Annotated in this window: 44 protein-coding genes and 3 pseudogenes; 16 read left to right on the plus strand and 31 right to left on the minus strand. The window is 68.6% G+C overall.

Annotated elements, in window-relative coordinates:
• Both Q8Q77_RS14850 and Q8Q77_RS14855 read left to right on the plus strand, forming a co-directional pair.
• A pseudogene (locus Q8Q77_RS14850) lies at nt 1-469 on the plus strand (acyl-CoA synthetase); the annotation flags it as partial.
• A 79-nt stretch (nt 470-548) separates the two neighbouring features.
• Nucleotides 549-2,594 carry a M13 family metallopeptidase gene (locus Q8Q77_RS14855; RefSeq protein ID WP_305584399.1) on the plus strand — a complete coding sequence of 682 codons (2,046 nt, stop codon included), beginning with the start codon at nt 549-551 and terminating at the stop codon, nt 2,592-2,594.
• Between the two features lie 35 nt (nt 2,595-2,629).
• Here Q8Q77_RS14855 and Q8Q77_RS14860 read toward each other — a convergent pair whose 3' ends face one another.
• Nucleotides 2,630-3,565, minus strand: a complete 936-nt coding sequence (locus Q8Q77_RS14860; RefSeq protein ID WP_305584400.1) for a DUF2268 domain-containing putative Zn-dependent protease — start codon at nt 3,563-3,565, stop codon at nt 2,630-2,632.
• A gap of 138 nt (nt 3,566-3,703) precedes the next feature.
• On the opposite strand from Q8Q77_RS14860, the gene Q8Q77_RS14865 reads away from it, so the two are divergent.
• Nucleotides 3,704-4,726, plus strand: a complete 1,023-nt coding sequence (locus tag Q8Q77_RS14865) for a MerR family transcriptional regulator (RefSeq protein WP_305584401.1) — start codon at nt 3,704-3,706, stop codon at nt 4,724-4,726.
• 85 nt (nt 4,727-4,811) lie between these two features.
• Here the strand turns inward: Q8Q77_RS14865 and Q8Q77_RS14870 are convergent, their stop codons facing one another.
• The 13 genes from Q8Q77_RS14870 to pgi form a co-directional block, all read right to left on the minus strand.
• Entirely contained in the window at nt 4,812-5,294 is a 483-nt protein-coding gene (locus tag Q8Q77_RS14870) for a GNAT family N-acetyltransferase (protein ID WP_305584403.1), read from the minus strand.
• Between the two features lie 69 nt (nt 5,295-5,363).
• The gene (locus Q8Q77_RS14875) at nt 5,364-5,621 is read right to left on the minus strand and encodes a hypothetical protein (protein ID WP_305584404.1); all 258 of its coding nucleotides are present in this window, start codon (nt 5,619-5,621) and stop codon (nt 5,364-5,366) included.
• Between the two features lie 9 nt (nt 5,622-5,630).
• Nucleotides 5,631-5,798: a hypothetical protein gene (locus Q8Q77_RS14880; RefSeq protein ID WP_305584405.1), complete on the minus strand. Its 168-nt coding sequence runs from the start codon at nt 5,796-5,798 to the stop codon at nt 5,631-5,633.
• A gap of 433 nt (nt 5,799-6,231) precedes the next feature.
• Nucleotides 6,232-7,176, minus strand: a complete 945-nt coding sequence (gene hisG, locus Q8Q77_RS14885) for an ATP phosphoribosyltransferase (protein ID WP_305584406.1) — start codon at nt 7,174-7,176, stop codon at nt 6,232-6,234.
• The gene (locus tag Q8Q77_RS14890) at nt 7,173-8,306 is read right to left on the minus strand and encodes an ATP phosphoribosyltransferase regulatory subunit (protein ID WP_305584407.1); all 1,134 of its coding nucleotides are present in this window, start codon (nt 8,304-8,306) and stop codon (nt 7,173-7,175) included. Before Q8Q77_RS14890 ends, hisG begins: the two co-directional genes overlap by 4 nt.
• A complete protein-coding gene (hisS, locus tag Q8Q77_RS14895) occupies nt 8,303-9,772 on the minus strand; it encodes a histidine--tRNA ligase (protein WP_305584408.1) in 1,470 nt (489 codons plus the stop codon). Before hisS ends, Q8Q77_RS14890 begins: the two co-directional genes overlap by 4 nt.
• 277 nt (nt 9,773-10,049) lie before the next feature.
• Nucleotides 10,050-11,882 carry a caspase family protein gene (locus Q8Q77_RS14900; RefSeq protein ID WP_305584409.1) on the minus strand — a complete coding sequence of 611 codons (1,833 nt, stop codon included), beginning with the start codon at nt 11,880-11,882 and terminating at the stop codon, nt 10,050-10,052.
• Between the two features lie 111 nt (nt 11,883-11,993).
• Nucleotides 11,994-12,398, minus strand: coding sequence for a GFA family protein (locus tag Q8Q77_RS14905; RefSeq protein WP_305584410.1), 405 nt, complete (start codon nt 12,396-12,398; stop codon nt 11,994-11,996).
• Entirely contained in the window at nt 12,395-12,862 is a 468-nt protein-coding gene (locus tag Q8Q77_RS14910; RefSeq protein WP_305584411.1) for an SRPBCC domain-containing protein, read from the minus strand. Before Q8Q77_RS14910 ends, Q8Q77_RS14905 begins: the two co-directional genes overlap by 4 nt.
• On the minus strand, nt 12,846-13,199 hold the full coding sequence (locus Q8Q77_RS14915) for a helix-turn-helix transcriptional regulator (protein WP_305584412.1): 354 nt from the start codon (nt 13,197-13,199) through the stop codon (nt 12,846-12,848). The genes Q8Q77_RS14910 and Q8Q77_RS14915 overlap by 17 nt, the downstream gene beginning before the upstream one ends.
• Before the next feature lie 83 nt (nt 13,200-13,282).
• Nucleotides 13,283-14,029, minus strand: coding sequence for an SDR family oxidoreductase (locus tag Q8Q77_RS14920; protein ID WP_305584413.1), 747 nt, complete (start codon nt 14,027-14,029; stop codon nt 13,283-13,285).
• Entirely contained in the window at nt 14,026-14,889 is an 864-nt protein-coding gene (locus tag Q8Q77_RS14925) for an SDR family NAD(P)-dependent oxidoreductase (protein ID WP_305584414.1), read from the minus strand. Before Q8Q77_RS14925 ends, Q8Q77_RS14920 begins: the two co-directional genes overlap by 4 nt.
• Nucleotides 14,890-14,903: 14 nt before the next feature.
• Entirely contained in the window at nt 14,904-16,514 is a 1,611-nt protein-coding gene (gene pgi / locus Q8Q77_RS14930) for a glucose-6-phosphate isomerase (RefSeq protein ID WP_305584415.1), read from the minus strand.
• A gap of 103 nt (nt 16,515-16,617) precedes the next feature.
• On the opposite strand from pgi, the gene Q8Q77_RS14935 reads away from it, so the two are divergent.
• Nucleotides 16,618-17,043, plus strand: coding sequence for a hypothetical protein (locus tag Q8Q77_RS14935; RefSeq protein WP_305584416.1), 426 nt, complete (start codon nt 16,618-16,620; stop codon nt 17,041-17,043).
• Between the two features lie 192 nt (nt 17,044-17,235).
• On the opposite strand, the gene Q8Q77_RS14940 is transcribed toward Q8Q77_RS14935, so the two are convergent.
• From Q8Q77_RS14940 to Q8Q77_RS14950, 3 genes are all read right to left on the minus strand, one after another.
• Nucleotides 17,236-19,362: a protein-disulfide reductase DsbD gene (locus Q8Q77_RS14940; RefSeq protein ID WP_305584417.1), complete on the minus strand. Its 2,127-nt coding sequence runs from the start codon at nt 19,360-19,362 to the stop codon at nt 17,236-17,238.
• 362 nt (nt 19,363-19,724) lie between these two features.
• On the minus strand, nt 19,725-20,009 hold the full coding sequence (locus Q8Q77_RS14945) for a hypothetical protein (RefSeq protein WP_305584418.1): 285 nt from the start codon (nt 20,007-20,009) through the stop codon (nt 19,725-19,727).
• Nucleotides 20,010-20,064: 55 nt separating this feature from the next.
• Nucleotides 20,065-20,640 carry a GNAT family N-acetyltransferase gene (locus Q8Q77_RS14950; RefSeq protein WP_305584419.1) on the minus strand — a complete coding sequence of 192 codons (576 nt, stop codon included), beginning with the start codon at nt 20,638-20,640 and terminating at the stop codon, nt 20,065-20,067.
• A gap of 127 nt (nt 20,641-20,767) precedes the next feature.
• On the opposite strand from Q8Q77_RS14950, the gene Q8Q77_RS14955 reads away from it, so the two are divergent.
• Nucleotides 20,768-21,160 (plus strand): acyl dehydratase, encoded by a 393-nt coding sequence (locus Q8Q77_RS14955; RefSeq protein WP_305584420.1) that lies wholly within the window; start codon nt 20,768-20,770, stop codon nt 21,158-21,160.
• Between the two features lie 150 nt (nt 21,161-21,310).
• Here Q8Q77_RS14955 and Q8Q77_RS14960 read toward each other — a convergent pair whose 3' ends face one another.
• Entirely contained in the window at nt 21,311-22,105 is a 795-nt protein-coding gene (locus tag Q8Q77_RS14960) for a SapC family protein (protein WP_305584421.1), read from the minus strand.
• A gap of 200 nt (nt 22,106-22,305) precedes the next feature.
• On the opposite strand from Q8Q77_RS14960, the gene Q8Q77_RS14965 reads away from it, so the two are divergent.
• Complete coding sequence (locus Q8Q77_RS14965; RefSeq protein ID WP_305584422.1) at nt 22,306-23,187, plus strand: MaoC/PaaZ C-terminal domain-containing protein; 882 nt, start codon at nt 22,306-22,308, stop codon at nt 23,185-23,187.
• A gap of 55 nt (nt 23,188-23,242) precedes the next feature.
• Nucleotides 23,243-24,037: a phosphatase PAP2 family protein gene (locus Q8Q77_RS14970; protein ID WP_305584423.1), complete on the plus strand. Its 795-nt coding sequence runs from the start codon at nt 23,243-23,245 to the stop codon at nt 24,035-24,037.
• A 14-nt stretch (nt 24,038-24,051) separates the two neighbouring features.
• On the opposite strand, the gene Q8Q77_RS14975 is transcribed toward Q8Q77_RS14970, so the two are convergent.
• Entirely contained in the window at nt 24,052-24,399 is a 348-nt protein-coding gene (locus Q8Q77_RS14975) for a VOC family protein (protein ID WP_305584424.1), read from the minus strand.
• Between the two features lie 24 nt (nt 24,400-24,423).
• Nucleotides 24,424-24,705: a hypothetical protein gene (locus Q8Q77_RS14980; protein WP_305584425.1), complete on the minus strand. Its 282-nt coding sequence runs from the start codon at nt 24,703-24,705 to the stop codon at nt 24,424-24,426.
• 57 nt (nt 24,706-24,762) lie between these two features.
• Here Q8Q77_RS14980 and Q8Q77_RS14985 point away from each other — a divergent pair, with 57 nt between their 5' ends.
• Both Q8Q77_RS14985 and Q8Q77_RS14990 read left to right on the plus strand, forming a co-directional pair.
• A complete protein-coding gene (locus Q8Q77_RS14985; protein ID WP_305584426.1) occupies nt 24,763-25,347 on the plus strand; it encodes a TetR/AcrR family transcriptional regulator in 585 nt (194 codons plus the stop codon).
• Nucleotides 25,348-25,360: 13 nt separating this feature from the next.
• The gene (locus Q8Q77_RS14990) at nt 25,361-25,636 is read left to right on the plus strand and encodes a zinc ribbon domain-containing protein (RefSeq protein WP_305584427.1); all 276 of its coding nucleotides are present in this window, start codon (nt 25,361-25,363) and stop codon (nt 25,634-25,636) included.
• On the opposite strand, the gene Q8Q77_RS14995 is transcribed toward Q8Q77_RS14990, so the two are convergent.
• From Q8Q77_RS14995 to Q8Q77_RS15010, 4 genes and pseudogenes are all read right to left on the minus strand, one after another.
• Complete coding sequence (locus Q8Q77_RS14995; RefSeq protein WP_305584429.1) at nt 25,618-26,148, minus strand: GNAT family N-acetyltransferase; 531 nt, start codon at nt 26,146-26,148, stop codon at nt 25,618-25,620. The two genes, Q8Q77_RS14990 and Q8Q77_RS14995, sit on opposite strands and share 19 nt — an antisense overlap.
• 165 nt (nt 26,149-26,313) lie before the next feature.
• Nucleotides 26,314-27,192: pseudogene (gene aguB, locus Q8Q77_RS15000) on the minus strand (N-carbamoylputrescine amidase).
• Nucleotides 27,192-28,199, minus strand: coding sequence for an agmatine deiminase family protein (locus Q8Q77_RS15005; RefSeq protein ID WP_305584430.1), 1,008 nt, complete (start codon nt 28,197-28,199; stop codon nt 27,192-27,194). The pseudogene aguB and the gene Q8Q77_RS15005 overlap by 1 nt, the downstream one beginning before the upstream one ends.
• A 123-nt stretch (nt 28,200-28,322) precedes the next feature.
• Complete coding sequence (locus Q8Q77_RS15010; protein WP_305584431.1) at nt 28,323-31,631, minus strand: TonB-dependent receptor; 3,309 nt, start codon at nt 31,629-31,631, stop codon at nt 28,323-28,325.
• A 206-nt stretch (nt 31,632-31,837) separates the two neighbouring features.
• On the opposite strand from Q8Q77_RS15010, the gene Q8Q77_RS15015 reads away from it, so the two are divergent.
• A complete protein-coding gene (locus tag Q8Q77_RS15015) occupies nt 31,838-33,394 on the plus strand; it encodes a glycosyltransferase family 39 protein (protein WP_305584433.1) in 1,557 nt (518 codons plus the stop codon).
• Here Q8Q77_RS15015 and msrA read toward each other — a convergent pair.
• The 3 genes from msrA to Q8Q77_RS15030 all read right to left on the minus strand — a co-directional run bounded on the left by msrA (nt 33,363) and on the right by Q8Q77_RS15030 (nt 35,421).
• Nucleotides 33,363-33,965: a peptide-methionine (S)-S-oxide reductase MsrA gene (gene msrA, locus Q8Q77_RS15020; protein ID WP_305584434.1), complete on the minus strand. Its 603-nt coding sequence runs from the start codon at nt 33,963-33,965 to the stop codon at nt 33,363-33,365. The two genes, Q8Q77_RS15015 and msrA, sit on opposite strands and share 32 nt — an antisense overlap.
• 80 nt (nt 33,966-34,045) lie before the next feature.
• Nucleotides 34,046-34,687, minus strand: a complete 642-nt coding sequence (locus tag Q8Q77_RS15025; protein ID WP_305584436.1) for a 3-oxoacid CoA-transferase subunit B — start codon at nt 34,685-34,687, stop codon at nt 34,046-34,048.
• A complete protein-coding gene (locus tag Q8Q77_RS15030) occupies nt 34,687-35,421 on the minus strand; it encodes a CoA transferase subunit A (protein ID WP_305584437.1) in 735 nt (244 codons plus the stop codon). Before Q8Q77_RS15030 ends, Q8Q77_RS15025 begins: the two co-directional genes overlap by 1 nt.
• 119 nt (nt 35,422-35,540) lie before the next feature.
• Here Q8Q77_RS15030 and Q8Q77_RS15035 point away from each other — a divergent pair, with 119 nt between their 5' ends.
• From Q8Q77_RS15035 to Q8Q77_RS15045, 3 genes are all read left to right on the plus strand, one after another.
• Nucleotides 35,541-37,436 carry a monovalent cation:proton antiporter-2 (CPA2) family protein gene (locus Q8Q77_RS15035; protein ID WP_305584438.1) on the plus strand — a complete coding sequence of 632 codons (1,896 nt, stop codon included), beginning with the start codon at nt 35,541-35,543 and terminating at the stop codon, nt 37,434-37,436.
• A gap of 57 nt (nt 37,437-37,493) precedes the next feature.
• Nucleotides 37,494-38,426 carry an isopenicillin N synthase family oxygenase gene (locus tag Q8Q77_RS15040; RefSeq protein WP_305584439.1) on the plus strand — a complete coding sequence of 311 codons (933 nt, stop codon included), beginning with the start codon at nt 37,494-37,496 and terminating at the stop codon, nt 38,424-38,426.
• A 174-nt stretch (nt 38,427-38,600) separates the two neighbouring features.
• Nucleotides 38,601-40,304 carry a GAF domain-containing hybrid sensor histidine kinase/response regulator gene (locus Q8Q77_RS15045; RefSeq protein ID WP_305584440.1) on the plus strand — a complete coding sequence of 568 codons (1,704 nt, stop codon included), beginning with the start codon at nt 38,601-38,603 and terminating at the stop codon, nt 40,302-40,304.
• An 8-nt stretch (nt 40,305-40,312) separates the two neighbouring features.
• Here the strand turns inward: Q8Q77_RS15045 and Q8Q77_RS15050 are convergent, their stop codons facing one another.
• A complete protein-coding gene (locus Q8Q77_RS15050) occupies nt 40,313-41,542 on the minus strand; it encodes a TetR/AcrR family transcriptional regulator (RefSeq protein WP_305584441.1) in 1,230 nt (409 codons plus the stop codon).
• Nucleotides 41,543-41,661: 119 nt separating this feature from the next.
• Nucleotides 41,662-42,297: a TetR/AcrR family transcriptional regulator gene (locus Q8Q77_RS15055; RefSeq protein WP_305584442.1), complete on the minus strand. Its 636-nt coding sequence runs from the start codon at nt 42,295-42,297 to the stop codon at nt 41,662-41,664.
• Nucleotides 42,298-42,449: 152 nt separating this feature from the next.
• On the opposite strand from Q8Q77_RS15055, the gene Q8Q77_RS15060 reads away from it, so the two are divergent.
• The 3 genes and pseudogenes from Q8Q77_RS15060 (at nt 42,450) to Q8Q77_RS15070 (ending at nt 44,710) form a co-directional block, all read left to right on the plus strand.
• Nucleotides 42,450-43,259, plus strand: coding sequence for a UDP-2,3-diacylglucosamine diphosphatase (locus tag Q8Q77_RS15060; RefSeq protein WP_305584443.1), 810 nt, complete (start codon nt 42,450-42,452; stop codon nt 43,257-43,259).
• A gap of 116 nt (nt 43,260-43,375) precedes the next feature.
• Nucleotides 43,376-43,498, plus strand: a pseudogene (locus Q8Q77_RS15065) (TetR family transcriptional regulator); the annotation flags it as partial.
• A gap of 111 nt (nt 43,499-43,609) precedes the next feature.
• Entirely contained in the window at nt 43,610-44,710 is a 1,101-nt protein-coding gene (locus Q8Q77_RS15070; RefSeq protein ID WP_305584445.1) for a glycosyltransferase family 1 protein, read from the plus strand.
• A gap of 237 nt (nt 44,711-44,947) precedes the next feature.
• Here the strand turns inward: Q8Q77_RS15070 and Q8Q77_RS15075 are convergent, their stop codons facing one another.
• Nucleotides 44,948-45,949 carry a substrate-binding domain-containing protein gene (locus Q8Q77_RS15075; protein ID WP_305584446.1) on the minus strand — a complete coding sequence of 334 codons (1,002 nt, stop codon included), beginning with the start codon at nt 45,947-45,949 and terminating at the stop codon, nt 44,948-44,950.
• A gap of 115 nt (nt 45,950-46,064) precedes the next feature.
• The gene (locus tag Q8Q77_RS15080) at nt 46,065-47,276 is read right to left on the minus strand and encodes an OprO/OprP family phosphate-selective porin (RefSeq protein WP_305584444.1); all 1,212 of its coding nucleotides are present in this window, start codon (nt 47,274-47,276) and stop codon (nt 46,065-46,067) included.
• Nucleotides 47,277-47,632 lie beyond the last annotated feature (356 nt).

Below are 47,632 nucleotides of genomic sequence, written 5' to 3' on the forward strand. Positions count from 1 at the left end.
CCACACCCCGGTCGGCTACTACAAGGACGAGGAGAAGTCGGCCAAGACCTTCCGCACCTTCGAGGGGACCCGCTGGAGCGTGCCCGGCGACTGGGCGACCGTGGAGGCCGACGGCTCCATCACCCTGCTGGGCCGCGGCTCCCAGGTGATCAACACCGGCGGCGAGAAGGTCTTCCCGGAAGAAGTCGAGGAGGCCTTGAAGCGGTTCCTGGGCGTCCGCGACGCCGCGGTGGTGGGCGTGCCCGATCCGCGGTTCGGCGAGCGCATCTGCGCGGTGGTCGACTTCACGGGCGACAAGGCCCCGTCGCTGGGCGATCTCGCGGCCCACGTGAAGGGCCTGCTGGCCGACTACAAGGCGCCGCGCGAACTGGTCCTGGCCCCCGTGGTCCGGGCCCCGAACGGCAAGCTCGACTACAAGGCCATCCGCGCCGAAGCGATCGCGGCGCTGTCGGCCACGGCTTCCGCCTAAACAAAATGTAACGTGCCTACGGGGGCGCGACCGGTCCACGGTCGCGCCAACCCAAGACCTTATGAAGGCTCACAATTCCATGAAGACCCTCTGGTTGGGCGCGGCGTCGGCCGCGGCCCTGATCTGTGCGTCCGCGCCGGCCCTGGCGGCCAATGCGCCCGACCTCTCCCAGGCCCCGCGGATGGGGCCCTGGGGCTTCGACGCCGCCGGCCGCGACATGAGCGTCGCGCCCTCGAAGGACTTCTTCGACTACGCCAACGGCGGCTACCTGACCCGGCTGGAGATCCCCGCCGACCGCTCGCGCTACGGCGCCTTCGACGCGTTGAACGAACTGTCGCAGAACCGCATGCGCGCGGTGGTCGAGAAGGCCTCGGCCAACACCGCGGCGACCGGCGACGAGGCCAAGGTCGGCGCCTTCTACCGCAGCTTCATGGACGAGGCGGCCGTCGACGCCTTGGGCGCCAAGCCGATGGCCGCCGACCTGGCCGCGATCGCCGCGATCAAGTCCCGCGACGAGATGGCCGGGCTGATGGGCGCCACCATGCGCAAATTCGGCGGCTCGTTCTTCGGCTCCTATGTGCATGACGACGCCAAGGACCCGGAGAAGTACACGGTCTACCTGCTGCAGGGGGGCCTGGGCCTGCCCGACCGGGACTACTATCTGGACGACAAGTTCAAGACCCAGAAGACGGCCTATGAAGCCTATGTCGCCAAGCTCCTGACCCTGGCGGGCTGGGAGAAGCCGGCGGAGAACGCCGCGGCCATCGTCGCCCTGGAGACCGAGATCGCCAAGGTCTCCTGGACCCGGGCCGAGCGCCGCGACGACGACAGGACCTACAATCCCTTCGAGGTGGCCAAGCTGCAGGCCTACGCCCCGGGCTTCGCCTGGAAGCGGTTCCTGGACGGCGCAAACCTCTCGAAGGCCGAGCGGGTCATCGTCTCGGAGAACACCGCCTTCCCGAAGATCGCCGCCATCTACGCCGGGGCCTCGCTCGACACCCTGAAGGCGTGGTCGGCCTTCAACCTGGCCGACCAGGCCGCGCCCTACCTGGCCAAGGACTTCAACCAGGCCAATTACGAGTTCCGCAACAAGACCCTGTCGGGCCAGCCGGTGCAGCAGCCCCGCTGGAAGCGCGGCGTCACCGGCGTCGACAGCAACCTCGGCGAAGCCCTGGGCAAGGTCTATGTGGCCGCCTACTTCCCCGCCGAGAACAAGGCCAAGATGGAGGCCCTGGTCGGCGACATCCGCACCGCGATGGGCGCGCGGATCGAGAAGCTCGACTGGATGGGTCCGGCCACCAAGGCCAAGGCCCTGGAGAAGCTCTCCAAGTTCCGCGTTAAGATCGCCTATCCCGACAAGTGGCGCGACTATTCCGGCCTGTCGATCAAGGACGGCGACCTCTACGGCAACATCCAGCGGGCCAGCGCCTTCGAGTGGGATTACCGCGCCGCACGCCTGGGCGGGCCGGTGGACGACGACGAGTGGGGCATGACCCCGCCGACCATCAACGCCTACTACCAGCCCACCAAGAACGAGATCGTCTTCCCGGCCGCCATCCTGCAGCCGCCGTTCTTCGACCCCCAGGGTGATCCGGCGATCAACTATGGCGGCATCGGCGGGGTGATCGGCCACGAGATCACCCACGGCTTCGACGACCAGGGCCGCAAGTCCGACGGCGACGGCAAGCTCACCGACTGGTGGACCGCCGAGGACGCCGCCAAGTTCGACGCCCAGGCCAAGAAGTTCGGCAAACAGTACGCCGCCGTCGAGGTCCTGCCCGGCGCCAACATCAACGGCGACCTGACCATGGGCGAGAACATCGCCGACCTGGGCGGGCTGCTGCTGGCGCTGGACGCCTACCACATCTCGCTGAAGGGCCAGCCGGCCCCGGTGATCGACGGCCTGACCGGCGACCAGCGGGTCTTCCTGGGCTGGGCCCAGGTCTGGCGGGGCAAGTATCGCGACGACCGCATGCGCCAGCAACTGGTCTCCGATCCGCACTCGCCGCCCAAGTACCGGGTGCAGGTTCCGGTGAAGAACATCGACGCCTTCTACGAGGCCTTCGGCGTCAAGCCCGGCGACGGCATGTACGTGGCCCCGGCCGACCGCGTCCGGATCTGGTAGCGAACGGGGCGGCGGCCTCGGTCGCCGCCAGAGCCCTAGGAGGCTGGGCGCCATCCGCTGGCGGTTAGGAAGGCCTTGGGGTCGGCCATCTCGAAGATGTCGGCCAACGCCTGTCGCTTGTCGGGCGCGCGGTCGTAATAGGCCTTCACGATCCGGTGGCCGACCCAATAGCCCAGGTCGCCGGGTTTCTCGGCCGTGCCCGGGCCATTGTTGAGCCAGGCCGAAAGGTCGGTCTTGTCCTGGTCGGCGACGAAGGCGGCCTCGATCTGCGCTTCCCGCCCCTTGGTCCAGGCCCTGTGCTGGTGGTTGCCGGGCGCGCCCGAGATCAGCTCGCCGACGAACTCCGCCGCCCCCTCCATCAGCGACATGCGCAGCACCGTGGCGCCCGCGTCGCCGGGCTCCAGGTCCTTCAACGCCTGCGCCTGCTGGATGTGGCCGTACTCGTGGGCGATGGTGTGGACGAAGCGGTCCTCCAGGTCCGGGTGCATGAAGTCCGCCGCGCAGAGAGCTTCCAGGCCCATGGCGACGCCCGACGAGTCCGCGACGCCGATGGGCCGCCCGCGGCCGACCACGATGGTCACCGGCGAGAGCGTGGCCTCCGGATAGAGCCGGGCCAGCTTGCCGAACGCCGTGGTTAGCCGCCGCTTCACCGCCGGCAGGACCGTCAGGCAGCGCCGGGCGGCGACATAGATCTCGGGGCGCCTGCCCAGGGTGTCGGCGATCCGTGCGCCGGTGACGTTCCGCACCTGGGCGAAGTGGCGCAGGCCCTCGGAGCCCTGGCCAAGATAGTCGCGGTCGAGCTGTCCGGCGCTCGGCTGGCCCCCGGCGGCGTCATAGACCTCGTAGAACCGCGTCACGTCCTGCGTCAGGACGACCGCCCGCCGCGGGGGCGCAGCCCAGGCCGGGCTCGAGGCGGCGAGGACGAGCAAGGCGACCACGACCGGGCCGCGGGTCTTCGGCTGGAGGGGCACGTGATTGATTCCGGGGTTCGCGGTGGGGGACGCGGCGGAAGTCTGCGTTTCACGGCCACGCTTGGTCAACCACCCTGTTGACCCGGCCCCTGGGACCGCCCCGATAAGGACAAGGGTCAACGGTCAACGAGGTGATTCGTGAGCTCCCAATACCTGAACCCGTCCGAAGCCGCCCGGCGGCTCGGCGTCTCCGCCAAGGCCCTGCGGCTCTACGAGCAGCGCGGCCTGGTCGCCCCGGTCCGCACCGCCGCCGGATGGCGGGCCTATGGTCCCGACGAGATGGCCCGCGCCGGCGAGATCGCGGCCCTGCGCGCGCTGGGCCTCAGCCTGGCCCAGACCGCCCGGGTGCTGGGCGGCGATCCCCAGGGCCTGGCGCCGGCGCTGGCCGCGCACCAGGCGAGCCTGGAAGGCCGGGTCCGCCAGCTCGCCGACACGGTCCAGAGGGTGGCCGGCCTGCGAGCCGACCTGGCGCGCGGCAAGGCGCCGGCCGAGGGCGAACTGGCGCGGTTGCTTGAGCCCGAGCTCAGCGTCGCCTTCGACCTGCCCTGGCCCTGGGGCGGGGAACGGTTCGAACTGCGGGACATCGGGCCGATCACCTACATCATCGGCTCCCTGGGCAGCGGCAAGACCCGCCTGGCGATGCGCCTGGCCGAGACCCTGCCGGACGCGGGCTTCCTCCCCCTGGACCGGGCGGCGGACGGCGGCGTGGCGGCGCGGGCGCGGCTCGAGGCCGACCCGGCGCTCCGGGGCCGGGTCGACCAGGCCCTGGCCTGGCTCGCCGAGGATGGGGCCGTGGAGTCCGACGCCCTGCTCGTCCTGCTCGCGGCGCTGGAGGCCGAGGCCCCGGCCGTCCTGGTGGTCGACATGGTCGAACAGGGGCTGGACGAGCCCACCCAGGAAGCCCTGGTCGCCCACCTGCGCCGCCGGGGCGCGGGGGCGCGGCCGCTGTTCCTGATGACCCGGTCCTGCGCGGTCCTGGACCTGGCCGCCGTGGGGCCCGACGAGGCGATCCTGCTCTGCCCGGCCAACCACGCCCCGCCGACCCGCGTCGCGCCCTATCCCGGCGCGCCTGGCTACGAGGCCGTCGCCACCTGCCTGGCCTCGCCGGAGGTCCGGGCACGGACGGAAGGCCTCATCGCCGTGCGATATCCGGCGGCGTGAGGGTGATGTGCTTGGGGAGAGGGGCGACCGGCGTGTGGATCTAGGGCCTGCCGATGGCCGCTATGGATGGGGAAGGACACGGCCGCTAGCGCAGCGACTTCACCAGCAGGAGCGTCGTGAGCCCGCTTTTCCATTCGGTGTCAGGATATCGATCGGCTTCGCGATATCCGCGTGCGGCATAGAAGGCCCGGGAGCGGGTGTTGAACGTGTCAGTCTCCAATCGCGCGGTGGAGAAACCTGCCTTCGCGATCTCCGCCTCCGCCCTATCGATCAACCGGCTGCCGACACCCATTCGCGCGTTCTCGGAGCGCACGTGTAGGGCGTTCACGAAGTCTGCGTCCCAATCGACGAAACCGACAACTTGGCCGCTGTATTCAGCCACCCAAAATTCGAGGCCGCGCTCTGCGACATAAGTTGCAGGCCGATCTTCATCGCGAAACGCCTGCGCCGCTACAGGCGTCAACTGAGGCAGCCATGTATTCCCGTAGGTGTCGTGGAGAATCTCCCGAAGGGGGAGCGCATCGCTTGGCGTGGCGCGGCGAATACGAACTTCCGAGGCGAGCGACATGACGGCAGCCTAGCTCAAACCATTACGTCGGCAATGGGTCGAACGCGGATAGGCCACGCCCCCAGCGTGTCAGCGCGCGACGGTGACTTCCTTGATCAGGGCCTGGACGGGACCCTTCTCGCCGACGTTCCACATGGCCTTAAGGTGAGCCAGGGTCCGGCTCGCGGCCTCCTCCATCTTCCACTCGCAGCCCTCGAAGCGGCAGTTCTTGAAGGTGGGGACCGCGCCGCCGGCATAGACCAGGCGGCAGTCGCGGAACTCACAGCTGGAAAAGCTCTCGCCATCCAGGGACACGGTCTCATGGTTGAATACGACGCCGTCTTGCATGGGTAGGGCTCAGTCCTCGGTCGGTTCGGTGGCCGCCGGGTCGCCGCCCTGGCCGGCCGCCTCGGCCCTGGCGCGCTCGCGCTGTTCGCGCTTGGCGTCGGCGCGGTCGGCGGCCTTGTTGGCCTTGGCGCGCTCGCGCTCTTTCTTCTCGAATTGATAGTTCGGGGTCTTGGCCATGGCTCGTGCTCTCCGTTTCGTCCCGGGGAGCGCGTCGGCCCCGCCATCTCCTAGCGCTTCCGCCGTGTGTAAAGCCAGCGACATGCTGAACGCCTGGGTCGGCCTCAGGTTCGGCTCGGGGGGCGTGGCCGGGAGCACGCATTTTTGACTCATACGTCAAAATTGGTGTCGCCCAAAAATTTGGCCCGTTGCGGGGGATAATCGCAACGGGCCATATTTTGAGCAGTCGCTCTTATTGAGCGGGCGTTTCCTCCCCGAAACGCCGGAGACTGGAAGACTTGCGCCGCCATGTCTCTCGCAGGACTGAGAAAACGGCAATTTCTGACCCGAGTCAATGCGCCGAGATTGGCGTACAGGGTAAATCTTGATCAAGACTCCATGATCGCCGCGTTTCTCTTGCGCGACGGGAGTCGTTTTGACGCTGCCGTCAAATCTACACCCGCGAGCGTAGCAATTCATAGGCGACACAACCTGTGTCGTACACAAAGTCCGGGCTGGAGGCGGTGACCGGCCCGATTCCCGCCGCCGCCAGGGCGATGGAGGCCTCGGCGATCTTGTCCACCGGTGTCAAAAGCCCATTCGGCCGCCGGGTGGCGCCTTGGGCCACCAGTCCGTCCACGACACTCGCGTCGCGCGGATCGGCCGGCCAGGTCAAGATGGCGCTCTGGTGGGCGGTGGCGCGGGCCTCGATGGTCCGCAGCAGCCGTTCGGCCACGGCCAACCGGCCCTCGCCCCAGTCGGCGCGCAGCGAGGCGGTCAGGTGGGCCTGGCTCTTCAGGATCACCCCGTCGGACAGCACCTTCAGCCCATTGGCCACCAGGGTCGCGCCGGTGGTGGTGATGTCGACCACCAGCTCGGCCGAGCCGGCGGCCGGCGCCCCTTCCGTCGCGCCACCGGACTCGGTGATCCGGTAGTCGGCCACCCCGTGGCGGGCGAAGAAGGTCCGCGTCTGGACCAGGTACTTGGTGGCCACCCGCATCCGCCGTCCGGTGCGCGCCACCAGATCGTGGCCCACCTCCTCCAGGTCGGCCATGGTCTCCACGTCCAGCCAGCTCCGGGGCACGGCCACGACCAGGTCGGCGCGGCCGAAGCCTAAGGGCCGGAGCAGCAGGACCCGGGCGTCGACGTCGCCGCCGCGCTCGCGCAGCAGGTCCTCGCCGGTGATCCCCAGATGGACCTCGCCCGCGTCCAGGGCCTCGGCGATGTCGCCGGCCGAGAGCAGGCGCACCTGGACGCCGGGAACGCCCTTCAGCTCGGCCATGTAGCCGCGAGACCCGCCGGTGACGGAGAGCGACAGTCCGCAGTCGGACAGCCAGGCCTCGACCTGTTCCTTGAGCCGGCCCTTGGAGGGCACGGCGACGATCAACGGGTCGCTCATGCCTCGCCTCCCGCCCAGGCCCGCCAGGGCCGGACCATGCAGCCCACGGCCCGCGCCGCGGCCGTTCCGCCCAGCCGCGCGGGCAGGCCGTCATAACGTCCGCCCACCGCCACCGCGCGATCGGACGCCAGCGCGCCCGAGCGGACCTCGAAGGTCAGGCCGTCGTAATAGTCGAAGGCGTGGCCGAGCGCCGTGGCGAACCGCATGCGGTCGGCCGGGACGCCCGCGGCGGCCAGCAGCTCCAGCCGCCGACGCCAGCCGTCCAGGGCCGTGTCCAGCGCCGGCGCCGCGCCCGCGATGGCCCGCACCGCGGCGAAGGCGGCCTGCGGCGCGTCGTCGACGGCCAGGAACCGGCGGACGGCCAGGGCCTGGTCCGGCGTCAGGGACGGCGCGCGCGCGGCCTCGGTGCGGCGGATCAGTCGCTGGGCGATCTCCGCGGCGCCACGTCCGCCCACCGGCTCGACCCCGGCCAGCGACCAGACCTCCTCCAGCAGGCTGGCGCCGTCGGCTTCCGAAAGCCCGGCCAGCAGGTCGGCCAGCCGTCCGCTGTCGTCATGGGCGGGCTCGGCTCCGGCCCGCGTCAACTCGGCGGCCAGCAGGCGCGGCCGGGCGGCGACCCGTTTCAGCCGGACGGCCAGGGGCGGCGCCAGGCCCAGCGTCTCCACGAAGGCGGCGAACAGGGCGATGTCGCCCAGGTGCAGGGTCAGATCGGTCCGCCCGCCGGCCACGGCGCTGGCCCAGGCCAGGGCGGCGATCTCGGCGTCGGCGTCGATCGTGTCGCCGTCGGCGGCGTCGAACCGCTCCAGGCCGATCTGGCGGAATTCATCGGGCTGGTCAGCGCCCAGGGCGGCACGGAAGGCCTTGCCCTCGTAATAATAGCGTCCGGCGTCGCGGCCGCTGTCCAGGTGCTGGCGCACTACAGGCACGGTGAAGTCGGGCCGCAGGCAGGTCTCCTCCCCGCCCGTGGCCTGGACCACGAACAGCCGCGCACGCATGGCCTCGCCGGCCAGGTCGAGCAGCAGGCCCAGCGGCTGCAGGATCGGGGCGTCGACGCTCTCGGCGCCCAGGGCCTCGAAGGGCGCGCGGATGGCCGCGAGGCTGGCGGCGGGAACGGCGGGTTCGGCCCTCATTTCGCGGCCTCCAGGATCCTGCGCACCGTGGCCACCAGGTCGGCGCGGTCGACCACCTGCTGGCCGGGGCGCTGCTCGCGCCACTCGGCGTTGTCGGTGACCCCGGAGGCGAGCTCGCGCCCGAGGTCCAGGTCCTTGATCGTCACCTTGCCCGCGGCGATCTCGTCGCCGCCCAGGATGACGGCGGCCGGCGACATCCGTCGGTCGGCGTATTTCATCTGCGGCCGCATCCCCGAGGTTCCGAGATAGACCTCGGCGGCGATCCCGGCGGCGCGCAGCTCGCCGGCGGCCTTGAAGTACTCGGCCATGTCGTCCTGGCTGAAGGCGATGACCACCACCGGTCCCCGCGCCTGCGCCGCCACTTCGCGACCCGCCGCGCGCAGGGCCGAGGCCAGGCGCGAGACCCCGAACGAGAAGCCCGTGGCCGGGACCTGCTGGCCGGTGAAGCGGGCCACCAGGTCATCATAGCGCCCGCCGCCGCCGATCGAGCCGAAGCGCATGGGCGCGCCCTTGTCGTCCTTGGTCTCCAGCAGCAGCTCGGCCTCGAAGACCGCGCCGGTGTAGTATTCCAGGCCGCGCACGATCGAGGGATCGAACACCGCCCGGTCGGGGCCGACGCCCAGGCTGGTCAGCGCCTGATGAATGGCCGACAGCTCCGCCAGGCCGGCGTCGCCCTCCGCCGAGCCGCCGATGATGCCCGCGATCTGGTCCAGGGTCTCGACCCGGCCCCCGGCCCCGGCGGCGACGAAGGCCAGCACCGCCTCGGCGCCGGCGGTGTTCAGGCCCGCGCCCTTGGTGAAGGCGCCGGACTCGTCCTTGCGGCCCTCGCCCAGCAGCAGGCGCACGCCCTCCGGACCCAACCGGTCCAGCTTGTCGACGGCGCGCAGTACGGCCAGCTTCTGACCCTCGTCGGCGACGCCCGCGGTGGCCAGCAGGCCGTTCAGCAGTTTGCGGTTGTTGATCTTCACCACCGACGAACCGGCCGGCAGGCCCGCGGCCTCCAGCCCCTCGACCACCATGGCGATGATCTCGGCGTCGGCCTCCGGGCGGGCTGAGCCCACGGTGTCGGCGTCGCACTGGGTGAATTCGCGGAAGCGGCCGGGGCCGGGCTTCTCGTTGCGCCAGACTGTGCCGAAGGCGTATCGGCGGAACGGCTTAGGCAGGGTCTCCCAGGTCTGGGCCACGAACCGGGCGAGCGGCGCGGTCAGGTCGTAGCGCAGGGCCATCCACTGCTCGTCGTCGTCCTGCAGGGCGAAGACGCCCTCATTGGGACGGTCGGCGTCGGGCAGGAACTTGCCCAGCGCGTCGGCATATTCGAAGGCCCCGGTGTCGAAGGCCTCGAAGCCATAGCGCTCATAGACCGCCGACACCTTCTCCAGGATCTGGCGTTCGGCGGCGAGGTCGCGGGCGCGGCGGTCGTTGAAGCCGCGCGGCGCGCGGGCTTCGGGGCGGGGTGCGTCGGTCATGCCGTCCGCCTAAAGGCTGGCGCGCGGCGCGGCAAGGCGCGGGAGAAAACGGAGGGGTCCATCGTCTAGTCCTTCAGGCGAAAGGTTCGACGGATGGAGCGGCGTCAGCGAGCCCCATCCGCAATCTGCGGGGGCTCGGGCGAGGGTCGCTTAGGCCATGCGATCCCGGCCGATCCCGCGAAGCGAGGTCGGATGGTGGTGGCCGTGGTGGTGCGAAACGCGCGTCATGACGCCGCCGCTATAGCGGGAAAGTGTGAACGTGGCGAGTCCGGGGCGGCTAGCCGGACAGCCGCGGGGTCAGGGCGCCGGGCTTGGCGCGCGCGCTCGGTTTGTTCGCGGCGGAACCGGTCTTCCACGGCACCTTGGCGTTCACCACCAGGCTCGGCCCCAGGACCTGAGGAACCTGCTTGTACTGGAGCTCCTCCAGGCGATCGGCCGCGGCGGCCACCAGGGCCTTGAACGAGATGGACTTGCGTTCGCGCAGGATGCTGGCCAGGCAGAAGGTGAAGGCGCCGTAGCTGGTGGCGCCGTGGCGATACTCGTAGGACAGCTGGTCCTCGCCGCAGGCCTCGATGATCAGGGGCAGGTAGGGACCGACGATCTTGTCCGGCCGCTTCCGCTTCTCACGCGCATAGTCCCCGGAGGAGCTCTGGCGCAACATGGCGGCCCGGCCGAGCCTCATCGTCGAACCGTTCTGGCCGAAGAAGCGGGCGGTCGCCTTGTCGTCGGGCGAAAAATCGGGGTTCAGGCGTTTGAAATCGCGCTCGACCCACATCTGGGTCTTGGAGTCCCATTTCAGTTCCCGGTGCCGGACGTCGTCGGGCGGCGAGAGGCCCCGCGCCTTCGGGCCGCCCTGGCGATGAATGCCGCCCGAGTGGCAGCAGTCGAAGATCAGGACCAGCTTCAGCTTGTAGGGCAGTTGGCTATAGAGCGCGTAGATCTGTTCGTCGGTGATTGAGGTCTCCGCCGACCAATTGAAATCCCAGGGCACCAGGGTCTCGGCCTGCCGGTCGGGTTCGAAGTCGTCGCCATACTCCGGAATTCGGGCGCCGTGACCGCTGAAGTAGAAGACGCGTTCGTCGCCGGGCTGGGCGTCGTCGAGCAGCCATTCCAGCCGCTCCAATATGCCCGACGCCGTAGCCCGGTCGTCCAGGCAGGTGCGGATCTCCTCGGGCCCGAAACCGCATTCCTGGAGCACGGCGCTCATCGTGAAGACGTCGTTGACGCAGCCGGCCAGGCGGTCGCCCTCGCGCGGATACTCGTTGATCCCGACCAACAGGGCGCGGCGACGGCTCTTGGCTGCCGCGGGCCTCGCGGGCCGGCGCCAGGGGTTCGCCGTGACGCCGAAGGCCTTGGCGCCGACCGCCTCGTCGGCGAGGGGCCGCCAAAGTGAGCCGACCGTGACGTTGTGGCCCAGATAGGACTCCGCGGCGTGGTCGCCCGCGCCCTTGAGGTCGAACGGCGTCAGCAACTGGCTGAAGTTCGGAACGCCCGGCAGCTTCAGCGGCGCGGTGAAGACATCGTCGTGCTCGTTGTAGAGATGATGCCAATGACGAACAGCCAGGGCCTCGACCCGGCCCTCGGTCAGGTTGCCGACCACGAACGGGTTGCCGATCTGCGAGCCGAAGGTGACGTAGTGCGCCTTGCCGAGAATCCTCGCCGCGTCGGGTTGGCGCGCGGCCTCGTGGGAGAAGGCGTTGTAGGTGACCAGCGAGCCCAGGCTGTGGGCCAGGATGACGTCGGGCGAGAAGGCCACCACCTGGTCGAGCACAAGTTCGCGGGTCTGACGCTGGAACTCCTTGTCCTCAACCCAGGCGACAACGTAGCCGGCGGTCCAACGAACCTTTTCCGACACATCCGAGACCAGGCCTCGCTGGCGGCGGCCGGCCTGGGACACACCGCTGCGCGCCAGCTTCCAGAGGGCCTTCGCCGTGTCCGCGAAGCTGATCTTGGTCTGTTCGAAAATGGGGTCATAGGCGACAAACTGGAATTCCAGCCTCACCTCTTCCTTGAACGAGGCCCTCAACGCCGCTTCCCAGACCTCCCGCCAGGGCGACGTGCGGTGGTCGCCCAGGCCATGGACACAGAGAACCTTGATGGTCTTGGGCATCGCTCACCCCCCGCCAGATCCCTAAGGTCAGGGATCAACCTGGACGAGAACACTGTGGACACGCGTGTTCAAGCAGAAAAATTCGCGTTCACGCGCCGGCTGTAGGGCGGCTCAGAGGTGTCCCGTCACCTCGGCCTCGTGCTCGAAGTCGTCGTGGCGGCCGTCCGTGACGAAGACCGGGGCGGCGACCCATTCCCGCGGGGACAGGTCATCCAGGCAGGCGAGGTTGATGGCGTAGAAGGCGCCGCCGAGGGCTTCCAGGTCGCCGGTGACATAGGGCCGGGCGCCGCAATGGCTGCAGAAGTAGAGATGCAGGCGCCTGGCGTTCCACTGGTAGTCGGTGAGCTGGTCCTGGCCGTGCAGCACGCGCACGTCCTTGGCCTGGGCGAAGGCCTTCCAGATCCGGTTCTTGGTGCAGAACGAGCAGTCGCACTTGCTGGTGCCCGCCGCCAGGTCGAGGTCGACCTCGAAGGCCACGGCCTGGCAGTGGCAGCTCCCGTGATAGGTCTTCTTCATTGGGCGACCTTCAGATAGTCGGCGAGCTTGTCGAGCAGGCCGCTCCAGCCTCCGACGTGGCTGTCGCGGGCCTCGAGGCTGGCGAACGGCGCCTGGTGGAAACTGAAATTCGTGCGGCCGCCGGGCGCGGGCGCGAAGGTCACGGTCACCAGGTTGTCCACGCCCCAGGCGCCGTCCTCCCAGCGGAAGGTCATCACGATGCGTTCGGCCGGCGCGATCTCACGATAGACCCCGGCCATCCAGGTCTCCTTGCCGTCCGGCGCGCGGATGCAGGACCGATAGGCGCCGCCCGGCCGGAAATCCTGCTCGTAGGCGAGCGTCGTGAAGGTCTTGGGTCCCCACCAGCGCATCAGGTGCTCGGGCTTGGTCCAGACTCGGTAGACCAGCTCGGGGCTGGCGTCGAAGGTCCGCTCGATAAGGAGCTCGTCGTCCTGGATCAGCGCGGCGCTATTCATCTGATTCATCTTGGGTCTCACTGGCTTTCAATTCGGCGATGTAGGCGCCCATCTGGTCGAAGCTGTCCTCCCAGAACCGGCGGTAGCGTTCGAGCCAGGCGTTGGCCTCCTTCATGGGGCCGGCCTTCAGGCGGCAGGGCCGCCACTGGGCCTCCCGGGAACGCTCGATCAGGCCCGCATGCTCCAGGACCTTCAGGTGGCGCGAGATCGCCGGCAGGCTGATGGCGAAGGGCTGGGCCAGGTCGGAGACCGAACGCTCCCCCGCGCTCAGCCGCGCGAGGATGGCCCGGCGGGTGGGATCGGCCAGGGCCGCGAAGGTGGTGCTGAGGTGATCGTGTGTTTCCATTTAACGGACACGTTAATTAACGAGATCGTTAAATGCAACAGGTGAATCGACAGCCTTTCGGTATCAATTCGATGGTGTTCGATTCAGCCGATAACCCCGACCCCGCCGGTGGCGGCGATGACCTGGCCCTGGATGAACTCGGCCTCGGGCGAGAGCAGGTACTCCACCAGCGAGGCGTAGTCGCTGTCGCGGCTGGCGCGGCCGGAGGGGTTGGACCGGGCGGCGCGATCGACCACCGACTGGGCGGCCTCCTCGCTCCCGACCATGGCGGCGACGGAGGTGGTGTGGACCAGGCCCGGCGCGACGCCGTTGATCCGCACGCCGCGCGGCGCCAGCTCGGCCACCAGGTAGCGGACAATGGCCTCGGCGAGCGCCTTGCCGACCCCCAGCGCGCCGTAGTTGGTCGAGGGGATCCGGGCGCCCATGCTGGTGATGAACACCACCGAGGATCCGCGGCCCAGCAGGTGCTGGGCGGCGTGGACCAGGTAGAGCAGCGACAAGCCGTTGGTCTCCACCGCCTGGCGGAACCGGACAAGGTCGGCGCCCAGCAGGGTGGTGGGATAGATCATCGCGGCGGAATGGACGATGTGGCTGAGCCCGTGGCCCTGGCGTTCGACCTGGGCGATCAGGTCGGCCGAACCCTCGATGGTCCCCACGTCGCCTTTCACGAGATTGACCGCCGAGCCGGTGGCGGCGATCTCGGCGCGGGCGGCCTCCGCGGCGGCCTCGTCGCTGTGATAGGCCAGGGTGACCCTGCCATGGACGACGGCCAGGCGCTTGGCGATCGCCAGGCCGATGCCCTTGGTCCCGCCGGTGACGAGGACGGTCACGACTCCGAATCCATCAGCGACGGGGTCACATAGTCCATGCCTTCCAGCGCCGGGCTGGCGTCGGCGGCGTCGAAGCCGGCCATGATCGCGGCGAACCGCATCTGCACGAGGCCGCGCATGTCGGGGTGGGTGAAGATGTAGGGATCGTTGGCAAGCACCGACTCCAGCACCCGCTTGCCGACGCGCTCCGGATCGATGCCGCTGTCGACGAAGGAATTGGACGTGACTTCGCTGACCGTGGGACCGCCATACTGGGCCTGGCGGGCGCGGCCGGACTGGTTGATGCGGGTTTTCACGAAGCCCGGGCAGAGGACGGCGACGTGGATGTTCTCGGGCGCGAGCTGGCGCAGCCAGCCTTCCGACAGGGCGACGACGGCGTACTTGGTGGCGCTGTAGGGCTCCATGCCGGGCCCGGAGATCAGGCCGGCCATGGAGGCGGTGTTGACGAAGCAGCCGCCCTCCCCATGGCTGCGGACCAGGGGCAGGAAGGTCTCCATGCCATAGACCACGCCCATCAGGTTGACCGCGACGATCCAGTCCCAGTCGGCGGGCTTGATCTCGCCCACCGGCCCGCCGACGCCCACGCCGGCGTTGTTGGCCACCAGGTGGACCTTGCCGAATGTCTCGATGGTCCTGGCCGCGGCGGCCTCCATCGCCTTGCGGTCGGCGACGTCGCAGATCACGCTGGCGGCGCGGATCTGGCATTCCTGCAGGTCGGCGACGGCGGCCTTCAGCGGCGCCTCCTCGATGTCGGCCAGCATGATGTTCATGCCCGCCTCGCCGAGGGCGTAGGCCATGGCCAGCCCCAGGCCGCTGGCGCCGCCGGTGATGAAGGCGGTCTTTCCCTTGAGGTCTTGCATGAGGCGCTCCTGGCTCAGGATTTCAGACGGGCGATGAGGTCGGCGGTGGACGGATCGTGCGCCCCCGGCGCCCCGCCTTCCAGCTCTTTGAGGACAGCGACGGCCAGGGTCTTGCCCAGCTCCACGCCCCACTGGTCGAAGGAGTTGATCTCCCACAGCACGCCCTCGACGAAGGTCTTGTGCTCGTAGAGCGCCAGCAGGGCGCCCAGGCTTTGCGGGGTCAGGGCGTCCAGCAGGATGAAGCTGGAGGGCCGGTTCCCGTGAAAGGTCTTCTGCGGCGCCAGTTCGTCGATATCGGCCGTCGCCATGCCCTTGGCGGCGAGCTCGGCGCGGACGGAAGATTCGGACTTGCCGACCATCAGGGCCTCGGCCTGGGCGACGGCGTTGGCCAGCAACTTGGCCTGGGAGACCGTCTCGCCCTCGGAGGCCTGGCGCACCGCCAGGATGTCGATGGGGATGATGTCGGTCCCCTGGTGCATCATCTGGAAGAAGGCGTGCTGCACGTTTGTGCCGGCGTCGCCGAACACCGTGGTCGACGTGGCCCGCGCCACCGGGGCGCCGTTCGCCGTGGTCTGCTTGCCGTTCGATTCCATCTCGAGCTGCTGCAGGAAGGTGGGCAGCAGATGCAGACGCTGGGCGTAGGGCACGACGGCGCGGACGGGGCGGCCGAGGCCGTTGCGGTTGAAGATGTGGGCCAGGGCCAGCAGCACCGGGGCGTTGGCCTCGAGCGGCGCGGTCTGGAAATGGCGGTCCATGGCGTGGGCGCCGTCGAGCAGCCCCTGGAAGGCGTCCCAGCCGAGCGCGATGGCGCAGGAGAGCCCGACCGAGGACCAGACCGAATAGCGCCCGCCGACCCAGTCGCCGAAGCCGAACACCTGGTCGTCGGGCACGCCGAAGGCGGCGGTCTCCCCAGGCGCGGCGGAGACGGCGATCAGGTGACCGTCGCCGGCCTGGCCCAGGGCCGCCCGCAGCCAGGCCCGGGCGATCTGCGCGTTGGTGAGGGTCTCCAGCGTGGTGAAGGTCTTGGAGACCACCACCACCAGGGTCTGCGCCGGGTCGAGACCCGCCAGCGCCAGCGCCATGTCGGCCGGGTCCACATTGGCCACGAAGCGAAGTTCGATGCCGGGCGTCACGGGGCGCAGGGCGTCCCAGACCAGCCGGGGCCCGAAGTCGGAGCCGCCGATGCCGATATGGACGATGGACTTGAAGGCCTTGCCGGTGGCGCCGCGCTTGGCGCCGGACCCCACGGCGTCGGCGAAGGCGCGCATGGCGGCGCGGACGGCGTCGACCCCCGCCGAGACCGGCTCGCCGTCGGCCTCGAAGTCCGAGCCCTTTGGCGCCCGCAAGGCCATGTGCAGGGCCGCGCGGCCTTCCGAGGCGTTGACCACGGCGCCGGCGAAGTGGCGATCGCGCGCCGCCTCGATCCCGCCGGCCCGGGCGAGGTCGAGGGCGACCTCGCGCTCGGCCCGCGACCAGGGCTGCTTGGCGAGGTCGAGATAGAGTCCGGCGGCCTCAACCGACATCGCCGCGACCCGATCGGGCTCGGCGGCGAACAGGCTGTCGATACAGCGATCGCGGGCGGACTGGGCGGCGGCTTCCAGACGGGACCAGGCGGCTTTGAGCATGCGGCTAAGTTCGGCCCTCTTGCATCGGTAGCAACGCGTTTACCCTGCGGGCGTAGCAAAAGCCCCGGGCCCTGTCTTTCGCCTTTCTGCCGGAGATGCCGTGATGTCCTGCGCCGCTATCGCCGCCGTCGCCGTCCTGTGGCTCGCGGGCGGATCCAGCCCCCTGCCCCCGCCGCCTCCGCCGGCCGTCGCGCAGGAGCCGCTGTTCGCCGACATCGTGGCGCGCGCCGGGTCGCTGAAGGCCGCCGTCGAGGCGTTCAAGGCCGGCCCGGTGACCCCGGAGTTCAAGCGCGGGATCGCCGAGCTGGCCGCCCTGGACATGCAAGGCCACCTGACGCTCGCCAAGCGGGGCACGGACGGCGATCTGAAGTGCATCCTGAAGGGGATCGCCGAGGACCTGCCGCTGAAACTCAAGGCGTTGGAGGCCGCGGCGTCCGACAAGGACCGGCTGCGGGCGGTCCAGGACATGGGCTACCTGCTCAACGACAATGTCGAGGTCATCACCTCGCCGCCGGAGGGGCAGGTCTAAGGCGACACGCCGCCCCAGATGCTCCCCCTCTGGGGGAGCTGTCAGCCCCGGGTCCGACCAGAGGTCGGCCCGAGGATGAACTCCGGTGACTGAGGGGGACTTTGAATCTTGTTTGTGGGCTTCAACCCCCTCCACCGCTGCGCGGTCCCCCTCCCCCAAATCGCGCTGCGCGCTGAGGGAGGATCTAAGGGGTCAGCGGTCCTGGGCGTCCTTCAAGGCGCGGACAACCAGACCCTCGGTCAGGATCTGCGGCAGGATAACGCCGTCCCCGCCCTTGGCGCCATATACGAGGTACAGCGGCACCCCGGCCCGACCGTGTTTGGCCAGCTCGGCGGCGATGACGGCGTCCTTCAGGGTCCAGTCGGCCTTCAGATAGACCGCGCCGGTCGCCTTGAAGGCGTCGGCCACGCCCTGGGTCTCGAAGGCGACCTTCTCGTTGACCTGGCAGGTCACGCACCAGGCGGCGGTGAAGTTGACGAACACGGGCTTGCCGGCGGCCCGCGCCGCGGCGAGCGCTTCAGGGCTGTAGGCCTGGTAGGGCACGGAGGCCTTACCGCCGGCGGACGGCGCGTCGGCGGTCACCGTCTCGCGCGCCCCGTAGTTCGGCCAGACGGCGGCCAGGGCCGCGGCGATGGCGAGCACGGCGCCGATCCCGGCCAGGGCGAAGGGCTTGCCGCCCTCCGCGCGCCGGCGCTGGGCCACGCCCAGCAGCCAGGCGGCCAGGGCCAGGACCACGGCGGCGACGAAGATCCGCGCGAGGGCGGTGTCGCCCGCCTGGACGGTCAGCACCCAGACCAGCCAGGCCGCGGTCCCGTACATCGGGAAGGCCATCAGCGTCTTGAAGCCGCCCATCCACGGGCCGGGCTTGGGTAGGCGCGAAAGCAGGCCGGGCGCGAAGGCCGCCAGCGCGAAGGGCGCGGCGAAGCCGAGGCCCAGGGCCAGGAAGATGGCGAGGGCGGCAGGCGCGCTCTGGGTCAGGGCCCAGCCGAGCGCCGGGGCCATGAAGGGCGCGGTGCAGGGGGCGGCGACGACCACGGCCAGGGTCCCGGTGAAGAAGGCGCCGGCGAGCCCTTGGCGGCCGGCGAGGCCGGAGCCCGCGCCCTGCAGCGAGGTCCCGACCTCGAACACCCCCGAGAGATTCAGCGCCACGGCCAGCATCAGCAGGGCCAGGCCCGCCACCACCGGCGGCGACTGGAGCTGGAAGCCCCAGCCCACGGCGGCCCCGCCCGCGCGCGCCGCGATCAGGACGCCGGCCAGGGCCAGGAAGGTGGCCAGGACGCCGGCGAGGAAGGCCAGGCCCTGGGCCTGGGCGGCGCGGCGGTCGTGGGCGTGGCCGGCCAGGGAGGCGGCCTTCATGGCCAGGATCGGGAAGACGCAGGGCATCAGGTTGAGGATCAGCCCCCCCAGGAAGGCGAAGGCCGCGGCCAGGGGCAGGCCGAGCGCCGCGCCCTCCAATTTGGCCGGCGGGCCGAGGCCCGAGGCGCCGGGCGGCAAGGCGCCGGCCTCGGCGGAAATCTCATAAGCCTGGCCGCCCAGGCTCAGCACGCCGGCCATCGCCTTGGGGCCCGCGCCCTCCTGGAAGGCGTAGCCGGGGGTGAGGCTCAGCGTCAGGCCCTGCGGTCCGCGCTCGATGGCCTGGGGCTTGGCGTGGTCGATAACGGTGGAGTCGAAGGGGAAGAAATAGGCGTCGGCGACGTCGGCGTCCTTCAGGGCGTCCCCGGTGATCGCCAGGGCGAGGCCAGCGCCTTGCCTGGCGAAGGCTGCGGTGAAGCCGGCGGGGGTCGGCGCCTGGGCCAGGGTCCTGGCGACCGCCGCGCCCCACTTGGGGTCGGGCTGGGCCAAACCGTCGGCGACCGGCAGGGTCAAGGTGAGCGCCGCGTCCTCGGGCACGCAGATGTCGGCGCAGACCAGGAAGGCCACGGCGGCCCTGATCGTCACGGTCTCGCCCGGCCTGGCGCTAGCCGGGACCGTGATCGGCACGGGCAGCAGCACCTCGTCGTGATAGCCGTAGTTCATCAGCGGGCCGGTGGGCTGGCGCTGCGGGGTCGGCCAGACGATGTCCCCGGCGGTCCAGCCCGTGGGCAGGGTCCAGACGATTTTGGTCGCCTCGCCGCTGTCGCCGGAATTGCGCCAGTAGGTGTGCCAGCCTTTGTCGATCTTCTGGCGCACGGCGACATAGGTGGTCGCGCCCGGCGTCACCGTCGCGTCGCGGGCCACCAGCTCGGCGACCAGGTGGCCGGTGTCCACCGGCTGGGCCATGGCCGAGAAGGCCGCCAGCACGGCGAACGCCGCCACCATCTGGCCGAAGAAACGGATCATCCACTCATCCCGACAAGCTGCGCTGGCTATATGGCCCGCGCGGAGCCATCCGCAAAGCTACGCCGGGGTCGCGGACGCAGATGCGCAGTCCACAGATCCTCCCCCAGCGCGCAGCGCGGTTAGGGGCCCCGCCCTTCGCGAGGCGAAGGGCGTTCTTCGCGGCGATCGACAAATCCCGGAACAGGCCCGGGACTGTCGATCGCATCCGGCTCGCAAGCGCGAGCCGGCGCTCATCACGGTGGCGCGTCGCCTCTATCGGCGACGAGACGGAGGGGGTTGCAGCCCACAAACAAGAGTCAAAGCCCCCCTCAGTCACCTGCGGTGACAGCTCCCCCAGGAGGGGAGCATCTGTTGGGCGCCGACTACAGGGTGATCCAGCGCCGGGGCCATTTCCAGCCGAGGGGGCGGACCTCGCCGGGCTTGAGCGCCAGGGACCGCACCGTGTTGGCGGAGAGTTCGCTGACGACGTGGACAGGCTCCAGGCCGCCGACCGGACTGCCCGCCACGCCGCCGATCAGCATGGCGCGGTCGATGGCGGTCCATTCGGCCTTGTTGCGGTCTTCGTGGCCGACCGCGAAGAAATGGCGCAGGGGCGCGGGCTCGCCGGCCAGCTCCACCATCACCCCGATCATCCAGCCGCTCGCCATGCTGCGGTCCTAGCACGCCTCCGGCGCAGCGAAGATGGCGATCTCGTCCAGAAGCTTAGCGTCCGGTCCGCTGTGCGATCTCCCGCCGGCGCCAGTCCGCGCGGGTCAGGGCGTATTCCACATCCCCGTGCTCGGCGCCCGCGATCACCTCGGGCCAGTCGTCGAAGAAGGTGCGCAGATAGGTCAGGCCGACCTTGTCCATCACGCGCCGCGAGGCGAGGTTGACGCTCATGGTCAGCGCGAAAACCCGTTCCAGGCCGAAGTCGGTGAAGGCTTTCTCGACCATCAGGGCCGCGCCCTCGGTGGCGTAGCCCCTGCCCCAGACCGCGCGCCGCAGCCGGTAGCCTAGCTCGGCCTCGTCGGGCCCGCGCGCCGGGTCGGGCCGGAGTGAGAACCAGCCGACGAAGTCGCCGCTCGCCTTCTCGATCGCCGCCCAGATCCAGCAGTCCAGGCGGCCACGACCAGCCATCATCCCCGGCAGGCGCTCCTCATAGACCTCGCGCGGGGTGGCCTTGCCGCCGGTCAGGAAGGCCATGACCGCCGGATCGCTGTCGAGGCCCACCAAGGCGTCCAGGTCTCCCGCCTGGAACGGCCGCAGGGTCAGCCGCCCGGTTTCCAGGAAATTGCGCATCGGGCTCCCAATCTTAAACATCAGGATGGGGCGGCCTATGCTTGGAGCCAAGTGTTGCGCGGCCACACTCGACTTGTCGCGTCCACCCGCCATCATCGGCGAATCAGCGTTTCTGGAGTGTCAGGCCATGCCCGCGTCCTTCGACGACATCGAGATGGGTCAGGTGGTGTCCCTGGGGGAGGTCCCGGTGGACGCCGCGGCGCTGGACGCCTTCATCGCCGCCTTCGCCCCGGGCTGGCCGCCCGAGCGCGGCGCGCCCGACGCCATGGTCTATGCGATGTGGTGCCGGCTGGACGCGGCCTCGGCCATGGAGTGGCCGCAGACCAAGCGGCTGGGCGTCGACGCCCTGCGCTGGGCGCGCAACCCGCCCGCCGGCGAGGTGCTGCGCGGGCGCATGACGGTGATGGGCAAGGACCCGGTCGGCGAGGGCAAGGGCATCGTCATCGCCCAGCACGACCTGCTGGACGAGGCCGGCCGCCTGGTCTTCTCGTGCCTGACCCGGAGCGTCTTCGCGCGCTGACGCGCATCCCTCCTCCTTGTGGGGAGGGCAGACCGCGGAGCGGTCGAGGGTGGGGCTTTCTGAAGCCTCGCTGAGGCGGCCGGACTTCCCCACCCTGGTCGCTGCGCGACCGGTCCCTCCCCACAAGGAGGAGGGACAGCGGCGACACCCCTAGGCGTTGGCGGCCTGGGGCTCGCTGTTCTGGCGCGACGTGGCCAGGGCGATCAGGCGGTCCCAGCCCACCAGCGACGACAGGTGGCAGTAGATCTGGGCCAGGGCGCCGTTGTCGCGCAGCTCGATGTATTTCTCGACCGGCAGGGCGCCGAGCTTGGTTTCGGAGACGCCGAAGTACTCGGCGATCTTCTGCGGCTCGCCGGTCGTGCCGTCGGCATTGGTCGGGACGAAGGTCGAGGTCTTCAGCTCGAACAGGTCGAGGTCCTTGAGGATCTGGACGAAGCCCTGGGTGCGCTGACGCTCGACCTCGTAATCGTTGCAGAACTGGATGCAGCCCTGGGTGTATTCGCTGGGCTTACCCTCTGCGTCGAAGAAGGCCATGTCGCCGCCCTCGACGATGAACTCGGCCGAGCGGTCGATGCACAGGATCATCTGCCCGGCGTTTGCATCATTGGCGAACACGAACGGGTAGCGGCGGATGTAGGCCGGCACGTAGATGCCCGGCTCGAACAGGCCGTTCGCCTGCAGGAACATGTTGTTCCCCGGGTTCAGGCCCATGACCTGCAGCGGGATCTTCTCGTCGCCGACAAAGATGATCGGGCCGGTGACGCAGGCCAGGCTGAACTCGGTGACGGTCAGCGGGATGGCGTGGCCTTCGCGGGCGAAGTTGAAGGGCCCATCCATGCGCTTGACGCCGAGAGCCTTGTGCAGGTCGACGGAAAGCGGCTCCGGCTTGTTGTAGAACAGCACATTGCCGGAAATCTGGCCCGAGCCGGTTTGGGTGGTCGCCATTGCTGAGATGATCCTGGGCGATTGAAGTTGGAACGCCGGCGGGCCGTCGCAGGCCCTATCCGACAAGGTCGCCGCTTCTACCCGATGCGTGCCGAGGCGGCAAATGGGCTCGCGTGCTGCTTGCCTAGGCTGGGCGTAACGGCTTCAATCCGCCGCATATCAAAACGCCGACAAGGCGACATACCGGAGGATATATTTTCATGGCGATTTTTTACCCTGACATTCTCGACCAGAAGACGGCCCCGCGCACCTTCACCTATGGCGACAAGGACGTGATGCTGTACGCGCTCGGCGTCGGCCTGGGCCAGGATCCCATGAACGAGACGGAACTGGGCTTCGTCTACGAGAAGAACCTCAAGGTCGTCCCGACCGCGGCCACGGTGCTGGCCTCGGGCCTGCGCGGCGCCGCGGGCCCCGCCCCGGAAATGCCCGCCGGCCATCGTCCCAGCCAGATCAATTTCCTGATGGTCGTGCATGGCGAGCAGAAGGTGGAGCTGCACAAGCCGCTCACCGCCAGCGGGACCTACACCGCCACCGGCCGCACGGTCGGCGCCTATGACAAGGGCGAGGGCAAGGGGGCGGTGATCATCAACGAGACCGTCTGGACCGACGACAAGGGCGAGAAGGTCGCCACCCTGACCGGCTCCACCTTCGCCCGCGGCGACGGCGGCTTCGGCGGTCCCTCGGAAGGCGCCCCCGAGCCGCACGCCGTGCCGGCGCGGGCGCCCGACCTGTCGGTGGACTTCACCACCCGCGAGGACCAGGCCCTGCTCTACCGCCTGAACGGCGACCGCAACCCGCTGCATTCCGATCCGGACGTGGCCAAGCGGGCGGGCTTCCCGCGGCCGATCCTGCACGGGCTGTGCACCTATGGCATCACCTGCCGCGCCGTACTGCAGGCCATCACCGGCTTCGACCCCGACCAGATCCTCAGCCACCAGGCGCGGTTCTCCGCCCCGGTCTTCCCCGGCGACACCATCACCGTCGACCTCTGGAAGGACGGCAGGAACATCTCCTTCGAGGCCCGCGTGAAGGAACGCGGCGCCACGGTGATCAAGAACGGACTGACCGTCCTGCGCTGATCCCTTGCTCTTTGGAACGGTTCCCAATTTCCGGGAGCCGTTCTAGAGAGGGCCCATGTTCCGCACGACCTCGATCCTCGCCGGCGTGGCCATGGCCGCGACCCTGGCGGCCTGTTCCGCCCTGACGCCCGCCGCGCCGCCGGTGGACGAGAGCCTGGCCGCGCCGCTCAATCCGATCCCGACCGCCCTGACCGGCTATCTCGCCGCCGAGGCCATCGACGGGGCGGCCCTGCTGGGTCCGCCGCCGGCGCCCGACAGCCTGCGCGGCCAGGCCGATCGGGCGCGATACCTGGAGACCCGGTCGCTGGAGGGGAGCCCGCGCTGGGCCCAGGCCATCGTCGACAACGACCTGTGGGGCGGCGGCGCGCTGAAGCAGTACGCCTGCAAGATGGGCGTCGCACTGGACGAACAGCGGACCCCGGCCACCCTGCGCGTCCTGCACCGGGTCGAGCTCGACGTTCGCACGGTCGGCAAGCCGGCCAAGGACGCCTTCAACCGCACCCGCCCGATGGTCGGCGACGACCGGGCGATCTGCGTGCCGCGCGAGGACTGGATGAAGACCAACGCCTCCTATCCGTCCGGCCACTCCATGACCGGCTGGGCCTGGGCCCTGATCCTGGCCGAGCTGAAACCCGCCCGGACCGACGCGGTGCTGGCGGTGGGCAAGTCGGTGGGCGACAGCCGCGCCATCTGTGGCGTGCACTATCCCAGCGACATCGAAGCCGGACGGACCCTGGCCTCGGCCATGGTGGCGACCCTGCACGGCGATCCGCTGTTCCAGGCCGATATGAAGAAGGCGCACGCCGAGATGAGTAAGGCGAAGGCCGCGCCGAGCGGTTGCGGCGCCTAACCGATCGAACCTCGCTAGTCGTGGAAATTCGTTAGCTCGAATTGATTGCCGGCCGGGTCCAGCAACGCGATGCTCGATGAGTCGGGATCGTCCAGATTGTCGAGATGGACCTGGGCGCCCAGGCCTATCGCACTGGCGGCGCGATCGCGCACGGCGTCGCGGTCCGGCAGTTCGAACACAGGCACACAGCCCCCGCCGCCTTCGAATTTCTCGAGCGGGAGCAGGGCCAAACGGACGTCGCCGACCATGAATTCGCACCAGCCTTCAAAGTCCTTGTGAGGCGCGATCGCGAGGAACTCTGCCCAGAAGGCGCGAGACGGGCCGATCTCCATGACCTTGAAGTAGATCGTACGAATGTGCATTCGAGCCTCTTGTTGAATTGGTTTTCAACAGCCAACGACTGGCGCGTCGGCTCTGATCTTGTCCTGCTCATCAAGCTGCCGCAGAAGGGCGGCCTTGCCGGAATCGTCGGTGACGTCGATCCGCAGCCAGTCGCCTTCGCTCCTCAAGTCCGCGAAGAGGCCGGCTGGATCTTCGTGGAAATGCAGCCATGCTCGGCTCTTTCGATAGAAGACACCGCGACCGCGTTCCCGCAGGTCCGAACGCCTAGGCACCTCGCCCAGTAGCGGCTCCAGCACGTCGAGCGCCGCTTGTGTTGCATGCCTCATCGTCTCGACCTCCGCACCGTAATTGACCTATAACTCAATGAGTGTAGAGTCAATGAAATGGAAACCCATACGCTTCGTGACAAGCAGCGCTTGCAAACGCGTCAGCGGATACTCCTCGCCGCGTGCAGAGTGTTCGGGCGAGAGGGATTCTCGATGGTCCGCACACAGGACATCGCGATGGAAGCCGGCGTCTCGCACGGCAGCGTCTTCGCGCATTTCAAGACGCGCGAGGCGCTCATCGCGGCAGTGGTGGAAGAGACCGTAGTCAGCGCCGCCAACGCGGTTCGCCACGAACTCAAGGTCGCGGACAGCACGGAAGATGTCCTTCATGCCCACCTTGGCGCGCTCGCCGAGCACGAAGGCCTCCATGCCAACATCGTGGCGGAGAGACGGACGTTCCCGCCAGACGTGCAAGCGCGGCTTACCGAGGTCAATTCGGGCGTGGCCTCATACCTTCTCGCGTCCATTGAACGCGAGGCGGGCGAAGCGCCTTTGAAGGTCGAGCCTCCGTTCGCCTTCAACATCTGGCTGGCGCTCGTTCACTACTATCTGCTGAACCGCGACCTGTTCGCGCCCAATCGCTCTGTCCTGGCCGAGCGGAGTGGTGAACTCGTCCGCAATTATCTCGCCATGATCCGGTGAGGGGGGTTTGCTCGTGAGCTCGATCTGCATCGCATGCGGCATGCCGATGGAAGACGCGGAAGACCACGCGGGCGGCGATATCGCCAAGACCTACTGCCGCTACTGCGCGAGGGAAGATGGAACGATGCAGTCCTACCCGGAGAAGCTCGCCAACTACGCAGGCTGGCTGATCTCGACTCAAGGCCTAGATCCAACCGTCGCCCACGGCCAGGCCGAGGCGATCCTACGCGCCCTTCCCGCATGGCGCGACGTGGCCGCGTCCGGCGGGCCCTATCGGCGCGCCACATAGACCACGTGGCGGCGCAGGGGGTGATCCTGCGCCAGCCTCGGATGGTCGAAGTCCCGGGCCGGGTCGGGCGACATGCCGATGCGGGTCATCACCGCCTGGGATTTGAGGTTGGTCGCCGCGGTGAAGGCGATGATCTCCCGTGCGTCGATGTTGGCCAGGCCCCAGTCGAGGGCGGCCTGGGCGCCCTCGCTGGCCAGGCCCTCGCCCCAGGCCTCGGGCGCGAGCCGCCAGCCCATCTCGATGGCCGGTCCGACCGGCAAGGCGTCGGCTTTGACCGTCGAGAGCCCGATCATGCCGACCAGCCGCGTGTCGGCCTTGCGCTCGGCGGCCCAGAGGCCCCAGCCGTTGGCGTCGATATGGGCGTTGATCCGGTCGAGGGTGGCGTCGCTGGCGGCCCGGTCGCTGACGCCGCCCAGCCAGTCGCCGACGCGCGGGTCGCCGTTCATCGCGGCGAAGGCCTCGCGGTCTTCATCCTGGAAGCGGCGTAGGATCAGGCGGGGCGTTTCGAGCATCTGTCGACCATTGCAAAACCGTGTCATCCTGGAAAGCGCGAAGCGCTTATCCGGGACCCATACGCGCCTGATCTCACCGGGTTGGCGCGGCCTTCGCCATGTCCTGGATCATCAGGTGTTCATGGGTCCCGGTCTTGCTACGCAAACCGGGATGACAGCGGTGGGTCAGGACGGGCGCGGCGCCGTCAATGCGCCGTAGAGGTCGGCGCGGCGGTCGCGGAAGAAACCCCAGGCCGCGCGGTGGGCGGAGAGGAAGTCCAGGTCGAAGCTGGCCTGCACCAGACCCTCGTCGTCGCGGCCCAGCGTGGAGACCAGGTCGCCGCGATGGTCGGCGATGAAGGAGCTGCCGTAGAAGGCCTGGCCGCCGTTGGGGTAGTTCTCCCAGGGCTCGAAGCCGATGCGGTTGGCGCCCACCACCGGGATGACATTGGAGACCGCGTGGCCCTGCATGGCGCGCCGCCAGGGCGCGGCGGTGTCCAGGGTCGCGTCGTGCGGCTCCGAGCCGATGGCGGTGGGATAGAGCAGCACCTCAGCGCCCATCAGGGTCATGGCGCGAGCGGCCTCCGGATACCACTGGTCCCAGCAGATGCCGACGCCGAGCCGGCCGAAGCGGGTGTCCCAGACCTTGAAGCCGGTGTCGCCGGGCCGGAAGTAGTACTTCTCCATATAGCCCGGGCCGTCGGGGATATGGCTCTTGCGGTAGACGCCCAGCAGCGAGCCGTCGGCGTCGACCATCACCTGGCTGTTGAACTAGTGCGGCCCCTCGCGCTCGAAGATCGAGATCGGCAGGACGACGCCCAGCTCGGCCGCCAGCGGGGCCAGGGCGGTGACGCAGGGATGCTCCCGCCACGGATGGGCTTCCGCGAACCAGCGCTCCTCCTGGGCCACGCAGAAATAGGGGCCCTGGAACAGCTCGGACGGCAGGATCACCTGGGCGCCCCGGGCGGCGGCGTGGCGGATGAAGCCCTCGGTCTTCCTGATGTTGGCGGCCAGGTCCATACCGTAGGCGGTCTGGATCGCGGCGACGTCGATGGTGCGGGCCATCAGGCGGGCTCCTGCTGGGTGATGCAGTGGAAGGATCCCCCGCCGGTCAGGATGGCGCCCGACGGCAGGCCGACGACCTGGCGGTCGGGGAACACGCTCTTCAGGGCCTCCAGGGCGAAGTCCGTGGCGCGGCCCTCGCCATAGGTGGGCATGATCACCGCCCCGTTGGCGATGATGAAGTTCATGTGGCTGGCCGGGGCGGCCCCGCCCTCATGGCTTTCGATCCAGCCGGGCGAGGGGATGCGGACCACCTTCAGCGGCCGGCCGTCGGCGTCGGTCATGGCGGCCAGCCGGCGCGCGGCGTCGTCATAGGCTTCGACGTTCACGTCGCCCCGCCCGAAGGCGACGGGGCAGACCACCACGCCCGGAGCGACGAAGCGCGCCAGGTTGTCGACATGGCCGTCGGTGTGGTCGTTGGCCAGGCCCTCCCCCAGCCACAGCACCTTGCGCGCGCCCAGGGCCTGGGCGAAGGCGGCCTCGGCGGCGGCTTCCGTCCAGCCGGGATTGCGGTTGGGGTTGAGCACGCACTGGCCGGTGGTCAGCACCGTGCCGGCCCCGTCGTGGTCGACGGCGCCGCCCTCCAGGATGAAGTCGTGCTCCGTGAGCGGAACGCCCGAGGCCGCGGCGATCTGGCCGGCCACCTCGTCGTCGTGCTCCAGCTCGTAGCTGCCGCCCCAGCCGTTGAACCGGAAGCCGCGCGCGCTGTCGCCGTCCGACCCCCTGGCGAAGATCGGGCCGGTGTCGCGCAGCCAGATATCGCCGAACCGTCCGGGGACGATCTCGATCTCGGCGACGTCGCCGAGCAGGCGCCGGGCCTCGGCCTCGCCGGCGTTCGACCCGGTCAGCAAGCGCACGCGTTCGCCGCCCGGCCCGGCCAGGGCGCGGGCCAGGGCCGCCACCTCGGCCTGGGCGGCGGGCAGGTCCTCCTCCCACAGGTCCGCATGGCTGGGGAAACCCAGCCACATGGCGCGGTGCGGGGCCCATTCGGCGGGGACGAGGACAGTCATGGCGTTCCTATTACCAGCGGACGCGCGCAGATGGGCGGAGCGGGCCCCCGCGTCAAGCGGCGCAAAAGAAAAGGGCGGCCGCATCGCTGCGGCCGCCCCCAAATCGTCGGCCCGGGGGCCTGATCAGAATTTGTACTTTACACCGACCTTGACCTGCCACAGCGAGTTCTCGCTGCGCAGGAAGGGTTTCACCGGGTTCTGGAAGGCCCCGCCGACACCGGTGCCAGAGTAGGTGTAGACCGCGCCCGGCGCCGCACAGGCCGGAGCCCCGCCCGCTCCACACTGGACGTTCACCACCGGCACGCCGCGATAGAAATCGTACTGCTCAGTCACGCCCCACTCGTCGTTGAGCAGGTTCCCCAAGTTCTCCACGTCCATATAGACCAGCAGCTTGGCGCCGTTGGGGAAGAAGGCCGGCAGCTCTTGGCTGAGGCGCAGGTCGACCGTCGTCACGTCGGGATTGTCGAACGCGTTCCGCGGCACGATGGAGCCGGCGTAGCCGATCAGGCCGGACTGCTGCAGGAAGGTGTTGAAGGCCGCTACGTTGAAGCCCGGCCCGTAGGTGACCCGCGGGTCGCTGGTGGCCGTGACGCTGCCGCCGGCCGCCTGAGGAACGTAAAGCAGCGCGTTCGACGAGGCCTGCCGGCCCGAATAGCTCGAAACGGCTTGGCCGAAGTCGTTGTCGAAGTTCCCGCTCCGACTGTTGGCGAAGGTGTAGCTGAACGGAAGGCCCGTTCGTTGCTGCGCGAAGAGGCGGAGCGAAGTCTTGTTGTCGCCGAAGAACTTGCGGGCGTAGGACACATCCACGGCGAACCGGTCGCGAATTTCGTAGTCCGACCGCTCCGAACTGGGACGCTGGGCGTCGACGGTTGCAAACCGAGTGTAGCTCGAGAAAGCGATCGAGCTCGTCATCGGGTTGGCGTCTTCCGACTCGGTGTGCGTATAGACAAATCGACCGCCGAGACCTTCGAGGAAGCCTTCGTTCCAGGACTTGGCGATGGTCAGGGCGTAGGATTCCGAACCACCCTTGTCGATATTGCCCAGCATGAAATCGAAGTCATTGCCCGTGGTCGTGCCGACGTTGTTGCGGCCGTAGACAGCGCGACCGTCCGGCGCGACGCCGATCTGGCGGGCGCGCAGATCATACCAGTAGAGGGCGTTCTGGTTGGTGGAGCGGATGTAGTCGGCCTGCACCAGCCAGCCATCGCCGAAGCGGCCGAGATCGAACTCGTAGCCCACAGAGATGTTGGCCTTCCAGACGGTCGGGATCTGGAACCCTGGGCTGACGATGTTGGTGTTGCCATTGCCCGGCGTGAACGTACAGCCGGCAGGGGCCTTGGTCAGGTCGACGTTGGTGAAGGTTCCGGTGCAGATAGCGTTGGTCTGGTTCACGCCGTTGTTGGAAAAGGCGTTGGACACCCACACGTTAAGGCCGGTCGAGGAGAAGCGACCGACGCCGCCGGAGACCCTCAACCGCTCCATCGGCTCCCAATTGAACGAGACGCGCGGCAGAACCACATGCTTGCCGTCTAGGTTCTGCTGGTTGGAGAAGCCGTTCCGCGACTGGAAGGCCGCGTTGAAGGTCGGCAGATCGTCCATGGAGTAGGTGTCGAAGCGCACCCCGGCCAGGATGTCGAGGTTCGGCAGCACCTGGAGACGGTCCTCGGCGTAGAGGCTAGTCAGGCGATAGCCGAACGTGGCGGCGCCGGCTCGGGCGGTCCCGAGGGTGGCGGGAACCGTGCCGCCGGTCGGATTGACGCCGCCCGCCAAAGTGAAGCCTGAGGCGACGCGGCTCAGATAGTTCGCGTAGCTGGAGAAGGTGTAGGAGCCAAGCGAGTTGCCGACAAAGACGTTCAAGACGTCGTCCTGCTCGGTGCGCAGGCCGACCATGAAGTCATGCGCACCCCAGTTATATCGGGCGATGGCTTCGAGGGTCTCGACCTTCACATTGAGATAGTTGTCGTGCCGGTTGATGTCGGCGCCAAAACGGATCTGAGCGTTGCCCGCGCCGGCCGCGACGCCTGGCAGATCGTTCACCGTGACATTGACCTCGCCCACGCCCAGGCCGCCCAGCGGATTCTGCTGGGTGTCGGTTTCCTTGCTGGAATACCGGAACTCGGTGGAGAAGTTCTCCGTCCACTGCGAGTTCACCTGGACCGTATAGACCGTGAGTTCTTCGATCTTGTTGTAGTCGTTGGTCTCCAGGCCGACGCGAGGCTGGGTGACGCTGTTGCCTTGGGCGAAGGTCGAGGAGGTGGAACCGTTCAGCGAGTTGCCGAGGGTGTTCTGGTAGACGAACTCCGCGCGGTGCTTGTCGGTGATGTTCCAGTCGAACTTGACGAGCTTCTTCTCGTCCTCGACCGGAAAGGCGCCCGACAGATAGTTGCCCGGATCGTAGTTGTAGACGCGCTTCGTGTCGGTCTGGAAGAGATCGACGGCCTGGGTGCTGATGCGCGGAATGATCACCGAAGCGCCGGATCCGGTGGGGCCTTCGTCGAAGCCCAGCTCACCCTCGAACTTTTCGTAGGCCAGGAAGAAGAACAGGGTGTCCTTGATGATCGGACCGCCGAGCGTGACGCCCCAGTTCTTTTCCTCGAAGGCCGTTCCTGCCGGCGCGCCTCGGATGGTGTCGCCCTGGAAGTCGCGGCCGGTCTTCTCGGCGAAGATCGAGCCGGAGAACTCGTTGCCGCCCGACTTGATGACGGCGTTGATCTGGCCGCCCGTGAAGCCGTTGTTGATCGGGCTGTAAGGCGCGATCGAGACGTTGACCGCGCCCACGGCGTCTAGCGGAATAGGCGAGCGCTGAGTGGGGTAGCCGTTGTTGTTCAGCCCGAAGTCGTCGTTCTGGCGCACGCCGTTGACTGTGAGCTGGTTGAAGCGGGTGTTGGTGCCCGCGAAGGACAGCGCGTCCTGGTTCGAAGCGTCGATGGTGGCGAACGGGTCGAGACGAGCCACGTCCTTCAGGTCGCGGCTGATCGACGGCAGTTCTTCGATGACGGTCGCCGTGTAGTTCGAGGAGGGGCCGCCCTGGCTCACCGCCGCCGCGGCGCCGGTGACCACGAGTTCGGCGACTTCCGCCGAACCGGGCCGATAGAGCAGGACCTCGACATTGGCCGGATCGCCGACACCCACCGACTGGACGGTCACCTGTCCGCGATCAAACGCCGGCGCGGTGGCCGTCACCCGATAGGGGCCGCCCACGCGCAGGCCGCGCGCGGAGAAGTAGCCGTCAGGGCCGGTCATCGAGGTGGAGGCCGAACCCGTCGGCGCGTGCGTCACCGTAACGGTCGCGCCGCCGATGGCCGCTCCGGTCTCGTCGGTCACCTGACCCCGCAGGGAGCCGGTGGTTTCCTGCGCGTAGACCGCGGTGGACATGGCGCAAACGAGCACCGTCAGAGCCACGCCGCTGGCGAGCCTGTTCATCATTTTCATTGAGATCCCCTCATCCATCGAGATGGGGTGGAGCTGCCCCGCTCTTCCCCAGTCTTGCCGGTCCTATAGCGCGGAATTTGTCGGTGTGGGTGACGGATTTGTTACGGTTACGGCCCCTCGGATGACGGTCGCCCGGAAAGGCGGCGCCTGTCGCTTTACAGACACGCCGCGCCGCGCAACCTTCCCCGCCGTTTCAGGAGACCCACGTGGCCCGCAACACATTGTCCGACCACGGATTCGACGCCGAATGGCGCGCGGTCCTGCTGGTCACCGCGGCCCTGACAGTGGTGCGCCTGGCGGCGTTGTTCGCCACGCCCCTGGAGCTCTATCCTGACGAAGCCCAGTACTGGATGTGGTCGCGCACCCTGGACTGGGGCTACTTCTCCAAGCCGCCGATGATCGCCTGGACCATCTGGAGCACCACCGCGCTGGGGGGTGCTTCCGAGGCTTGGGTACGGTTGGCCTCGCCCCTGTTCCACGCCGGAACCACGCTGTGCGTCTATGCGGTGGGGCGCTCGCTGTACGGGCCCGCCGCGGCCCTGGCCGGGGCGGCGCTCTATCTGCTGATGCCGGGCGTGCAGCTCTCCTCGCTGGTGGCGGCGACCGACGCGCCCCTGCTGATGTTCATCGGCCTGTCGCTGGTGGCCTATGTGCGTCTGCCGGGCGCCACGGGACGCCGGCGCCTGCTGCTGGCAGCCGGGTTTGGCGCAGCCGTGGGCCTGGCCTTTCTCAGCAAGTACGCGGCGGTCTACACCCTGATCGCGGTGGCCCTGCATCTGGCCCTGTCGAAGGAGGCCCGCGCCGCCTGGACCTGGGCCAGCGCGGCGGCGGCCCTGGCCGCCTTCCTCGCGGTGATGGCGCCCAATATCGCCTGGAACGCCGCCCACGGCTTCGCCACCGTCCAGCACACCGCCGCCAACGCCGCCTGGGGTGGGCGCAAGCTGTTTAACTTCGCCGAGCTCAGCGACTTCATCGTCTCGCAGTTCGGAGTGTTCGGACCCATTCCGTTCGCGGTCCTGGTGGGCGGGAGCGTGCTGCTGGCCTGGCGCAAGCGGCTGACGGCGGCCGACATCACCCTGCTCTGCTTCGCCCTGCCGCCGTTCCTGATCGTCACCGGCCAGGCGTTCATCAGTCGCGCCAACGCCAACTGGTCCGGCGCGGGCTACGTGGCCGCCTCGATCCTGGTGGGCGCCTGGTTGATCCGCTGGCGGGCGCGGGGCTGGCTGATCGCGGCGATCGCCATCCAGGCCGCGACCGCCATGGTGTTCCTGGCCTGTGTGCTGAACCCACCGTTCGCCGACAAGGTGGGCCTGGCCAATTCGTTCAAGCGCGCCAAGGGCTGGGAGCAAATCACCGAGCAGATCGTCGAGCGCGCCCTGCGCGAGCCGGTCGGCGGGCTCACCGCCATCGCGGTCAACGACCGGTTCCTGTTCAACGCCGCGGCCTATTACGGGCGCGACTTCTTCGCCCTGCCCGGCCAGCCGCCGCTGGTCATGTGGCTGCGCGAGGCCCATCCGCAGAACCAGGCCGAGACCACCGCCCCGCTGACGCGGGAGAACGGCGCCCGGGTGCTGGGCGTGAGCCTGGAGCAGGTTTATCTCGACGAGATGGCGGCCGACTTCGCCACGGTGTCCGAGCGCGAGATCTTCAGCGTCCGGCTGGACCGCAAGCGCAAGCGCCGCGCCGAGATGTTCCTGGGCGAGGGCTTCGCGCCCAAGCCGCGCGACCCGGTCAGTGGTAGGCCGATCCCCATACGGCCTTGAGCGCGCGGTCGCGGCCGCAGCCGATCCGGTAGCGGTTGTAGGCGGCGGGATTCCGCTTGGCGTAGTCCTGGTGATAGGCCTCGGCGGGCCAGAAGGCGGAGGCGCGCAGCACGCGGGTCGCCACCGGCTTGCCCAGGGTCTTGGCCACCTGCGCCTTCACCTGCGCCGCCGTCGCGCGCTCGGCCTCGGTCGAGATGAAGACCGCCGTCGTATAGGCATGGCCGCGGTCGCAGATCTGGCCGCCGGAATCGATCGGGTCGATGTTGTGGAAGAAGCCGTCGACCAGCTTGGCGTAGCTGATCTTGGCGGGGTCGTAGGTGACCTTCACGGCCTCCAGGTGGCCCTCGTGGTTCTGGTAGTCCGGGTTCTTCACGTCGCCGCCGGAATAGCCGGACACCGCCTCGGTCACGCCGGGCAGGCCCTCCATGGCCTTCTCGACGGACCAGAAGCAGCCGCCGGCGAACACCGCGGTCTTGAGCGGGCCGGCGGCCCAGGCGGGCGCGCTCAGCGGCGTGGCGGCGGTGAGGCCGAAGACGGCGGCCAGCGCCGCGGCGGTCAGGGTCGGTTTCATGGGCTCATCATCTCATCAGGCGCCGGCGGGACAAACCGCCGTTTCGCCGATGAGATACGGATGTATCGCCGAGCCGGATGCTAGATCGCGACGGCGAACTCGGCCTCGGTCCTGGCCTTGATCTCATCGAGCGTGACGCCGTCGGCGAGCGCCGTGAGCGTCAGGGGCGATTTGCCTCGGCTGATGTCGAAGACGCCCAGGTCAGTGATCAGCAGGTCGACCACCCCGGCCCCGGTGAGCGGTAGGGTGCAGGCCTTGAGCAGCTTGGGCGCGCCGGACTTCTCCACATGGTCCATGACCACGACCACGCGCTTGACGCCAGCCACCAGGTCCATGGCCCCACCCATGCCCTTCACCACCTTGCCCGGCACCATCCAGTTGGCCAGGTCGCCCTTCTCGGAGACCTGCATGCCGCCCAGGATGGAGAGCGCGATATGGCCGCCGCGGATCATGGCGAAGCTGTCGGCGCTGGAGAAATAGGACGAGCTATCCAGCTCGGTGATGGTCTGCTTGCCGGCGTTGATCAGGTCGGCGTCCTCTTCCCCCTCGAAGGGGAAGGGGCCCATGCCCAGCATGCCGTTCTCGCTCTGCAGGGTCACATGGATGTCGGCAGGGATGTAGTTGGCCACCAGGGTCGGGATGCCGATGCCCAGGTTCACATAGAAGCCGTCGCGCAGCTCCATCGCCGCGCGGGCGGCCATCTGTTCGCGGGTCCAGGCCATTATGCCGACGCCTCTTCTTCACGGGCGGCTTCTTCACGTGGGCGCGTGGTCACGCGCTCGATCCGCTTCTCGAACTTCGCGCCGGGCAGGATGCGGTCCACATAGATGCCCGGCGTGTGGATGTTGTCCTTGTCGAGCTGGCCGATCTCGACCAGGTGCTCGACCTCGGCGATTGTGATCTTGCCCGCCGTGGCCATCATCGGATTGAAGTTCCGTGCGGTCTTCCGGTAGACGAGGTTGCCCTCGGCGTCACCGGTATGGGCCTTGACGATGGCGAGGTCGGCGACGAGGCCGCGCTCCATCACATAGAGCTCGCCGTCGAACTCGCGGACTTCCTTGCCCTCGGCCACCAGGGTGCCGACCCCGGTCTTGGTGAAGAACGCCGGGATGCCGGCGCCGCCGGCGCGGATGCGTTCGGCGAGCGTGCCCTGGGGATTGAATTCGAGCTGCAGGTCGCCGGAGAGATAGAGCTGCTCGAACAGCTTGTTCTCGCCCACATAGGACGAGATCATCTTCTTGATCTGGCCGCTCTCCAGCAGGACCCCGAGGCCGAAGCCGTCGATCCCGCAGTTGTTGGAGACCACGGTCAGGTTCTTCGTCCCGGCCTCGCGGATCGCCGCGATGAGGTTTTCAGGGATGCCGCAGAGGCCGAAGCCGCCGGCCATGATGGTCATGCCGTCGAACAGATGACCCGCCAGGGCCTCGACCGCGTCTTTTTGAACCTTGTTCGCCATGCGGGTTCCCTTAGGTCACGACGCCGAGAATATCAACAGTTGGTGAATTAGATTCCGATGCGCATATGCCGCCTCGTCGGGCCATAGTCGGGGCTCCAAGGCGAGGCCGAGATCTAAGCATGCATGGCGACGGACTTCTGATCCAGGCCCTGGTCTATCTGGCGGCGGGCGTGATCTCGGTTCCGATCGCCAAGCGCCTGGGACTGGGCTCGGTGCTGGGCTACCTGATCGCCGGGGTGCTGGTCGGGCCGTTCGTCCTCGACCTGGTCGGCGAGCCCGTCGACGTCATGAAGTTCGCCGAGTTCGGCGTGGTCATCCTGCTGTTCCTGATCGGGCTCGAGGTCCGCCCCGCCCTGCTCTGGCGGATGCGCACGGCGATCTTCGGCCTGGGCGGGGCGCAGGTCACCTTCACCACGGCCCTGGCGGGCGGGACGGCCCTGGCCATGGGGCTGCCGTGGCAGATGGCCCTGGCGGTCGGTCTGGTGCTGTCGATGTCGTCCACCGCCATCGTCCTGGCCAGCCTCGAGGAGCGCGGCCTGCGCCAGGGCGCGGTCGGCGAGGCGGCGTTCGGCGTGCTGCTGTTCCAGGACCTGGCGGTGATCCCGCTCTTCGCCCTGCTGCCCTTCCTGGCCACCATCGCCCCCGACGCCGCGGCCCAGGCCGGCGCTCACGGCGGCGACCTGCTGGGCGACCTGCCAGGCTGGGCGCGGGCCCTGGCGATCATGGGCGCGGTGGGCGCGGTGGTGGTCGGGGGCAAGTACCTGACCCAGCCGATCTTCCGGTTCATCGCCGCGGCCCGGTTGCGCGAGATCTTCACCGCCTTCGCCCTGCTGCTGGTGATCAGCGTCGCGGCCCTGATGCAGACCGTGGGGCTCTCCCCGGCCCTGGGCGCCTTCCTGGCCGGGGTGGTGCTGGCCGAGAGCGAGTTCCGCCGCGAGCTGGAGACCGACATCGAGCCGTTCCGCGGCCTGCTGCTGGGCCTGTTCTTCATCACCGTCGGCGCGGGTCTCGACTTCGCGGTGATCCTGGCCCAGCCGCTGTTGCTGGCCGGCCTGGTGGCCGGGCTGATGGTGCTGAAGGCCGCCGCGATGTATGCCGCCGCGCGGTTCTTCAAGATGCCCGGCCTCGAGGCCGGCGCCACCGCCGTGGCCCTGGCCCAGGGCGGGGAGTTCGCCTTCGTCCTGCTGACCTTCACGGTCGGGGCCGGGGTGATCGACGCCGAGCTCGCCAAGCTGATCACCGCCACCGTGGCCCTGTCCATGGCCGCCACGCCCCTGGCCATGGCCGCTCATCAGGCCCTGGTGCTGAACGGCCCCATCGCCGAGGGCCCCAAGCCCGCCCACGAGCCGTTCGAGGAGGACCCCCACGTCATCGTCGCGGGCTTCGGCCGGTTCGGTCAGATCGCCGCGCGCCTGCTGATGGCCAACGACTTCAACGTGGTCACCCTGGACTCCAGCATCGAGCAGATCGAGACCCTGCGCCGCTTCGGTCGCAAGGTGCACTATGGCGACGCCGTGCGGTTGGACCTGCTGCGCACCGCCGGTATCGACAAGGCCTCGATGCTGATCGTGGCCATCGACGACCAGGACAAGGCGGCCGAACTGGTGGAGGCCGCGCGCCAGGCCTTCCCGCACCTCACCATCCTGGCGCGGGCCTGGGACCGCCGGCACGCCTACGACCTGCTGCGCAACGGCGCCGACGACGTGGAGCGCGAGACCTTCGAGGGGGCCCTGGCGGTCGGCCGGCGCGCCCTGGTGGGCCTAGGGTTCAGCGAGTACCGCGCCACCCGCGCGGCGACCTATTTCCGCAAGCTGGACAAGGCGCTGTTCGACGAACTCGCCCCCATCTACGGCGAAGAGGAGAATTTCATCCTGGCCGCTCGCGACTCCCGCCAGACGATGGACAAGCTGCTCAGCGCCGAAATGCGCAAGGCGGCCGAGGAGGACGCCGAACGCACCAACCTCGCGGAGTCCCGCCGCATCGTCGAGAAGGACAAGGAGAAGGTCGGCTCGTGACCGGCGCGCTTCACGAGGTTTTTGCCCGACCGGGCGCCTCGGTGTAGGGGATCGCTCATGACCCAAGCTTCGATCCAGCCCGTCTCGTTCCAGGACTTCGGACGCGATTTCAACGGCTTTTCCCGCGACCTCGGCGGCTCCTTCGCCCGCTACGGTTTCGCGGTGATCTCCGACCACGGCCTGCCCCAGGACCGCATCGAGCGCGCCATCGCCGCGGCCAAGGCCTTCTTCGCCCTGCCCGAGGCGGTGAAGTCGCAATATGTCGGGGTCGGCGGCCAGCGCGGCTACACCCCGTTCGGCATCGAAACGGCCAAGGACGCCAAGCATTTCGACCTGAAGGAGTTCTGGCACATGGGCCGGGACCTGCCGGCGAGCCACCCTTACCGCGCCTCGATGCCCGACAATGTCTGGCCCGCCGAGGTCCCGGAGTTCCACGCCGAGATCGCCTGGCTGTTCCAGACCCTGGACGCGCTCGGCCGCAAGGTCCTGGAGGCCATCGCCACCTATCTGAAGCTGGACCGGCATTTCTTCGACGCCACTGTGGACCAGGGCAACTCCATCCTGCGCCTGCTGCACTATCCGCCGGTTCCGAAGGATGGTCCCAACATCCGCGCCGGGGCGCATGAGGACATCAATGTCATCACCCTGCTGCTGGGCGCAGAGGAAGCTGGGTTGGAGGCCTTGGACCGCGACGGCCAATGGCTGGCGATCAATCCGCCGGCCGGCTCGGTGGTCTGCAATATCGGCGACATGCTGCAACGCCTGACCAACAGGGTGCTGCCCTCAACCACCCACCGGGTGGTCAATCCAGCGCCCGAGCGGCGAGGCTTCGCGCGCTACTCGACGCCGTTCTTCCTGCACTTCAATCCGGACTACGAGATCGTCACCCTGCCTGGTTGCGTCGACGAGACGCACCCCGACCAGGGCCTGCCGCCGATCACCGCCGACGCGTTCCTGCTGGAGCGGCTGCGCGAGATAAAGCTGCTGTAGAAGCGGTTGCGGCGCTTGGATTCGCGCGCGCCGGGGCCGTCGTTTCCGGGCGCGGCCGGCGGCGCGGATTGCTCCACAGCTTTCTAGTGGAGGTTGCCGAACAGCGTTCGAATAAAGACGGAAATTTAACCCAAAACGATCAGTGTCCCGCCACAAAACGTGTTGGGGGAACAGATGTCCGAGGAAGGACCGGCGCCGCAGGCGGAAGCCGCGCGTCTTGCCGCCATCGCGACACTCGATCTTGATGAGCTGAAGCCGACTTTCGAGCGGATCGGCAGGCTGGCCCGCGCCTTCTCGGCCATGGAGCTCGGCGACGTGGTCCTGGTGGGCGCCCAGCGCACCTGGCACGCCAGCATCGGCCCGGACTGGAACGACGAACAGGTGAGTGAGGACCAGTCGTTCTCGCAGGTCGCGGTGGAGTGCGACGAGGTCCTGTGGGTGGCCGACGCCCGCGACGATCCGCGCTTCTCGGCCCACCCCCATGTGAACGGTCCGGAGGGGGTGCGGTTCTATGCCGGCGTCCCGATCCGCATGGACGAGGGCTCGCCCATCGGCGTGGTCTGCGTGGCCCATCACGAACCCCGCGCTTTCGATCCGACCCTGGCCGCCTACCTGACCGACCTGGCCGCCATCGCCGCCAACGAGTGCTCGCGCCACCACGCCCAGCGCGACCTGGTCAAGGCGGCCGGCGACGCCGAGGCCGCCAACAAGGCCAAGAGCGAATTCCTGGCCAATATGAGCCACGAGATCCGTACACCGCTGAACGGCGTCATGGGCATCGCAGGCGCCCTGGCCCGCACCGAGCTCTCTCCGAACCAGGCGGAGATGGTCGAGTTGATCGAGACCTCGGCCCAGACCCTGGAAGCCCTGCTCACCGACATCCTGGACCTGGCCCGCATCGAGGCCGGCCGGATGGAGATCCGTCCCGAGCCCTTCGACCTCACCACCTCGGTCAACGCCTGCGCGGCGCTGTTCGAGGCCTCGGCCCAGGCCAAGGACATCGACCTGAGGGTCGAGCTGGAGCCCTACGCCCAGGGCATGTTCGAGGGCGACGCCCCGCGCATCCGCCAGATCCTCAGCAACCTGCTGGGCAATGCGGTGAAGTTCACCTCGGGCGGCGAGGTGAAGCTGACCGTGCGCGCCCGCCGCGACGAGACCACCACCCACCTGACCTTCTCCGTCTCCGACACCGGCATCGGCTTCGACGAGGCGACCCGCCAGCGGCTGTTCGGCCGCTTCCAGCAGGCCGACGGCTCGATCACCCGCAAGTACGGCGGCACGGGCCTGGGCCTGGCCATCTCGCGCAACCTGGCCGAGGCCATGGGCGGGGAGCTGACCGCCGACGCCACGCCGGGCCGGGGCGCCACCTTCTACTTCTCCCTGGAGCTGCCGCGCCGCCAAGGCACCGTGGAAATGTGGGGCGAGCACGAGACCCACCACACCGAGGAAGCCGAGCTGGACACCATGCGGGTCCTGCTGGCCGAGGACCATCCGACCAACCGCCGGGTCGTGGAGCTGATCCTGGGCGCCGCCGGGGTCGACCTGTTCAGCGTCGAGAACGGCGCCGAGGCCGTGGACGAGGCCGCCCGCTCGCGCTTCGACCTGATCCTCATGGACATGCAGATGCCGGTGATGGACGGCCTGACCGCGATCAAGGCCATCCGCCGGCGCGAAGAGCGCAACAACGAGCCGCGCACCCCGATCTACACGCTCACCGCCAACGCCATGCCCGAGCACGCCCTGGCCTCGGCCGCGGCCGGCGCCGACGGCCACGTGACCAAGCCGATCACCGCCGAGCGCCTGCTGCACGTGGTCGAGCAGGTGTGGACGGACAAGCAGAACGGCGCCACGGGCTCGCCGGTGGCGTTGAGCGCCTAGAGCGCGTCCTACTTCGCGAAGATCCCCATCAGCAGCGGCCGGGCGAAGACCGAGGGCGCGGCCTTCTGCGTCACGCCCGGCACCCAGAAGCCCAACTCGGCCCCGGCGTTCAGGGTGGCGTTCAGCATCTGGGCGGCGATGAACGGATCGACCGGACGGACCGAACCCTCTGAGATCCCGTCGGAGATCATTGAGGCGAAACGGTCGGACACCCGGTTGGAGTGAGCCACCTGCTCATCGCGGATGGCCTCGGGCAGGGCCGAGAGCGCCGAGGTGCGCAGCAGCGGGCCGTGTTCCGAAAGCTGGTATTCGGCCAGGGCCCCCGCGGCGCTGGTCAGCTTCAGCCACTGGTCCCCGGCCAGGCCCATGGCCAGGCGCTGAACCCGGCGCATCACCTCGAAGGTGCGATCGAAGCAGGCCACCACAAGGTCATCCTTGGCGTCGTTGTGATGGTAGAACGAGCCCTTGGTGACGTTGAGCTCGGCCGAGATCTTGTCGACCGAGGCGCCGCGATAACCGCGTGAATTGATCAGCCGCGTCGCCGCCAGCAGAAAGGTCTCGCGGCTCATCTCGTGACCGTCGCGGGCCGCCAGGTCGGCGAGCGGGATCGGGGCGGGGCCCCATTCGGCGCCCTCCACGGCCAGGCCGCCCAGGAGAATGTCCATCATCCGCTCGCGGATGCGCGGATAGTCCTCGGGGTCGTACTTGGGCAGCCAGGCGGCGGCCCAGAAGATCTGCTCCATCAACATGTGGGTCCGCGCGGTGCGCCGCCCCCGGCCCAGCCAGGCGAGGTCGGGGGTGTCGAACACCCCGCGCACCTTGCGGAACAGCTTCAGGAACGCCTCGGTCACCTCGGCGCGGCGCGGGTTGTTCAGCGCCCGGATGTCGGAGAGATACGGCAGGGGCGGCGCCTGGCCCAGCGCCGTGATCCGCAGGCGCTCCAGGTAGAGTTCCAGCAGCTTCCGCAGCCGGGCCTCGGGGCTGGCCTCGCCCATGGCCTGGTCGGCGGCGGCCTGCAGCCAGGCGATCCCGCGCATCATGCAGGCGGCGGCCAGGTCGTCCTTGCGCTTGAAATAGTAGGTGACGCTGGTGGTCGAAAGGTCCACCGCCGCGGCGGCCACACCCAGGGTGAGGCCCTTCACGCCCTTCTGGTTCAGGATCAGCGTCGACGCATCCAGGATCGCCTCGCGCTTGCGGGTGAAACGGTCGGTCGATCGGGCGCCCTTGCGCTCAGTCATGACCCCTGGACACTCCCCCCGACCCGTCGGCCGCCCCCCGGCTACCGCGTGACCTTACCCTGTAGTATCGCAAGGCCTTTTGGGCGCAAGCCGCTTAGGTCAACCTGCCGGGACGGCGGCTACTCCGGCCAGAGTTCCTGGACGTCGCCCTTGCGGTTGAGCACCCGCACCGCGCGCTTGACGACGGTCAGCAGGCGCTCCTTGCGGGCGGTCTCGTCATAGGTCATCGCGCCCTTGGCCAGACCTTCCAGCAAGAAGCGGCCAAGGTCGCGGCTGGTCTGGAAGCGCGGGTCCTCGCCGGCCGAGGTGAGGGCCAGGAACCGGTCGCCGACCTGGTTGTGGTCGAAGGCGCTCTGGGCGCCGGCCAGGCGCACGCGCAGCATCGGATCGGTCCGCGCCGCGGCCTCCAGTTCGCCGAAGGCCTGGAACGGGGGCTCGTGCAGCAGGGCCCAATAGGCGTCGATGGCGTGCTCGGCGGCGTCCACGCCGGGCGTGGCGGGCGCTGAGGCGGCCTGTTCGAACAGGCGCGCGCGCTCGACCTCGATATGCGCCACGGCGGCCTCGACCAGCTCCTCGCGGCTGGCGAAATGATAGAGCATGGCGCCGCGAGTCAGGTTCGCGGCGTCGGCGATCATCGCATTGGTCGCGGCGTGGTAGCCGACCTCGGCGAACAGCCGCATGGCGGCGTCAAGGATGCGCGCTCGGGTCCGCCGAGACTTCGGCGTTTCCTTCGCAGGATAGGTTCGGGCGTCCATAGGACCTTATGTTCGGAAGACCTGGGGAGGGTCGGCCTTCCGGATTCCTTACGCTGAAAGGCGGCGCGACAAAAGGGCTGAGGTTGGTTTCATGAGACTGACACGCAATCAGCCTAGCGGATGGGCAATAGGCCGCACGTGAAAGGGCGCCGATGGTCGATCCGGGAGTCCGACGTTATCGGACCGTGTTCATTTCCGACATCCATCTGGGCACGCGTGGCTGCCAGGCCGAACTGCTGCTGGATTTCATCCGCCATATCGAATGCGACACCCTCTACCTGGTGGGCGACATCATCGACGGCTGGAAGCTGCGGTCGGGATGGCATTGGCCGCAGAGCCACAACGATGTCGTCCAGAAGATCCTGCGCATGGCCCGCAAGGGCGTGAACGTCATCTATGTGCCCGGCAACCACGACGAGGGCGTGCGCGACTTCGTCGGCGTCCACTTCGGCGGGGTGATTGTGGCGCGCGACGCCATCCACGAGACCGCCGACGGACGACGGTTCCTGGTGACCCACGGCGACGAGTTCGACGGGGTGGTGCAGCACGCCCGCTGGCTGGCCTTTGTCGGCGACTATTCCTACCGCCTGCTGCTCACCGCCAACACCCTGTTCAACCGGGTGCGCCGGCGGCTGGGCTTCGGCTACTGGAGCCTCTCGGCCTATCTGAAGACCCGGGTCAAGAACGCCCTGCAGTTCGTGGAGAACTTCGAGGCCGCCGTGGCCGACGAGGCCCGCCGGCGCGGGGTGGACGGGGTGATCTGCGGCCACATCCACAAGGCCGAGATGCGCGACATCGACGGCGTCGCCTATATCAATGACGGCGATTGGGTGGAAAGCTGCTCGGCCCTGGTCGAGCATCCGGACGGGCGGCTGGAAATCCTGGAATGGGCCAAGCTGCGGTCCTGGTCGTCCATCGACCGTCGGGGCCGCCTGCCCGAGCCGCTCGCCGAGGCCGCCTAGAGCGCCATCATTGACAGTCCAGCTGTTTTGATGACAGTGCCACTGTCATGATGCCTCCGTCACGCTACACGTCGAACCTGCGCGACCGCCAGAAGCAGGCGACCCAGGACCAGATCATGCACGCGGTGGCGCGCAGGCTGGAATCGGGCCCGCTCGAAGACCTGAGCTTCGCCGAGATCGCCGCCGAGGCGGAGGTGGGCGAGCGCACCGTCTATCGCCATTTCCCGACCAAGGAGGCCCTGCTGGGCGCCTTCTGGGCCTGGCTGCAGAGTCAGGCCCTGACCAATGCGCGCCCCGCCACCCGCATCCGCGAGGCGATCACCGCGCCGCGCGCCGACGGCCAGAAGCCGATGCGCATCCTGATGGTCACCGACGCCTGGACCCCCCAGGTCAACGGCGTGGTGCAGACCCTGACGCGGGTGATCGACGAACTGAAGGCTCTCGGCCACTCGGTCGAGGTGATCAGCCCGGGCCAGTTCAAGACCTTCCCGCTGCCGACCTATCCCGAGATCAAGGTGGCGATCGCCGCCCACGAGCCGGTGCAGGAACGCTTCAAGGCCTTCGAGCCCGAGGCGATCCACATCGCCACCGAGGGCCCCCTGGGCCTGGCGGCGCGGCGCATCTGCGTGGAGTGGAAGCTGCCCTTCACCACCAGCTACCACACCCGGTTCCCGGAATACGTGTCGGCCCGGCTGCCTTTGCCGCTGGCGGCCGGCTACGCCTACATGAAGTGGTTCCACAAGCCGTCGGGCCGGATGATGGTCACGACGCCCACCATGAAGGACGAGCTGGAGCGGCACGGCTTCGGCAATATCTCGGTCTGGTCGCGGGGGGTGGACACCGAGATGTTCCATCCCCGGCGTCCGGGCGAACCCGACATCTTCGAGGGCCTGCCGCGGCCGATCTTCCTGTCGGTGGGCCGCGTGGCGGTGGAGAAGAACATTGAGGCCTTCCTGGGCCTCGACCTGCCCGGGACCAAGGTGGTGGTCGGCGACGGGCCGCAGCGCGAGGAGCTGATCGAGCGCTATCCGGGCGCGGTGTTCACCGGCGCAAGGTTCGGCGCGGACCTGGCCGCCCACTTCGCCTGCGCCGACGCCTTCGTCTTTCCCTCGCTCACCGACACCTTCGGCCTGGTGATCCTGGAGGCCATGGCCGCCGGGGTCCCGGTGGCGGCCTATCCGGCCCCCGGCCCCATAGACATCATCCCAGGATCGGGCGCGGGGGTGCTGGCCCACAGCGCCACCGAGGGCCTGCGCGAGGCCTGCCTCGAAGCGCTGAAGATGGACAAGGGCGCGGTGCGCGCCTTCGCCGAGGGCTTCTCCTGGAAGGCCTGCGCCGAGGACTTCGTGAAGAACCTCCAGCCCTATCCCGAGCCCGAGAAGACCCGCTTCTGGCGCAGGCTTCGCCGGCTGACCCGCGTGCGGCGCCGCCGCGTCGAGGCCACGGCGTAGGGAGCCTTCAGATCCGCCCCCAGCGCGCAGCGCGTGGAGGTGGCGCGGCGCCCTCTTCGGCGACGTGTCGGAGGGGGCTGAAGCCCATAAACTAGAGTCAAAGTCCCCCTCACCCGGCCATTCGGCCGGGAGCTCCCCCAGAGGGGGAACATCTGGCGGTGGCAGCCTCCCAAACGCAAAAACGCCGCGACCCGGGGGCCGCGGCGTTTCCTGCTCTCCTCGAGCGGTGTCTCGAACTCAGCTGACCGGACGCGCCATCGGCGTCAGCTTCTGGGCGACGCCCTGCTGGCCGGCGTGCTGACCGGCGGGCAGCGCGATCAGGCCGCGGGTGGCCAGATAGCCGCCCCGGCCGCTGGCCGCGTCGGAGACGTACTCGTTGACGAACTCCTGCAGGCCCTTGGTCACGCCGATATTGGCCTTCTTCACGTAGATGAAGAGCGAACGCGACAGCGGATAGGAGCCGTCGGAGATCGAGCCGGGGGTCGGCTTGACGCCGTTGATCGAGGCGCCCTTCACCTTGTCGCCGTTCTCTTCAAGGAACGAATAGCCGAACACGCCCAGCGCGCCGGGGGTCTTGGTCAGGGTCTGGACGATGGCGTTGTCGTTCTCGCCGGCGTCGATCCAGTGATCCTTGCGCATCGGGTCGACGAGCTGCTTGAACTTCTTCTCGTTGTTCGAGCGCAGTTCGTCGGCGGTCGGGAACTTCCGCGCGCCTTCCTCGATGGCCAGTTCGATCCACGCGTCACGGGTGCCGGAGGTCGGCGGCGGGCCATAGACGGTGATGCGGTTGCCCGGCAGGCCCGTGCCGATTTCGTCCCAGGTCGTGTAGGGGTTGGGGACGAACTTGCCGCCGCGCAGCACGTTGGCGGCCAGGCCCAGATAGAGATGCTCGCGCTTGAAGGCGTAGTCGGCGCCGTCCTTATCGACCGCCACGACGATGCCGTCGAAGCCGATCTTGATCTGGACGATGTCCTTCACGCCCTTGGCGGCGCAGGCGTCGAATTCCGACTTCTTCATCGGGCGCGAGGCGTTGGCGATGTCCGGATAGGCGTCGCCCATCCCCGAGCAGAACAGCTTGATGCCGCCGCCGGTGCCCAGACTCTCGACCTTGGGCGCCTTGTTGCCGGTCTTGCGGGCGAAGTTCTCGGCCACGCGGGTGGTGAAGGGGAAGACGGTCGAGGAACCGGCGGCCCAGACGAAGTCGCGCGCGGCGTAGGCCGGGGCGCTGGTGGCGAGCATGGCGGCCGCGGCGGCGCAGCCGAGCAGGGCTTTTTTGGCCAGGAGCTTTTTCACGGGATGTCTCTCTTCGAAGAGGGGGTGCGGGACGGCCCCGGGGGCCGCCCCGCGGGGGGTCTTAGAAATCGAACTGAGCGCGGAATTGCAGGGTGTGGACGTCGACATCGGCGCCGACAGGCACGTTGTCGTTCTCCGAGATCGAGTAGTTGGCCATGAAGCGCACGTAGGGGTGCGGGTACCAGTTGGCCCCCAAGGTCCAGGCCGAGTATTCCCCGGCCGTGGTCACGCCCGAGATGCCCGTCAGGTCGACGCTGTCGTAGCGAACGCCCAGCTCAAGCGCGCCCATGCCGCCGCTGGTCATCGGATCGAGGATCTTCGTCCGGTTGAACTCGCCCTTGTTGCCTTCGTAACGGCGGGTCTCGCCGGTCACGAACCAGCTACCGTAGAGATACCAAGCCTTGGCTTCAGCATCGAGGTTGGCCGGGCGCTCAATGTCGATGTTCGCCCATTCGCCCTGGACCGAGAACGGGCCGTGGACCCAGGCGCCTTCGAGACCGATCATGGTGTCTTTGACGCCGATGCCGCCGGAGGTCACGTACTGTGCGCCGTAGTTGGTGTTGTTGCGCGCGGCGTAGGAGAAGTTGCCCTGGTCCTCGCGATTGCGCCTCCGCGCCCAGACGCCCAGGTGGACCTGGTCGCTGTCGGTCATGATCGGCGCGAGGGTGGCGCGGCCATTGAAGCCGAACACTTCCTTGGAGCCGGTGGCGGCGTTGGTCGCCACGTCGGAGCTGTTGACGCTGTCACCCGAGATGGCGCCGGCCAGAGTCCAGTTCGGGCCGTTGGTCTTCACCTGGACGTTCATCACGCGACCGATGCCGAGCACGTCGTTGAACGGACCGCGCTCCATGAAGGTGATGTAGCGCGACGAGGTGATGTTCTCGAGCGAGACGGTCTTGAAATTGCCGGCCAGGATCGAAACGTTGTCGCTGGGCTTGTATTCGAGGATCAGGTCCTCCCACTCCGACCCGCCGCGGGTGAAGTTGATCTCGGCCTTGTAGGCCCAGTTGGCGTTCCAGGTGCCCTCGACGCCCAGGCGCGCGGTGCGCAGGCGGCTGTTGCTGGCCTCGAAGTCCGCACCGGTCTGACGATCGACGTCTTGGTAGACGTAGTCCTCGTAGACGCGGCCACGGACCTTGAAGGTCAGGCTGTCGTTCTGAAATTGCGGCGCGCCCTTCCAGGAGGTGGTGGTGTCTTGAGCCTGCGCGGCGGTGGCGCCCAGCAGGAACACGCCAAGCGCCGCCCCGGCGCAAAGCGCGGTTTTGATGGTCATTATTAGGATCCTTGTAGAGCTATCCCCGTAGCCTTCTGAGGCTAGGCGCGGCTTAACGAGGTCCCGTGACGGTTCCGCCAAATTTGGATGACGGTTACGCGTCGCAACCGTGAAGCTCCGGTATCGGATTTGTGACAAACGGCCGGCAGGCCACGTTGCGGGGGCCGGCGGACCGGTCCGCGAGCCGACAAATCCGCCAAGGGCGGGGACTCGCCCCTAGAGCCTGACCGTTTCAGCTTGGAGCGTATCCTGAGTTGACGAGGTAGTTGGCGCATTCTGCTGGGCTGAATTGGCCGAGCAGATCGCCGATGCGCCGCCAGGTGGCCTCGACGGTGCGTTCGGCGGCTTTGCGCAGC

The sequence above is a fragment of the Phenylobacterium sp. genome (genome assembly GCF_030698145.1).
GTDB lineage: Bacteria > Pseudomonadota > Alphaproteobacteria > Caulobacterales > Caulobacteraceae > Phenylobacterium.

Coding starts and splice junctions, on each gene's coding strand:
- Q8Q77_RS14985 (WP_305584426.1), top strand. CDS start 24,763: ATGGAAACCCATACGCTTCGTGACAAGCAGCGCTTGCAAACGCGTCAG.
- Q8Q77_RS15050 (WP_305584441.1), bottom strand. CDS start 41,542: ATGACTGAGCGCAAGGGCGCCCGATCGACCGACCGTTTCACCCGCAAG.
- Q8Q77_RS14955 (WP_305584420.1), top strand. CDS start 20,768: ATGCCCGCGTCCTTCGACGACATCGAGATGGGTCAGGTGGTGTCCCTG.
- Q8Q77_RS14890 (WP_305584407.1), bottom strand. CDS start 8,306: ATGAGGGCCGAACCCGCCGTTCCCGCCGCCAGCCTCGCGGCCATCCGC.
- hisS (WP_305584408.1), bottom strand. CDS start 9,772: ATGACCGACGCACCCCGCCCCGAAGCCCGCGCGCCGCGCGGCTTCAAC.
- Q8Q77_RS15070 (WP_305584445.1), top strand. CDS start 43,610: ATGCGCATCCTGATGGTCACCGACGCCTGGACCCCCCAGGTCAACGGC.
- Q8Q77_RS14960 (WP_305584421.1), bottom strand. CDS start 22,105: ATGGCGACCACCCAAACCGGCTCGGGCCAGATTTCCGGCAATGTGCTG.
- Q8Q77_RS15010 (WP_305584431.1), bottom strand. CDS start 31,631: ATGAAAATGATGAACAGGCTCGCCAGCGGCGTGGCTCTGACGGTGCTC.
- Q8Q77_RS15035 (WP_305584438.1), top strand. CDS start 35,541: ATGCATGGCGACGGACTTCTGATCCAGGCCCTGGTCTATCTGGCGGCG.
- Q8Q77_RS14855 (WP_305584399.1), top strand. CDS start 549: ATGAAGACCCTCTGGTTGGGCGCGGCGTCGGCCGCGGCCCTGATCTGT.
- Q8Q77_RS14940 (WP_305584417.1), bottom strand. CDS start 19,362: ATGATCCGTTTCTTCGGCCAGATGGTGGCGGCGTTCGCCGTGCTGGCG.
- Q8Q77_RS14875 (WP_305584404.1), bottom strand. CDS start 5,621: ATGCAAGACGGCGTCGTATTCAACCATGAGACCGTGTCCCTGGATGGC.
- Q8Q77_RS14950 (WP_305584419.1), bottom strand. CDS start 20,640: ATGCGCAATTTCCTGGAAACCGGGCGGCTGACCCTGCGGCCGTTCCAG.
- Q8Q77_RS15080 (WP_305584444.1), bottom strand. CDS start 47,276: ATGACCATCAAAACCGCGCTTTGCGCCGGGGCGGCGCTTGGCGTGTTC.
- Q8Q77_RS15005 (WP_305584430.1), bottom strand. CDS start 28,199: ATGACTGTCCTCGTCCCCGCCGAATGGGCCCCGCACCGCGCCATGTGG.
- Q8Q77_RS14880 (WP_305584405.1), bottom strand. CDS start 5,798: ATGGCCAAGACCCCGAACTATCAATTCGAGAAGAAAGAGCGCGAGCGC.
- Q8Q77_RS15025 (WP_305584436.1), bottom strand. CDS start 34,687: ATGGCCTGGACCCGCGAACAGATGGCCGCCCGCGCGGCGATGGAGCTG.
- Q8Q77_RS14910 (WP_305584411.1), bottom strand. CDS start 12,862: ATGAATCAGATGAATAGCGCCGCGCTGATCCAGGACGACGAGCTCCTT.
- Q8Q77_RS14905 (WP_305584410.1), bottom strand. CDS start 12,398: ATGAAGAAGACCTATCACGGGAGCTGCCACTGCCAGGCCGTGGCCTTC.
- Q8Q77_RS14925 (WP_305584414.1), bottom strand. CDS start 14,889: ATGCAAGACCTCAAGGGAAAGACCGCCTTCATCACCGGCGGCGCCAGC.
- Q8Q77_RS14900 (WP_305584409.1), bottom strand. CDS start 11,882: ATGCCCAAGACCATCAAGGTTCTCTGTGTCCATGGCCTGGGCGACCAC.
- Q8Q77_RS15075 (WP_305584446.1), bottom strand. CDS start 45,949: ATGCTCGCCACCAGCGCCCCGGCCTACGCCGCGCGCGACTTCGTCTGG.
- Q8Q77_RS14945 (WP_305584418.1), bottom strand. CDS start 20,009: ATGGCGAGCGGCTGGATGATCGGGGTGATGGTGGAGCTGGCCGGCGAG.
- pgi (WP_305584415.1), bottom strand. CDS start 16,514: ATGCTCAAAGCCGCCTGGTCCCGTCTGGAAGCCGCCGCCCAGTCCGCC.
- Q8Q77_RS14870 (WP_305584403.1), bottom strand. CDS start 5,294: ATGTCGCTCGCCTCGGAAGTTCGTATTCGCCGCGCCACGCCAAGCGAT.
- msrA (WP_305584434.1), bottom strand. CDS start 33,965: ATGAAACCGACCCTGACCGCCGCGGCGCTGGCCGCCGTCTTCGGCCTC.
- Q8Q77_RS15045 (WP_305584440.1), top strand. CDS start 38,601: ATGTCCGAGGAAGGACCGGCGCCGCAGGCGGAAGCCGCGCGTCTTGCC.
- Q8Q77_RS15030 (WP_305584437.1), bottom strand. CDS start 35,421: ATGGCGAACAAGGTTCAAAAAGACGCGGTCGAGGCCCTGGCGGGTCAT.
- Q8Q77_RS14975 (WP_305584424.1), bottom strand. CDS start 24,399: ATGCACATTCGTACGATCTACTTCAAGGTCATGGAGATCGGCCCGTCT.
- Q8Q77_RS14970 (WP_305584423.1), top strand. CDS start 23,243: ATGTTCCGCACGACCTCGATCCTCGCCGGCGTGGCCATGGCCGCGACC.
- hisG (WP_305584406.1), bottom strand. CDS start 7,176: ATGAGCGACCCGTTGATCGTCGCCGTGCCCTCCAAGGGCCGGCTCAAG.
- Q8Q77_RS14980 (WP_305584425.1), bottom strand. CDS start 24,705: ATGAGGCATGCAACACAAGCGGCGCTCGACGTGCTGGAGCCGCTACTG.
- Q8Q77_RS15055 (WP_305584442.1), bottom strand. CDS start 42,297: ATGGACGCCCGAACCTATCCTGCGAAGGAAACGCCGAAGTCTCGGCGG.
- Q8Q77_RS14965 (WP_305584422.1), top strand. CDS start 22,306: ATGGCGATTTTTTACCCTGACATTCTCGACCAGAAGACGGCCCCGCGC.
- Q8Q77_RS14935 (WP_305584416.1), top strand. CDS start 16,618: ATGTCCTGCGCCGCTATCGCCGCCGTCGCCGTCCTGTGGCTCGCGGGC.
- Q8Q77_RS14995 (WP_305584429.1), bottom strand. CDS start 26,148: ATGCTCGAAACGCCCCGCCTGATCCTACGCCGCTTCCAGGATGAAGAC.
- Q8Q77_RS15040 (WP_305584439.1), top strand. CDS start 37,494: ATGACCCAAGCTTCGATCCAGCCCGTCTCGTTCCAGGACTTCGGACGC.
- Q8Q77_RS15060 (WP_305584443.1), top strand. CDS start 42,450: ATGGTCGATCCGGGAGTCCGACGTTATCGGACCGTGTTCATTTCCGAC.
- Q8Q77_RS14915 (WP_305584412.1), bottom strand. CDS start 13,199: ATGGAAACACACGATCACCTCAGCACCACCTTCGCGGCCCTGGCCGAT.